The organism is Brevundimonas vitisensis (assembly GCF_016656965.1).
GTDB classification, from domain to species: domain Bacteria; phylum Pseudomonadota; class Alphaproteobacteria; order Caulobacterales; family Caulobacteraceae; genus Brevundimonas; species Brevundimonas vitisensis.
This window is the reverse complement of record NZ_CP067977.1, coordinates 1,566,612-1,623,049: the sequence shown is the minus strand read 5'-3', so window position 1 is coordinate 1,623,049 and position 56,438 is coordinate 1,566,612. Positions and strand designations below refer to the sequence as shown.

Sequence of the window (56,438 nt, the reverse complement as noted above, 5' to 3'; positions counted from 1 at the left end):
CCATGGCGACCAGGCAGAGCAGCTGGAGCATGTGGTTCTGGAGCATGTCGCGCAATGCTCCGTACTCGTCGTAATAGGGCCAGCGGTCGCCGACCCCTACCGTCTCGCCGATGGTGATCTGGACGTGGTCGATCGACAGATTGTTCCACAGCGGCTCGAAGATGGTGTTGCCGAAGCGCAGGGCGATCAGGTTCTGGACCGTCTCCTTGCCCAGATAGTGGTCGATGCGGAACACCTGCTGTTCGGAGAAGGCGTCGGCAACGGCGTCGTCGATGGCCAGGAAGGTTTCCAGGTCCCGTCCGACAGGCTTTTCCAGCACCACCCGGTCCTCGGGCTCGGCCAGGCCGGCGGCCCGCATGGCCGTCACGATGCGGGCATAGAGCGAAGGCGACACCGCCAGGAAGGACGTCACCGACCCCTGGCCGACCTTGTCACGCAGGGGGCGCAGGCTCTCGGCGCTGGTCGCATCGACGGCCAGATAGTCCAGGCGGGCCTCCATCCGGGCCCAGGCGGCCTCGTCCCAGGCCTGGTCGGCGCGAGCCTTGGCCTCGACCGAGGCGCGAACCTTGGCGATGTATTCAGCCGGGGTTTCTTCGGACCGGGCGGCCCCGATGATCTTCAGATCGTCGGGCAGAAGGCGGTCATGCTCCAGGAAATAAAGCGAGGGCAGCAGCATGCGCATGGCCAGATCGCCACCACCGCCGAACAGCACCAGAGCTGCCATGCCCGCTCCTTCCCTCTGTCGCCCGGACAGAATGTCCGGTTCAGTCTGCGTCTTTGGCCGGTTGCGCGCGCTTGGCCAACACATCCAGCACGTCTTGAAACACCATGTGACGCGAACGCAGCAGCACCAGCAGATGATAGATCAAATCCGCGGCCTCCGATGCCAGTTCCGTATCGGGACCAGCGGCACCGGCCAGGGCGGTCTCGACGCCCTCCTCGCCGACCTTCTGCGCCGCGCGCTTGGGCCCCTCGGCCAGAAGGCGGGCCGTCCAGCTGTGGGCCGGGTCAGCGGCGGCGCGTTCCGCGATGGTGGCTTCCAGCCGGGCGATGCGGCCGAGGCCGGGGGCATCTTCCTCGCCAAAACAGCTGACGCGGTTCAGGTGACAGGCATTGCCGACGGGCCGGACCTTCAGCACCAGGGCGTCCGCATCGCAGTCCGGCGTGATCGAGACCACATGCAGCCGGTCGCCCGAGGTTTCTCCCTTGCGCCACCGCCCGCCGCGCGAGCGCGAGAAGAAGGTGGCTTCGCCGCTGGCCACGGTCTCTTCCAGTGCCGCGCGGTCCATATAGGCCAGGGTCAGGACTTGCAGGGTCGCCGCGTCCTGGACCACGACCGGGATCAGGCCGTCGCCCTTGGCGAAGTCGAGGGTGTTCGGATCGATCACTGTCGTACCTCCACGCCGGCCCCGCCCAGGAAGGCCTTCAGCTCGGGGATCGCCAGGGTGCCGGTGTGAAAGACACTGGCGGCCAGGGCCCCGGAAACATTGGCGCTTTCGAACACGTCGAGGAAGTGGGAGGCCGTGCCCGCGCCGCCCGAGGCGACCAGGGGAATGGTCAGGCGGCCCCGCGCGGCGGCCAGCTGGGCGATGTCATAGCCGCGCCGAACACCGTCCTCATCCATGCAGTTCAGCACGATCTCGCCCGCACCCAGGGCCTGGACCTCAAGGATCCAGTCCATGGTCCTGCGGCCTGCGCCACGGCTGGCGGACGGATCACCCGTATACTGATGAACCACCCAGTCGTCGCCCGACCGCTTGGAGTCCACGCCGACCACCACGCACTGGCGGCCCAGACGTGCGGCCATCTCGCCGATCAAATCGGGGCGCTCCAGAGCCGGGGAGTTGATCGAGACCTTGTCCGCCCCATTGTCCAGGCAGCGGGCCGCCTGATCCACCGTGCGAATGCCGCCCGCGACGCAGAAAGGGATGTCCAGGGTCCGGGCGATGTCGCGCACCCAGCCATAGTCGAGAGTACGCCCCTGCGGACTGGCGGTGATGTCATAGAACACCAGCTCGTCCGCGCCCTGATCGCGATAGCGCGCCGCCAGTTCGACGGCATCGCCCATGTCGCGGTGACCCTCGAACCGCACGCCCTTGACCACCCGGCCGTCCTTGACGTCCAGGCAGGGGATGATGCGCCGCGCCGTCATCGGACCGCCGTGATGGCTTCGGCGACGGTGAACCGCCCCTCATACAGGGCCCGCCCGACGATGGCCCCGTCGCAACCGATGGCCTTGGCCGCCGTCAGGTCCGCCACGCTGGACACCCCGCCCGAGGCCTGGACCTTCAGGTCCGGCCGACGCTCGACGATGGACCGCAGCAGGTCCAGGTTCGGCCCGGTCAGGGCCCCGTCACGCCCGACGTCGGTGACCAGCAGATGACGGGTGCTGCCTGCCGGATAGCGATCCAGGGCCGCCCACAGGTCCACGCTCGCCGCCTCGGTCCAGCCCTTCAGCGCCGGGACATAGCGGTCGCCGTCCGCCTTGACGTCGATGGCCAGGGTGATGCGATCGGCCCCGAAGCGGTCGAGCCAGTTCAGAACGGTATCGGGCTGCGACACGGCCAGCGAGCCAATCACGACGCGGCTGACGCCTGCGTCCAGCAGGGCTGCGACATCCTCGGCCGAGCGGACACCGCCGCCGGACTGGATCGAGACGGTTCCGGCGCGGGCCAGTGTTCCGATCAGGGCATGCTGGGCGGCCCGTCCGGCCTCGGCACCGTCCAGATCGACGATGTGGGCCCAGTCGGCCCCGGCCTCGGCGAACGTCGCCAGTCGGGCCACCGGATCAGTGTCATATTCGGTCACCTGGTCGAAGCGGCCATGCATCAGCCGCACGCAGACCCCGGCCCGAAGGTCGATTGCGGGATACAGGATCATGCGACGCTCAGCTCCAGAAAGTTCTTCAATATCCGGGCTCCGGCCTCGGCCGAGCGCTCGGGGTGGAACTGGCAGCCCCACCGGTTGCCGGTGCGGACCACCGCCGGCACCTCGGTGCCATAGTCGGCGCAGGCCAGGGTGGCGTCCGTGTCCGGACAGACGTAGCTGTGCACGAAATAGGCATAGGCACCGTCACCGACCCCGGCCAGCAGCGGGTCGGGGCGGGTGATGTTCAGCCGGGACCATCCCATGTGCGGCACCGGCAGGTCGGGGCGGACGTTCAGGCGACAGACGGTGCCGGGAATGAAGCCCAGGAGAGGGACGGGGTCGCCTTCCTCGCTGGTCTCGAACAGCAACTGCTGGCCCAGGCAGACACCCAGCAGCGGCCGGGAAAAGTCGCGCAGCACCTGGGTCAGGCCCAGATCGTTCATCCGGCCCATGGCAAAGGCAGCCGCCCCGACGCCGGGCAGGATCACCCGGTCGGCTGCGGCGATGGCGGCAGGGTCGGCGGTGATCAGGACATCGGCGCCCAGCCGCTCCAGGGCAAATTGCACAGAGGCGGTATTGCCCGCTCCCAGGTGAACGATGGCGACCGTCACAATACCCCCTTGGTGCTGGGCACCGCTTCGCCCTCGATGCGGATGGCCTGGCGCAGGGCCCGGCCGAACGCCTTGTAGACGGCTTCGGTCTTGTGGTGGTCGTCCTGGCCGGTCACGGCGATGTGGATGGCGGCACCCAGATGCTCAGCCAGAGAGCGGAAGACATGGGCCGTCAGATCGGTGCGATAGTCGCCGATATAGGGGGTGTCGAAGGTCCCCTCGAACACCGGATAGGGGCGGCCGGACAGATCGATCGACACGGTTGCGTTGGCCTCGTCCATCGGCAGAACGAAGCCATAGCGGGCAATGCCGCGCCGCTCGCCCAGCGCCTGCTTCAGGGCCTGACCCAAGGCGATGGCGCTGTCCTCTATGGTGTGGTGGGGATCGGTGTGCAGGTCGCCTTCGCAGGACAGCCGCAGGGAAAAGCCGCCGTGGGCGGCCACCTGCTCCAGCATATGGTCAAAGAAGCCGACGCCGGTGTGGATGGCGATGGGGCCCGTGGCGTCCAGATGGACGGCGCAGACGATGCGGGTCTCCTTGGTGTCGCGCACCGACTGGCCCAGCCGGGAGGGGCGGCTGCGGGCCGGGGCGGCGTCCAGGGCGGTCAGCAGCCTGTCGTTGACCTCCGGCCGGGCCGAGATTGGCAGGCGCAGCCGCTCGCCGGACGCATCGGCCGGCACGCTCATGGCACGCAGGGCCGTCAGGGCCGCCGCAAGGTCCAGCGGACGGGCAATCAGGATCGGTCCGACGCCGGGATCGACCATCATGCGCCGCGACAGGGCGCTGGCCACCCGCTCGCGCTCGCTGCGAACCCCTGTGATCCGGGTGCGCGTCTCCATCAGCCGGGAGGGGTCCAGGGCCTGCAGGGCCAGCCGTACCGAGGGCTCGGGCAGGGCATAGGGTTCGAGCACGGAGGCCAGACGGGCCAGGGTGGCGGGCGCGGCGATCGCCGCCCCGACCCGGGCTCCGGCCAGTCCATAGGCCAGGGACAGGCTGCGCAGAACGACCAGATTGGCGTGGGTCGTCGTCAGGGCGGCGGCAGAGGCTCCATCGGCGAATTCGATCAGGCCTTCGTCCACGACCAGCAGGGCTGTGCCCAGGCGTTCGGCCATCTCGGCGACCGCCTCTGCCGAGCCGAGGGCCCGGACGATGACGGCGGTCGGCTCGGTTCCCCTGGGCGCGCGAGGATAGAGGCTTGCCAGGGTCAGAAAGGGCTCGGCCTCCGGGGCCTGGACCGCGCCGCCGTCGCGGGCGGCCAGGCGCCAGACCAGTTCAAGCCCATGGGTCAGCCCGCGAACCGGAAGGACTGCGTCCGCCGAAACGCCATAGAGGTCGGCCAGGCGGGCGGCCAGGACGGTCGAGGCGACGGGGTAACGATCAAGGCCGTCGCCACCCGAGACCAGGGGCGCAAAGGGGGCGGGAAGAGTCACTGTGATCCTCCGCCACGGCGCGAAGCGAAACGGGGCAGGATTTGCTGCACCTCCATCACGATCCACTCCTCAAGTCCGCAGACCGCGCATGCGCTTCCAGGCCTTCCAGCCGGGCCAGGCGGGCGGCGACGGGGGCCAGGGCGGCGGCTCCGGCCTGGGTCACCGTCTGGACCGACATGGAGGTCATGAAACTGGCCGTCGTGATGCCCCCCAGGGTGCGTGCCCCGCCGTCGGTCGGCAGGACGTGGCTGGGCCCGGCGGCATAGTCGCCCAGGGTCTCGGCCGCCCATCCGCCGACGAAGACCGCACCGGCGGCGGTGATCTGCTCGACCATTTCCTCCGGGTCGCGGGTCTGGATCGACAGGTGCTCGGGGCCATACAGATTGGAGACGGCGCAGGCCTCTTCCCGGTCGCGGACCAGCACGATCCTCGCTTCGGACAGAGAGGCGCGGGCGACCTCGGCGCGAGGCAGGCTGGGCAGCTGGCGCTCCACCTCCTCGAGAATGCCGGCCACCGCCGTGCGACTGTCGCTGACCAGGATGACCTGGGCATCGGCGTCGTGCTCGGCCTGACTCAGCAGGTCGGCGGCAGCGATCTCGAAATCCGTGTCGCGGTCGGCGATGACCAGCAGTTCGGACGGTCCCGCCGGCATGTCCTGCGCCGGGCCGCCGGGCAGGGCCGAAGCCTGGCGCTTGGCCTCGGCGACATAGGCATTGCCGGGGCCGAACAGTTTGTCGCACGGCGCAATCTCGCCGTCCTCCAGCACCGCTCCGAAGGTCAGGGCAGCGATCGCCTGGGCCCCACCCAGCAGCCAGATTTCCTCCAGTCCGGCCTCGGCTGCGGCCAGGATCATGGCCGGGTGGACACTGCCGTCAGGCCGGGGCGGGGTGACCGCCACCCTTCGGCCCACGCCGGCGACCTCTGCCGGGATGGCCAGCATCAGCAGGGACGAGAACAGCGGCGCGGTTCCGCCCGGGACATAGAGTCCGGCCGCCCCGATCGGACGCCAGACCAGGCGCGAGAGCACGCCGGGCGTCGTCTCGATGAAGGGCGAATCCTCGGGGCGCGTGGCCTGGTGGAACACCCGAACGTTTTCGGCGGCGATGCGGATGGCGCGGGTATCGGCGGGAGGAAGGGTGTCCCGCGCCTTGGCCACGGCCTCTTCGGTGACGGCGACACGGCGGGGCGGGGCCTTGTCCAGCCGGACAGCCCAGTCGGTGACGGCCTGTCCACCGCGCGTGCGGACGTCATCGAAGATTTCGCGCACGACGCTGCTGACGCTGTCGTCGCTGCGCCGGGTGGGGCGGGCCAGGGCGGCTCTGCGTCCCGCCTCGTACAGGGCGGACCAGTCGATGCGGTTCCAGTTCAGATCGGCCATCACATCATCTTCTCGATTGGGAGGACGAGGATGGCCGAAGCGCCCGCCGCCTTCAGTTTTTCCAGAGTTTCCCAGAAAACCGCCTCCTGACAGACCGCGTGGACGGCCACGGCGTCGTCGCGGCCCATCAGCGGCATGACGGTGGGCGATCCGGCGCCGGGCAGGATGGCGGTGATCTGGTCCAGGGCGCTTCGGGGCGCATTCAGCATCACGTATTTGGCCCCCTGGGAGGACACCACGCCGCTGATCCGCTCGACAATGCTTTCCAGCAGGTGCGCCAGGGCGGGCTCGGGCCCGGACGGCGAACGGATCAGCACCGCTTGGCTTTCGAACACCGTCTCCTTGGCATCCAGGCCGTTGGCCTCCAGCGTGGCCCCGGTCGAGACCAGGTCACAGATGGCGGAAGCGAGCTTCAGCCGGGGGGCCACCTCGACCGCACCGCGCATGACTACGATGTCGGCGGCCACGCCCTGCTGGTCCAGGTAGCGGCGAAGGATCCGCGGATAGGAAGTGGCGATCCGCTTGCCGTCCAGGGAGGCAGGGCCAGCATAGTCCAGCGTCGGCGGCACAGCCAGTTTCAGCGTGCAGCGCCCAAAGCCCAGCGGCATGACCACCTCGGCGTTGGTACCGCCGTTCTTGCCTTCCTCCAGTACATTCTCGCCGACGATGCCCAGGTCGCAGACTCCATCGGCGACAAAGGTGGGAATGTCGTCATCGCGGACGCGCAGCAGGTCGATCGGATAGTTCTCGACCCGATACAGCAGGTCGTTGTTGCCCTTGATGACCCGCAGGCCCGCATCGCGGACCAGATCGAGGCTGCGGTCGGCCAGGCGGCCGGATTTCTGGACGGCGATACGCAGTCGCCCCTGAACGGTACTCATGGAAAATCAGGCTTTCGTTTTCAGGCGGTCCAGGACGAGGCGATAGCCATTGTTGTCCATGTCCTTGAGGAAGCGGGCGACGCGGACGACCGTGGTGGGGCTGGCCCCGGCCTCCAGAGCGATCTCGCGATAGGAGTGCTGGCGCTGGTCCAGCAGTCGGGCCACGGCCCATCGTTCGGCAAAGGCACGCAGCTCGGCCGGGGTGCACAGATCAGCCAGAAAGGCCTCCGCCTCCTGAGGTGTCTCCAGGCACAGCAGGGCGTCGTACAGGGCTTGCCTGTCGTCGGAGACCTGACGGGTCGTCTGGCGGGGGAGGGGATCGGTCATCGCGGTGTTCCACTATGCTGTAACGCTGGAACGGTCAAGCGAAGAGATCGTTCGGCACCGCAACATTTCTGTTGCCTGATCGTCACCCGTCGTTTCAAGCTGCCCGAACGACACAGGGCACGACTGGGGTTTGCACATCACGTTCGACGAGATGTCAGGAATGGGCGCGGGCGAGGTCCGCGAAAGCTATCGGACGCTGGACCGATGGCTGAAGGCTGCGCCTGCGGATCTGCTGTCATCGCGCTCTCGCCAGGCCGAGCTGTTCTTTCGGCGGATGGGTGTCACCTTTGCCGTCTATGGCGATGCGGAATCCAACGAGCGGCTGATCCCGTTCGATGTCGTGCCCCGCATCATCGCGGCCAATGAGTGGCGTCTTCTGGAACGCGGCCTGAAGCAGCGGGTCGGGGCGCTGAATGCCTTTCTGAAGGATATCTATGGACCTCAGGAATGTATCCGCGCCGGCGTCATCCCGGCCGACATCGTCCTGACCAATCCGCAATACCGCCCCGAGATGCAGGGTCGCCGTCCCCCGGGGGATGTCTGGTGCCACATCGCCGGCATCGATCTGGTCCGCACGGGCGAGGATGGTTTTCAGGTCCTGGAAGACAATGCGCGCACGCCCTCCGGCGTCTCCTACATGCTGGAGAACCGCGAGATGATGATGCGGCTGTTCCCCGACCTGTTCGCCGAGCATCGCATCCACCCGGTCGATACCTATACCGACACCCTTCTGCGGACGCTGCAGTCGGGCGCGCCGGGCAGTGCCGGTGACGATCCCCGGATCGTGGTTCTGACCCCCGGTCCGTTCAACTCTGCCTATTACGAGCATTCCTTCCTGGCGGACAAACTGGGTGTGGAACTGGTCGAGGGGACGGATCTGTTCGTCAATGACGACACCGTCTTCATGCGCACGACCGAAGGTCCCCAGAAGGTCGATGTCATCTATCGCCGCATCGACGACGATTTCATCGATCCCCTGACCTTCCGCCCGGATTCGGCGGTGGGGGTCCCTGGACTGATGGCGGCCTATCTGGCGGGCAATGTCACCCTGGCCAATGCGGTGGGCACAGGGGTCGCGGACGACAAATGCGTCTACACCTACATGCCCGAGATCGTGCGTTTCTTCACCGGCGAGGAGCCGATCCTGAAGAACATCCCGACCTGGCGCTGTCGCGAGCCGGAAGCGTTGAAGGAGGTTCTGGGGCAACTGGACCAACTGGTGGTCAAGGAGGTCGGGGGATCGGGCGGCTATGGCATGCTGGTGGGACCGGCGGCGACCAAGGCCGAGATCGAGACCTTCCGCGCCAAGCTGATCGCGCACCCCGAGGAGTTCATCGCCCAGCCGACGCTCAGCCTGTCGACCGCCCCCACGCTGGACGGCGGCACTCTGCAGCCCCGGCATGTCGATCTGCGCCCGTTCGTTCTGACAAGCCCGGCAGGCGTGCGGGTGACGCCCGGCGGCCTGACGCGCGTCGCCTTGAAGGCTGGGTCCCTGGTGGTCAACTCCAGCCAGGGCGGGGGCACGAAGGACACCTGGGTGCTGGATGACTGAGGTGGCTGTCTGATGCTCTCGCGTACCGCCGACAGCCTGTACTGGACGGGTCGCTATATGGAGCGTGCCGACTTTGTCGCGCGCATCCTGGAGGCAGCCCTGCGTCTGGCGACCTTGCCAGCGGGCGAGGACGCGGCGGCTTCCGCCTGGGCCGGTGCCCTGGCCTCTGCCGGGGCGGGCGGTGCCTTTGCCGCATCCGGGCGGGGCCGACCGACCGAGGCGTCGGTGCGGGAGTATCTGGCGTTCTCGCCCGACAACGGATCGTCGATTCAGGCCTGCCTGATCAAGGCGCGGACCAATGCGCGGTCTGTCCGCACCGCTCTCACGGTCGAGTTGTGGGAAGCCATCAACGGGGCCTGGAACGGCCTGGCCGACTTCGGCAAGCCGGGCAAGCGCGACGACTTCGTGCGCTTCCTGGAGTGGGTCAAGGGGGTCTCCCTGGCCGTCGAGGGGGCCTCGTCGCGGACCATGCTGCGTAACGACGCCTACTGGTTCCTGCGCCTGGGGGCGGCGATCGAGCGGGCCGACAATACGGCGCGGCTGCTGGACGTGAAATATCACCTGCTGCTGCCGCCCGGCGAACGGGTGGGCGGCCAGCTGGACTATTTCCAGTGGACCACCCTGCTGCGCGAGGTGTCGGCGCTGACGGCCTATCGCTGGGTGTATCGGGAATCGGTGCGGCCCTGGCTGGTGGCCGATCTGCTGGTGCTGAACCGGCAGATGCCGCGCTCACTGGCCAGCTGTCAGGGGATGATCGTCAGCTATCTGGAACGGCTGGCGGCCGACTACAACCGGCGCGGACCGGCTCAGCGATTGGCATCGAGCCGCCTGACCGAGTTCAACGAGGCGCGGATCGAAGACATCTTCCAATCGGGTCTGCACGAGTACATCCAGAAATTCCTAAAGGAAAACAACGCCCTGGCTGCCGCCGTCCACGACCAGTATCTGGTGTAGCGTGCGCATCCGGATCGATCACGCCACGCGATACGACTATGCCCATCCGGCACGGTTCATCATTCAGTCGCTGCGGCTGACGCCGCGCTCGACCGACGGACAACAGGTCCGCGACTGGCGCATAGAGACCGATGTGGACGCCCGGCTGCGTCGATCCGAGGACGGCTTCGGCAATATCGTCCATAATCTTTATACGGAATCGCCCGCCGCTGCCCTGACCATTCGGGTGACGGGCGAGGTCGTCACCGCCGATACGGGCGGGGTCCTGCGCGGGGTTCGAGAGCGGCTTTCGCCTCTGGTCTTCCTGCGCGAAACGCCCCTGACCCAGGCCGACGAGGCCCTGCGTGACTTTGCCGTCGCCGCAGCGGGCCAGGGGACATCTCTGGACCGGCTGCACCGGTTGATGGGCGCGATCGGCGAGCGGGTCATGTTCGAGATCGGTGCCACCGATTCCAGCCACACGGCGGCCAGGGCCTTTGCCCTGGGACGGGGCGTCTGCCAGGACCATGCCCAGATCTTCATCGCCTGCGCCCGTCTGATCGGCGTCCCGGCGCGCTATGTCTCGGGGCACCTGTGGCGATCGGACGGTCAGGAAAACCAGGACGCCGGACATGCCTGGGCCGAAGCCTATGTCGAGAATCTGGGTTGGGTCGGCTTCGATCCGGCCAATGGCGTCTCTCCGACCGAGGCCTATGTCCGTATCGCGACGGGGCCGGACTATCTGGGTGCCGCTCCGATCAGGGGCACCAGCTATGGCGGCGGCCGCGAGAGTCTGTCGGTCCGGCTTGTCGTGCGCCGAATGCAACAGACTCAGCAGCAACAGCAGAGAATGGGATGGTCGTGATCGCCATGACGCTCGAATCTGCTAGCGTCGCGTGTCGTCTGGGGGACGGAGGTCGGGTGACTTGACCTATTGCGTAGGCATGCTGGTGAATGACGGTCTGGCGATGATTGCCGACACGCGCACCAATGCGGGCGTGGACAACATCTCGTCCTACAAAAAGCTGCATGTGACCGAGGTGCCGGGCGACCGGGTCATTGCCATCGCTACGGCCGGGAACCTGTCGGTCACCCAGATGGCGCTGTCGATGGTGGCCAAGGGCGTGCAGATGCCGGGCAGCGACACCGTCGAAACGCTGCATACCGCCCCCACCATGTTCCGCGCGGCGCAACTGGTCGGTCATGCGCTGGCCCAGGTGCGCCACGACCTGCTGCCCTCACTGGAAGCCGACAGCCTGAAACTCAGCGCCAGCATGCTGATGGGAGGCCAGGTCCAGGGCGGCAAGCTGCGGCTGTACCTGATCTACGCCCAGGGCAATTTCATCGAATGCGGGGCGGATACGCCGTATCTTCAGATCGGTGAGCTGAAATACGGCAAGCCCATCCTGGACCGCGCCCTGCGGCCCGAAACGCCCATGGCCGAGGCCGTCAAGCTGGGCCTGATCTCGTTCGATTCAACCATCCGGTCCAATATCGCGGTCGGGCCCCCGTTCGACATGATCGTCATCCCGCGCGACGGCCTTTGCGGTCAGCAGCGCCGGATCGAGGCCGACGACCCCTATTTCCGCGAGCTGGGACGCCGCTGGTCCGAGGCTCTGGCCGAAGCCCACCGCGCCATGCCACCCCCGCCCTGGCTGCAAGGCCGAAGCCCGGTGACGGCTGTCGCCTGATTCCACCGCTTGGTAGGCGCTTGCGCCCGGACCAGCCTTGGCGCTATCGCGGAGACGGGGGACAAGCGACATGGCTGAGACGCAGGTGGGTGCGAACGCGGATGCCGACGGCAGCCATCGCAGAGGCGTGGTGGGCCTGGATATTATCCGTTTCGCCGCCGCCTTCATGGTCATGGTCTATCACCTGGCCTATCTCAGCTGGGCCAAGTCCGATTCCACGTCCGGCCTCCTGATTGACGGGCTCCGGTTCGAGGCCGCAGCGCCGGTAACGGCATTCGGCTGGGTCGGCGTCGAGATTTTCTTTGTGCTCTCTGGTCTCGTCATCGCCTATTCGGCGGACGGATCGAGCCCATTCTCCTTTGCAAGATCACGGTTGGTGCGCCTTTATCCGGGCGCTTGGATCTGCGCCTCCATCAGCGCCTGTGCCCTTGCTGTTGCGGGCCTCTATGGGTTGAACGAGCTGGTGGTCCGCTATGTTCGGACGATGATCTTGATACCGACGGGACCGTGGGTGGATGGCGTCTACTGGACGCTCGGGGTCGAGATGGCGTTTTACGCCGTAGTTCTCGTGACGCTCTGTGCCAACGGGTTTCGATCGGCGCACCGGCTCTTCTATGCTCTAGCCGCTATCAGCGCTGCGTACTGGGTCGCGTGGCTGGTCTGGCCGCAGGCCGTCGAGGGCGTGCCCACGCTGATCAGCCGGCTTGGTCTTTTCGAGCACGGCGTGTTCTTCGCGATCGGCGGGATGATGTGGATGTGGGTCCGTCGCGGTGTCCTGACACCGGTTCATGCCGCCATGTTGGTCGTGGCGGTACTGGCAGGGCTGATCGAAATCTACAGGGTCGGCCTGGAGCGTCAGGTGTATGAAATGGCGTCTCCGCCCTTCGTCGCCATGGCCGTCTGGCTTGTCTCGATCACCCTGATGATCGGGTCCCTGCGTTATAATGATCTGATCTGGACACCTCGGCGTGCTGATCTGAGCCGGGCCATCGGGCTGGCGACCTATCCGCTTTATCTGCTGCATTCGGTCGTCGGAGCCTTGCTGATGCAGGCCTTGGCTCCCTGGCCCGTTGCGGCGCTCATGGCCGGCATGATCGGTGTCACCCTGCTCTCCTTTGCGATCTGTCTGGCTCCTGAGAAGAGTCTCCAAAAAGCATTTCGACGGCTGGTCGACCTGTTGGGAGCCAGAATTCAGGGCCTTTCGCCGGCGATGTTTCGCCGAACGGACCGGTTTCTGGTGCCGCCCGCAGGGTAGCAACAGATTTGGTGCGTCTCATTTCGGACGCGACGCTGGCCTAAGCGCGCGAGGCGGGAGCCGAAAGGGTCGCGGGGCGTTGCCCATCGCGCAGCCGGTTCATCGCATTCCGACTTGATCTTCTTCCTGTCCCTCACGCCCTCTGGTGCCGATTGAAACTCCGCGTCCGCAGCGACCTCGTCTATCAATTCGGTCCCGAGACCGATGCCATCTTCCAGATCCAGGCCGCGCACTGGCCGGGACAGTCGATGCTGGACGAGCGGATCGTCACCACCCCGCCGGTGGTCTTCAAGGAAGACGTCAGCCCGTTCGGCTATCGCACCTTGCGCGCGCGTCTGACGGGAGAGGTAGCCCTGACCTATGAGGCGACGGTCGACAACGGCACCTTGATCGGCCTGCCGCCGGGGGCCTCTCAACATGACTGGACCGACCTGCCGGCCGAGGCCCTGACCTTCCTGTGGCCCAGCCGCTATTGCCCCTCGGATCAGTTCGGCCGGTTCGTCGAGCGCCAGTTCGGCGCCAGCCGCGGGGGAGAGCGGGTCCTGGCCATCCTGGACTGGATCAGCGAGCACATCGACTATACCCACGGCGTGTCGAATGCCGGGACGACCGCTGTTCATACCTTCATCGACCGGGCCGGTGTCTGCCGCGATTTCACGCATCTGGGCGTCACCCTCTGCCGGGCCTCAGGAATCCCTGCCCGTGCGGTGAGCGCCTATTCCTTCGGCCTCAATCCGCCGGATTTCCACGCCGTGTTCGAGGTCTTCCTGTCCGACGGCTGGTGGCTGGTCGATCCGACCCGGCTGGCAAAAATCCAGGGACTGGTCCGCATTGCCTGTGGACGCGACGCAGCCGACATCGCCTTCCTGTCGACGGGCGGAGCCTGCCAGATGGTGCGCCAGAAGGTGACGGTCGCCGAGGTCTGACGTCAGCCTCAGCGCCGCGCGCGGGCGCGCTGTTCCTCGACCCAGGCGTTATAGGCGTCAACGGCGTCCAGGCGGCGCAGCACCTTGTTCATCGGGTCGATCAGGACATGCGCATCCGCCGGGACGGACAGGGTGCCGCGGTTATCGGTCATGGCGAGCGTCGTGACCTGGCCGTCGACTTCGACCTCGATCGGCATGGGGAAGGGACCGCCATTGCCCGTCACCCATTCCAGCGCCAGCACATCCCCTTGCCGCGTCGTCTTCAGGTCCGGCAGGGCCGCCTGATATAGATAGGCGTCGAAGAACCAGCTCATTTCCCGCCCCGTCACCTGCTCCACGATGGTGACGAAATCCTGGGTCGTGGCAAAGCGCGGCTCGAAATTGCCCGGCTGGGGGTCGGGCCGTCCATAGACCAGCCGCCGCGTCGCCTCATAGAAGGCGGCGTCCCCGATCAGCAGCCGCAGCGTGTGCAGGATCTGCGAGCCCTTGTAATAGATGTCGTTTCCGGGCCCGACGTCTCCTTCATAGACCTGCTCCTCGGTCAGGGGACGACCGGAGACGACGGGGTAGCGGTTGACCAGGGCCGTCCGCTGTTCATTCATCGTCGCCTGAAAGTTCCGCTCGCCGTTCAGGTAGCGCGTGTAGAGCGGCTGCATATAGGTGCCGAACCCTTCGTGCAGCCACATGTCGTCCCAGGAGACATTGGTCATCTGGTTGCCGAACCATTCGTGCGCCAGCTCATGGTGCAGCAGCCAGTCGTAGCCGGTGTCGTCCTTCTTGTAGCCGTTGCCATAGGCGTTGATCGTCTGGTGCTCCATGCCCAGGTGCGGCGTCTCGACGACCCCCATCTTCTCGTCGGCAAAGGGGAAGGGGCCGATGACCCGCTCATAGAATTCCAGCTGCTGGCTGAACTCGGCGAACAGACCGGCGGCACGGGCCGGATCGGCGCTGTCCAAATGCCAGAAATGCAGGGGGATGGTGTTGCCGAACCGGCTCTCATAGGTGCCGGTCAGCTCGACATAGGGGCCGACGGTCAGGGCGATGGCATAGTTGTTCGGATCGCGCGCGGTCCAGTTCCAGGTCGTCCAGCCGTCGCCGTGATCCTGCTTGCCCAGGAACCGGCCGTTGGACGGCGCCGAAAGGTCCGAGGGCACGGTGATGTGCAGATCGACCCGTCCAGGCTCGGACATGGGATGGTCGATACAGGGCCAGAACAGGTCGCAGCCATCGCCCTGGACCGCCGTGGCGATCCAGGGCTTTCCTCCTGGCGCGCGGGACCAGACGAAGCCGCCGTCCCACGGGGCGTTCACGGCGACGCGCGGGGCCCCCGAATAGGCGATGCGCAGCCGGGTCGTTTCTTCTGCTGCCAGCGGCCGGGCCAGGGGGATGGTCATCCGGCCCTCGGGATTGGTCCAGGTCCCGGCGGGCACTTCGACGCCATCGACCGACACGGAGGCCACGTCGAAGACGGTGTCCAGCTCGACCACCAGCCGGTCCAAAGGAGCCTCGGCGGTGAAGGTCAGGGTCGCCACACCTTCGATCGTGCGGGTCTGCGGCATGACCTTGATCGACAGATCCGCCACATCGAACCGCATGGCCAGCTGCTCGGGCGTGCGCGGATGGCCGGTGTCCAGGGTCCATTCGGTAGAGGTCCGTCCACCGGTCGTCTGGGCCTGCGTCGCCTCGGCCGCCGTCAGGGCAACCGTCATGGCGCTGGCCGCCATCAGGACGAGACGAAGGGGAGACGCCATGCCGGAAACCTCGAAAAGACGGACTACGGACAGACCCTAAAGACTGCGACCCCTCAGGCAAAGAAAAAGGCCGGTGTTGCCACCGGCCTCATGTCTTTTCATCGGTCGGATCGACCAATCAGGCGGCAGCGGCCTGTTCGGCCAGCTTGGCCTTGACCTGACGCTTGATGCGCTGGGCGGCGACCGACAGCTGCTCGTCACGAGCCTTGACGATAAAGGCGTCCAGGCCGCCCTTGTAGTCGAGGGTGCGCAGCGCGGCGTTGGAAATCCGCAGCGAATAGGTCTGGCCCAGGGCCTCAGACGCCACCTTGACCGTCTTCAGCGACGGCAGGAAGCGGCGCTTGGTCTTGATGTTCGAGTGGCTCACGCTGTGGCCGACCATGGGGCCGATCCCGGTGAGTTCGCAGCGACGCGACATCGTCAGATCCTTAAGGTCTTTGGCCCCCGCGCAAACGGTGCAGCGGAAGCATGAAACGGGTTCGTGCAGGACGGGGTCCCGCGCGAGAGGGGGCCGTATAGAGGAACCGGGGTTCCGGCGTCAAGGCCGATCCTGTTGGGACCGACAAGTGGCAATAGGCGTGGTGCCGTTCAGCCCCTGTTCAAATCCCGCCATATATCGACTGTATCTCTGACGACGAGACGAACAAAGGGGCTGCCATGTCCAAGATTGCTTCTGTCATTCCTGACCGACTGCCGCGCCTGCTGGCGTTCGGCGCTCCGCTTCTGGCCGGGGCGATGATGCTGGCGGCACCCGCCGCCTCGCCCCAGGCGCAGGCGTCCCGGACCGAGGTCCTGCCTGGATACTGGGAATATACGACCAGCGCCGTCGGCGTGCGCGACACCGAACAGAAATGTGTGCGCCCCAGCGAGATCAACCGCTTCTTCGGTGGGCTGTCGACGCGGCGGTGGTCCTGCACCTATCCGACGCGGGTCGTCGGTGGGGGCAATGCCCGGTTCGAGGGCGTCTGCACCGACCGGCGGGGTCGCCAGGTGCGTGTCCGTCTGAACGGCACCTATCAGCCCGAGAGCTTCCGCTTCACCGGCGGGGCCCAGCTCGCGCGCGGCACGCCCTATCTGCCGGCCAGCATCACGGCGCGGCGATTGAACGCGGTGTGTCCTGCCAACGCCGAGTATTTCTGAGGTCTCCTCTTCCTCCTCATGGAGGGGAGCGCGAAAGAAAAAAGGCCCCGGAGCGATCCGGGGCCTTTTGTCGTTTCTCGGGCCGATGGCTCAGGCCGCTTCGGCCTCGGCTTCGGCGTCGGCTTCAGGGGCCGCCGGCGCGACGGCCTTTTTGGCGCTCAGCGATTTGGCCAGCAGTTCGACCGCAGCCGTCTTGTCGATCCGGTTGGCGGCAGCGACTTCGCGGGCCATACGGTCCAGGGCCGATTCATACAGCTGGCGCTCCGAATAGGACTGTTCCGGCTGGCTGTCGGCACGGTGCAGGTCGCGCACAACTTCGGCGATCGAGATCAGGTCGCCGGAATTGATCTTGGCTTCGTATTCCTGGGCCCGGCGCGACCACATGGTGCGCTTGATGCGGGCGCGGCCCTTGAGCGTCGTCAGAGCCTTGGTGACCACGTCATCGGCGGCCAGGGAACGCAGACCGGCCGTCTTGGCCTTTTTGGTGGGGACGCGCAGCGTCATCTTTTCATGGTCGAAGGTCACGACATAGACCTCAAGGGACATGCCCGCGACTTCCTGCGTCTCAACGGCCGCGACCTTGCCGACACCGTGCGCCGGATAGACGACCGCGTCGCCGACCTTGAATTCCAGACCCGTCTTCGTCGTCATGTGTCATCCTTTTCCCGGCGAAAGGAAGCACCCGAGACCCGTGACGAAATTGCCTTGCCCGCCGCCGCTCTCGCGTCGGTGGAACAGGATCAGTCGTCAAAAAGGGAAACGGATCACCGAACCTCTGGCCGACCCCGGCTTCGTGGCCGGAGTTCTGTCGCAAACGCGGGCGGCGCGAAGAAATCGCGGACCGCCCGACCCAATGGAAGGAACCTATCACAAAATCGCAGAATTTCAAAACGTCCGATGCCGGACCGTCGATCCCGCGCGAACGCCTACCCGACGGGGGGTGCTGCGTCAGGAACCCTTGCCGGGCTTCTCCGAGAAGTATTTCTCGAATTTTCCGGTCTCGCGCTCGAAGGCCTCGGCGTCGGCGGGCGGTGTGCCCTTGACCGTGATGTTGGGCCATACCTTCGCATAGTCGGCATTGACCCGGAGCCATTTGCCGTCCGGCTCGTCTTCGGTGTCGGGCTTGATGGCGTCGACCGGGCACTCGGGCTCGCACACGCCGCAGTCGATGCATTCGTCCGGTGCGATGACCAGGAAGTTCTCGCCCTCATAGAAGCAGTCGACGGGGCAGACCTCGACGCAGTCCATAAACTTACATTTCACGCAGGCGTCGGTGACGATGTAGGTCATGGGCGGGCTTCGCGCATTGGGGAGGACGGGTGGCGGAAATGGCCTTCCGTCGCCCCGCTGTCAACCAAACGCGGCAGATATCGCCCCTTGTGGGCTTGGCCGGACGTGATTGCGCCCTATCTGTCGCATGTGCGATTGCAGATCGCGCGTCTGCCCTACCGTTCAATGGAGCTTTCTCATGCGTCTCATCGCCCGATCCGCCCTCATGGGGGGAATTGCCCTGTCGCTCGTGGCCGGAGGCGTCATCGCCCAGTCCGCCTTTACGCAGAATCCCGCCGAGGTTCGCGCCGGCAACTACACGCTGGATTCGGCGCACGGAAAGATCACCTATAAAATCAATCATCTGGGCTTTTCGACCTACATCGGCCAGTTCGCAGGCGTCGAGGCGAACCTGACGCTCGATCCGGCCAATCCCTCGGCTTCGACCCTGACCGCGACCGTGCCCGTCGCCGGCCATGACAATACGTCCGAGGGTCTGAAGACCCACCTGCAATCGGCCGACTTCTTCGACGCGGCCCAGTTCCCGACCATCACCTTCGTGGCGACCTCGATCACCGTCGACAGCGACGACCCGACCGAAGCCGATGTGGTCGGCAACCTCACCATCAAGGACGTCACTCGCCCGGTGACCCTGGAGGTCGAGTTCAACCAGGCGGGCGAGCAGCGCGGCCAGTACCGCGTCGGCTTCGACGGCGAGACCACGATCAAGCGCTCCGACTTCGGCATGACCTATGGTCTGCCTGCCATCGGTGACGAGGTCGAACTGCACATCGAGGGTGAGTTCGTCGCGGCTCAGTAGGTGAACAGGGGGCCTATCGCTCGCCGCGCGGCGGCTCGCTGCTTGAGCCTCGTTCTCGTGGGTTAAGCCTCGTCCAGTGGCGCATACAGGGCGCGGGCCTCTGCCGGAGGGCCGCGCCGCTCGCCCAGGGCGACGACCCGGATCGCGACGACCCGCTCGCCCACTGCGAACACCAGATCGTCGCCCGGGTGAACCGAGCGGCTGGCCTTGTCCAGCCGCACCTGAGTGCCGTGGTGGGTCAGCCGGACCCGCCCGGCCTCGACCATGCTGGCCGCCAGGGACCGCGTCTTGGCGAACCGCGCCCGCCACAGCCAAACGTCGATACGGCAGGCCTCAAGCATAGGGTGGGCTTATCGACAGCATCAAAACAATAAACTTAATTTGATGGCCAAGCTGGGTTAGAACGGAGCCCCAACCTACAACCAAGATAGGATGCCCGTCATGGATGGAAACGCCGGTGGACCCTCGCCTCTCCACGATCCCAAGAAGGAGCCGGCCGCGCTGCGGTCGCTTTTGGGCCGGACCAATCGCGACTGGTGGCCGAACCACCTTTCCGTCGACATCCTGCACCAGCAGGGCAAGACCGGCGATCCGATGGGTGACGACTTCGACTATGTCGAGGCGTTCAACAAGATCGATTACGAGGGTCTGAAGCGCGACCTGCACGCTCTGATGACCGACAGCCAGCCCTGGTGGCCGGCGGACTATGGCCACTATGGCCCCTTCTTCATTCGCATGGCCTGGCACTCGGCCGGCACCTATCGCACCGGCGACGGACGCGGCGGCGGTGGGGCCGGGCAGCAGCGGTTCGCGCCGCTGAACTCCTGGCCGGACAACGGCAACCTGGACAAGGCGCGGCGCCTGCTGTGGCCGATCAAGCAGAAATACGGGGCCAGCCTGTCCTGGGCGGACCTGATGATCCTGGCCGGCAATGTGGCCATCGAGTCGATGGGCGGGCCGGTCTTCGGCTTCGGCGGCGGCCGTGCCGACGTCTGGGAACCGGAAAAGGACGTCTACTGGGGCACCGAAGAGAAATGGGTCGGCGAGGAGGGCAATGAGACCCGCATCCAGCCCGACAAGGAAATGGTGCTGGAAGACCCGCTGGCCGCCATCCAGATGGGCCTCATCTATGTGAACCCCGAAGGTCCCGGCGGCGTGGCCGATGCCCTGCAGTCGGCGCGCGACATCCGCATCACCTTCGAGCGGATGGGCATGAACGACGTCGAGACGGCGGCGCTGACGGCCGGGGGCCATACCTTCGGCAAGGCCCACGGCGCGGGCGATGCCAAACTGGTCGGCGTCAGCCCCGAGGGCGCGGACATCGCCCAGCAGGGCCTGGGCTGGGTCTCGGGCCATGAGAGCGGCATCGGCGACCACACCATCACCTCGGGAATCGAGGGGGCCTGGACCCCCACGCCGATCACCTGGGACATGAGCTATTTCGACATGCTGCTGGACCACGACTATGAGCTGGTCCGCAGCCCGGCCGGGGCCAAGCAGTGGCAGCCGGTCGGCAATCCCGACGATACCCTGGCCCCCGCCGCCCACACGCCGGGCAAGCGGGTTCCGACCATGATGACGACCGCCGACATGGCGTTCAAATTCGACCCGGAATACCGCAAGGTCATGGAGGCCTTCCGCGCCGATCCGGCCTATTTCGCGGACCAGTTCGCCCGGGCCTGGTTCAAGCTGTGCCACCGCGACATGGGACCCAAGATCCGCTACCACGGCCCGGAAGTCCCGGCCGAGGATCTGATCTGGCAGGACCCGATTCCCGCCCACACCGGCCCCGAGCTGACCGAGGCGGATATCGCGGCGCTGAAAGGCCATATCGCCGCCTCTGGCCTGTCGGTCGCCGACCTGGTCCGCACGGCCTGGGCCTCGGCCTCCACCTGGCGCGGGTCGGACCACCGGGGCGGTGCCAATGGCGCGCGCATCCGGCTGGAGCCCCAGCGCAGCTGGGACGTCAACGAGCCTGAAAAGCTGGACCGGGTGCTCAAGGTCTATGAAGGCATCCAGGCCGCCAGCGGCCTGAACGTCTCCATCGCCGACCTGATCGTGCTGGGCGGATCGGTCGGGGTCGAACAGGCCATCAAGGCCGCCGGCCACGACATCGAAGTGCCCTTCACGCCCGGCCGCACCGACGCCAGCGCCGAACAGACCGACGCCGAAAGCTTCAAGGTGCTGGAGCCGCGCGCCGATGGCTTCCGCAACTATCTGCAGGTGCGGTTCAACGTCCCGACCGAGGAACTGCTGGTCGACCGGTCGCAGCTGCTGGGCCTGACCGCCCCGCAGATGACGGTGCTGGTCGGTGGCCTGCGGGTCCTGGGCATCAATCACAAGGACTCCAAGGACGGGGTCCTGACGAACCGTCCGGGCCAGCTGACCAACGACTTCTTCGTCAATCTGCTGGACATGGGCACGGCCTGGAAACAGGTCGACGGACACGGGGACGAAACCTTCGTCGGCACCGATCGCGACACCGGCGAGCACCGCTGGACCGCGACGCGCACCGATCTGGTGTTCGGTGCCAACTCGCAGCTGCGTGCCCTGGCCGAGGTCTATGCCAGCGCCGATGCAGGCGAGAAATTCGTGCGCGACTTCGTCAAGGCCTGGGTCCAGGTCATGGAGAATGACCGCTACGACCTGCCCAAGGCCCGTCTGCGGGCCCAGAAACTGGCCGCCTGATCCTTCAGGCCAGTCGTGAAGACGGGGCTCGGTGCATATGTGCCGGGCCCCTTTTTCGTGCCCCTGGTTCGACGTGCCTCAGACTCCGTCGGGCCTCAGGACCGGAGGGCGATGGCCGACAAATCCCGGTTGGCGTCAACCGTCTTTCCCGCCTCTTTCCGCTCTGAATACCGGTCCACCAGTTGGGGCGCATGGGGTCGGGTCAGGAGGGTGAACCGGACCAGTTCCTCCATCACATCGACGATGCGGTCGTAATAGGCGGAAGGCTTCATCCGACCTGCGTCGTCAAACTCCTGATAGGCCTTGGCGACGCTGGACTGGTTGGGGATGGTGATCATCCGCATCCAGCGGCCGAGCAGGCGCAGGGTGTTGACGGCGTTGAAGCTCTGGGAGCCGCCGGACACCTGCATAACCGCCAGGGTCCGGCCCTGGGTCGGTCGCATCCCGCCCATGTTCAGCGGCAGGTGGTCGATCTGAAGCTTCATGATGCCGGAGACCTGGCCGTGACGCTCTGGGCTGCACCAGACCATGCCCTCGGACCACATCGCGTGCTGGCGCAGTTCGTGGACGGCGGGATGGTCGTCGCCTGGGACCTGATCGGTCAGGGGCAGGTCGGACGGATCGAAGATGCGCGTCTCGCAGCCCATGAAGCGCAGCAGCCGCGCCGCCTCCTCCACGCACAGGCGCGAGTATGAGCGTTCCCGCAGCGACCCATAGAGCAGCAGAATGCGCGGCGGGTAATCATTGGGCCCGAGCCCGGTGGCAGGGCTCGAGGACAGGAAGGCGGGAGCCAGCGCCGGCAAATGGTCGGGGTCCGGCAGGGGGCGAAGTCGCTCCATCAGCAGGCGTCCTTGGCCGGTGCGGTGGCCGGGAAAAAGCGGCGGCCGAGCCACAGGGCGACCGAGACCAGAAGGATCAGTACCGGCACCTCGACCAGCGGCCCGATCACAGCGGCGAAGGCGACCGGGCTGGCCAGGCCGAAGGCGGCGATGGCGACGGCGATGGCCAGCTCGAAATTGTTGGAGGCGGCTGTAAAGGCCAGGGCTGTGGTGCGCGGATAGTCGGACTCGATCAGACGCCCCATCAGAAAGCTGACCACGAACATCACCAGGAAATAGATCGTCAGCGGGATGGCGATGCGCAGCGCATCCAGCGGCAGGGCGACGACGTCTGCGCCCTTCAGGCTGAACATCGCCAGAATGGTGAAGAGCAGAGCGATCAGGGTGATGGGGCCGATGCGGGGCAGGAACCGGCGCTCATACCAGTCGGCACCCTTGCGGGCGATTAGAGTTCGGCGCGTCAGAAAGCCACCCAGAAACGGCAGGCCGAGATAGATCAGGACCGCGCCTGCGATGGTCCAGAAGCCGACGTCGACCACGCTGCCCTCCAGCCCCAGCAGCGGCGGCAGGAAGGACAGGAAGAACCAGGCGTAGGCGCTGAAGAAAACGATCTGGAAGACCGAGTTGAAGGCGACCAATCCGGCCACATACTGGTTGTCGCCGCGCGCCAGCTGGTTCCAGACCAGCACCATGGCGATGCAGCGAGCGAGGCCGATCAGGATGACGCCGGTCATGTATTCCGGCTGATCGCGCAGGAAGATCACCGCCAGAACGAACATCAACACCGGGCCCAGCACCCAGTTCTGAAACAGCGACAGGGCCAGCACCCGCCGGTCGGCGAAGACGCGAGGCAGGGCTTCGTAGTTCACTTTTGCCAAGGGGGGATACATCATCAGGATCAGGCCGATGGCGATCGGGATGTTGGTCGACCCGACAGACAGGCTGTCGAGCCAGGCCAGCAGTCCTGGAATGATCGTGCCGAGCAGCACCCCCAGCGCCATGGCCGCGAAAATCCACAATGTCAGCCAGCGGTCGAGAAACGACAGCCGGCGCGGCGGGGCCGCAGGGGCAACCGATGTATCGACCATCAGCGGACCCGCCGACCGGTCTCGTCGACCACGACCTCACCGTCCTCCTTGACGAAGGGCTTGAGGCCTTCGGTCGGCAACAGATCCAGAACGGCTTCGGATGGGCGGCACAGCCGGACCCCCAGCGGCGAAACCACCAGCGGACGGTTCAGCAGGATCGGATGGGCCGCAATGGCGTCCAGAAGCTGATCGTCGCTCAGGGCCGGGTCATCCAGACCGAGTTCGGCATAGGGCGTGCCCTTTTCGCGCAGAAGATCGCGCAAGGGCTGGCCGGTTCGGGCGGCCAGTTCGGCGACCATGGCGCGCGTCGGCGGGGTCTTCAGATATTCGATGACGTGGGGCTCGATCCCAAGGTGGCGGATCAGCGCCAGGGTGTTGCGCGACGTGCCGCACGCCGGGTTGTGGTAGATGACGATGTCCATGGGATCCTCAGGGGCAGCAGGGCAGAATTTCGGCCAGGATGGGCGCGCATTGGTCCGCCCGACCGCCACAGCAGTCGGCCACGATGAACAGCACCAGGGCCCGCAACTGATCCATGTTGGCGCGATAGACGATGGAGCGGCCCCGTCGTTCCGACGTGACCAGCCCCGCGCGGGACAGCAGGGCCAGGTGCGCAGACATGGTATTGTCCGGAACGTCCAGGTCCCGGGCCAATGCGCCTGCGGCCAACCCCTCCGGCTCTGCCGAGATCAGGGCCCGCAAGGCGGCCAGTCGCGTCGCCTGTGACATCGCGCTCAAAGCGCGGAGAGCGGACTCGGTTTCCATATTTCCAGAAAAACAGAAATAATAGGCTGATGCAAGGGCGGGGCTGACGCCCGCGGATCTGTGCGCTTCGGGTCAGGCCGAGGGAGGGGTGTCCGCAGTCTCTGCCCGAGCGACGCGCGCGGGGACTGTGATCCGGAAGGTCGTGCCCAGGCCCTCGCGGGTGTCGTATTCGATCGTGCCGCCCATGGAGGCCACCAGGCGATCGGCCAGGGCCAGGCTCAGGCCTACGCCATCCACCGATCGGGTTGCGGAATCGTCGCCCTGGCTGAACGGCGTGAACAGGCGCGACCGGGTTTCGGGCGTCATCCCCACCCCGGTATCGGTCACGGTAAAGACCAGTCCTTCGGCGGAACTGGCCAGGTCCAGGCGGACCGAGCCGCGGCGCGTGAACTGGATCGCATTGTCGATCACGGCGTGCAGCACCTTTGACAGCCGCCTTTCGTCCCCGAGGAACAGGCCGATCGGCTGATACGCCTCGACCACGGACAGCTTCTTGGCGACGGCCTTGTCCCGCAGACCCGCCGCCACCTGGGACAGAACCGCAGCAGGATCGAAGGGCTTAGTCTCCGCCTCCGACAGGGCGCTGTCGATATGGGCCATTTCCAGAAGGCGTTCGATCATGCCGAGCAAATGTTCGCCGGACTGTTTGATAACGCCGACCTGGGCGCGTTGCGGCTCGGTCAGGTCACTCATCAGCACGATTTCCGACATGCCCAGCACGCCGTTCAGCGGGGTGCGCAGTTCGTGGCTCATATTGGCCAGGAAGCGTGACTTGACGACATTGGCCGTGTCGGCCGCCTTCAGCGCCTCGCTGAGCGCCTGCTCGCTGGCGCTCAGTCGCTGGACGTTGGCGGCAATGCGCCGCCACATCAGGGCCCCTGCGATCAGGAAGGCCAGCAGCAGGCCCGCAAAAACCGGCACCAGCGTCATCAGCACATGCTGTCCCGGCCGGGCCGGTGTCCAGGACAGGCCGGCGATGGGCGTGCCGTCATTGGCACGCAGCAGCGACAGATGGGGGGCCTCGGGGGCGGTAAGGCGGGCGTCACGCAGGCCCAGGTCGTCGGCCATGGATGTGGTCAGGGCCTGGATCGGTTTGGTCGAGACGACCAGGGCGTCCCGCGACGGCCGGGCGACCGGATCTTCCTGTTCCGGGACGATCGTGGCGACTGCGACCAGATAGAGGGTGTCATCGGCGCGCACGATGCCCGATCGGGTGGCGACGGCCTCAAAGCCGATGGCCTGTCGGCGCCGGGGATCACGGGACTGCCGGAACACCTCGGCCCGCATGGACTGGGTTGCCGCGATCAGGGCGGCCTCGCTGTCGGCCCCGACTCGCTCGCTGTCGCGCGACGCGAGCAGCAGCCGGTCGTCCGCATCGAAAACCAGGGTGACGGAGTGGTCCATATAGTCGGCGTAGTAGTCGCCGAAATTGACCTGCAACCATTCCATGTCGCCGCCCTCGATGGCGATGACGGCATCGTTCCAGATACTGGCCGAGGTGATGTCCTCGCTGATCGCCCCCAGGCTGCGGACGATCCGGCGTTCGACCAGGGCCTGCTCGTCCTTCAACGCACTTTCGTCAATCGCGCGGCTGACCAGCAACAGGGCGATGGCCATGCCGAGGCAGACGACCGCCAACACAGCGGCAGCGCCCGCCTTCATCAGGCGCATCTCGTGCTCTTGCGCTGGGCCTGCCGGGTTCATCTAAATCGTCCAAGGCTCTTATCGAGCGAGCGTCCATCACGACGATTAATAGATGAATACTGACGGAAAAACTTAACCCTGATTGCTTCATCTGTGCCAGGAGGAGGACTTCATGAAAACTTCTGCATTCACGTTGGCGGCCATGGCCCTGTTCGGGCCAGGTGTCGCATTGGCGCAGGACGGAGGCGGCGACTGGAGCGTCGAGGTGACGGCGGGCGTGGTCAGCGACTACCGCTATCGCGGTCTGAGCCTGTCCGGCGGAGATCCGGCCGTGCAGGCCGGGGCGACCCTGTCTCATGGGTCCGGCTTCTATGCGGACGTCTATGTGTCGAGCATCGAAGAATACGGCATCGGCGACGACGGTGAGGGCTCGACGCTGGAAACGACGCTGATGCTGGGCTGGGCGGGGGCCTGGTTGGGGCTGGACTGGGACGCAGGTCTGGCCGCCTATCGCTATCCGGGGGGCGAGGACGTCGACTATGTCGAGGTGCCGATCCAGACCAGCCGGACGTTCGGCGCGGCGACGGCGACCCTGGGCGTGTCCTATGCGCCAGAGCAGGGGGCCCTTGGGCACGAGGACAATCGCTATGTCTGGACCGGCCTGGATTATGCGCCAGAGGACTGGCCCATCAGCCTGACGGCCGCGGTCGGCTATGAGGACGGGGCCTGGGCACCGGATGGCAAGACCGACTGGCGACTGGGCGGCTTTCTGCCCTTGGGCGCGGCGACTGTCGGCGTCGAATGGGTCGACAGCGACGCCGACAAGGGAGCGGTCGTCGCGAGCGTCTTCGCCAGCTTCTGATCCGTGTCCGATGTGGCGGTGTCACGGCCCGGTTCTGCGGGTGCCGTCTGCCCTGCCAGCATAGGCACCGGGAGGGCCAAGGTGGACCAGAGGTAGCCGACGATGGCGCTGCCGCCATAGGCGACGACGGGGGCGGGGTGGTCGCCCAGCAGGGCCGCTGTGATGAGGGCCAGCCAAGTCGTGCCGAAGACGGCGTGGGCGGTGGCGTTGCCGGGCCGCTGTCTCAGACCCATCAGGGCGGGGAGCAGCAGAACCGCGGTGCCGCCCCAGACGGCCAGTGCTGCGATCGGAGCGGTGGCGGCGGCGGTGCGGAACACATCGTCCACGAAGGGGGTGGCGGTGAAGGCGGCCGGCTGGGTCAGGGTTGCTGCAAACGCCGCCAGGGCGGCGGCCAGCAGCAGCCAGGACGGGCGGTCGCGCTGGAGTGCCGTCACGGTGGCGACGCCCACGACCATCGTGCCCGCCATGGTGCGATCCGGCTGGAGGGCCAGGGCCGTCGCCGCAAGGATAAGGCCGGCGGTCGTCAGCAGGTCTCTGGATCGCGCGAAGGCGACCAGCAGGAAGGGCAGGCCGATCAGGGCGGGCTGTACGCCCACGCCACCCAGAAATAACCAGCGGCGGGCACCCGATACCTCCGGACCCAGCAGGGCTGTCAGGATCAGGATCAGGCCCACCGCCACGGCGATGACGCCGACGAAGGGGCGGGTGACAGGGTCTCGCGCCCGGAAGGGCAGGACGACGATCAGTCCGGCGATCAGGGCGGCGAGGTTGAAGATCAGATAGGGGGGTGGGGCCCCGGCCTGGGCCAGGAAGACCAGTCCCAGGCCCGTCGCGGCGATGGCGCAGGTCAGGGCTGCCCCTCGAACCCCCCAGATGGCTCTCCGCGTGGCAGACGGGGCGGGGTCGATGCCGGTTGGCGTGAGGGCCGAGCTGAGAGCCTGGCCCAGGCTGTAGCCCAGGCTGTGGCGCAGGACCCAGGTGACGCAACCGAGGGCAAAGGCGAGGCGGGGGACAGGCCGGTCGATGGCGGCAGCCTCCTGGGCCATGGCCTCGCCCCAGTCGTGCAGATCGGGGGGCAGGAGGCGGCAGGCGAACCGGACGATCCGCTCGGCGGTCGTCATGCGGGCCGCGCGACGGGCCGGGTCGAGGGCGCGGCGAGAGGCGGATTGTCCGCTGCCAGGCGGTGCCCCAGGGCGGTCAGCCGATAGACATGGCGCGGCGGGCGGCCAGGCTCTGGCGGCAGCCACTGGGCCTCCAGATGCTTCTGCTGCTCCAGGCGGATGAGTAGGGGATAGAGAGTACCGGACTTCACCCCTGCCCGGCGGCACAGGTCATAGCCGTGCGACCATTCGGCCCCCGCCTCTGCCAGCAGGGACAGGACGGACCGGGCAGCGGGCGACAGGGCGCGGGCGCGGGTCATGCACTTAATTCTATATAGATCGATTTAAAGTCAAGCGCCGGCCTTGACGTAAAATCTATATAGGTAGAGTTATCCTTCAAGGGTCGAGGCGTCGGCCGCTGGACCTGAGGGAGCCGACCGATGTCCGCACGTTTGATCCGCCTGTTGCGCAGGCCGGTGGTGGCCTGGGGGATTGCGGGGCTGGTTCTGCTGGGTCTGGTCAACTGGGGCTGGACGGAACTGACGCGGCCTTGGGGCAGTCAGGCGGTCCGGTTCGATCCGGCCGGTCAGACCTGTGGCACGTCGGGGGCGCTTCGCTACTGCATCTATCGGGCCCGTCAGGGAACCAATGGCGACGTCCTGTATCACCTGCATGGGCGCGGTCTTGAGGAGACGATCTGGAACGACGACACCTATCTGACGGCCATGGTTCAGGCGCAGTGGCAGGCGCGCGGAGCCGTGCCGCCGACGGTGGTGACCCTGTCCTATGGGCCGATCTGGCTGCTGACGCCGAAGGGTCAGCGGGCCGAGAGTGGTCTGCTGGAAGACCTGATGGGTCGCCTGTCTGAGATCGAGGCCCGAACCGGTGCGCCGCGCCGCCGCCTGTTGATGGGCGAATCCATGGGCGGACTGAACGTCCTGATCGCGGGCCTGTCGGAACCGGCGGCGTTTCAGAAGGTCGCCGCCCTGTGCCCAGGGGTCTATGCCGACTCGCCCTTCGGCTCGCTGGCCAGCATGAGGGCGGCGGTGGAGCGGACGGGGGCCAATCCGAAAGCGGCCTTCGGCATCAGGATGCTGGCGCGCCGATATGTGGCCGACGAGGCGGAATGGCGCAGAATCTCGCCGCTGGCCCTGATCGAGCGGGCGGGGGCGGACTCTCCCGAGCTCTATCTGTCGAACGGGCTTTATGACGCCTATGGCAACTATGAGGGGACGCACTTGCTTGCGCAGAGGGCGACGACACGCGGAGTAAGGACTGAGTGGCGGCCCCTGTATGGCGGGCATTGCGCGACGGATGTGGCCTCGCTGGCCGATTTCCTGGTTCGCTAGGCCGGGGGCCGGGACGAGGGTCTGGCGCGCCGCCGCGGGGGTTTGCGAGGCTGGGTCTTGCGGGCCGGGGCCTCGGCGGTCAGGGCGGCAAGGGCGGCGAAGGGGCTGTCCTTGACGGGGCGGGGGGCGGTGCCGGGCTTGTCGGGTTGGCGCGCGCGGTCGGTCTTCAGCGCCTGGGTGATCTGGCGAGCCTGAACCTCGGTCCAGCCGAGAGCAGCCAGGTCTTCGGGCGTCAGGCGGGGCGGGCGGCCGGGCTCGGCGGCGGCAGCGGCGGTGCGGCGATCGGCCAGGGTTTCCAGCGCCTCGACAGGGGCCAGCCAGGGGCCGAGGTGACGCAGGCCCATGGCCGACAAAGCGCGCGCAGAGGGCACGACCGGTGGCGTCGGTATCAGGGTGCCGGCGGATGACGGCACCAGCGGCGCGGTGCCGGTGAACGCCAGGGCGAAGGCGCGGGCGCGGGGCTTCATCAGGCCGGGCAGCCAGACCGAATGGGTGCCGACCCGGATGGCAAAGGTGCGCAGGGTGCGGCGCTCGACCTGGCTGAGGGCGGCCAGATCGCGGGCGACGTCCCGCCGATCGATCAGCCCGCCGGCCTCGATCAGGCGAAAGGCGATACCGCGCGGCAGACCCTTCAGACTGCCGGTTTCGACCGCCTGCTTCAGCCGCCGCAGGTCGCGCAGGGCCCGGCCCGCCTCCGCCGCCAGCCAGGCCTCGATCCGGCGCTGGGCCCGCTCGCGCGCGGCCTGCGGGCCCAGGTCTCCGATCAGCCGGACGCGGGGCGCGAAGGGCTCGGGCCCGGTGATGCGGGCGGCCAGGTCGCCGCGCCACAGCACGTCGCCGGTCGGGGTGACGGAAAACTGGCTGTCGTCGTCGGCGGCCAGACGGCCCAGACGGCGGGTGATCTCGGGCCCCACGGCACGCAGGGCGGCGGTTTTCAGCGTGCGATCTGCCAAGGCGCTGCCGCCCGTCTCGGGCCGGAAGTGGACGCCGTCCAGGCGGCCGACCGCCTCGCCGTCCACATGCACGGCCCCGTCTGCGGACACATCGGCCAGGGGTCCGACGCTATCGTTCAGCGACCGCAACAGAGCGGTGGTGCGGCGATCGACGAAGCGGGCGGTCAACCGTTCGTGCAGGACGTCGGACAGCCGATCCTCCAGAACGCGCGTCCGTTCACGCCATTCCTTGGCACCGCGCAGCCAGTCGGGGCGGTTGGCGACATAGGACAGGGTGCGGACACCCGACAGACGGGCCGACAACTGGTCGATCTGACCGTCCTCGCGGTCCAGGGCCTGGAACCGGGGAGCGATCCAGTCCTCCTCCAGCCGACCGGTCGGGCCGGTCAGGGCCTGAAAGATCGACTTGGCCAGGCGGGCATGCTCGTCCAGCGTGGTCTTTTCGAAATCGGGCAACTGGCAAGCCTCCCACAGACGCATCAGGCCACCGCGCGAGCGGCCGACCTTCTGGATGTCCTCGTCGGTCATCAGGCGGCGCAGCAGGGTCTCGTCCAGGGCCTGTTCCGACAGGCTGAGGCCGCGCCGCTGAGGCAGGGCGACCAGGGATCGCAACAGGTCGGGCAGGCTGTCGAAATCCAGCCGGCCGTTGCGCCACTCGGCGGCCTCGACGGGATCGAAGCGATGCTCGACTACCTGTTCGACCAGGTCCGGGTCCAGTTCCTCGGTCTCGCCGGTGACGCCGAAGGTGCCGTCGCGCAGGTGGCGGCCCGCCCGTCCGGCGATCTGGCCAATCTCATGGGCATGCAGCCAGCGCGTGCGGCGACCGTCGAACTTTCGCAGGCCCGCGAAGGCGACATGGTCGACGTCCATGTTCAGCCCCATGCCGATGGCGTCGGTGGCCACCAGGAAGTCGACCTCGCCCGACTGGAACAGGGCGACCTGAGCATTGCGGGTCCGGGGGGACAGGCTGCCCATGACGACGGCGGCCCCGCCCCTCTGGCGGCGGATCAGCTCGGCGATGGCATAGACCTGGTCGGTGCTGAAGGCGACGATGGCGCTGCGCCGGGGCAGGCGGGTCAGCTTCTTGGACCCGGCATAGGACAGGGTGGACAGCCGCTCGCGGGTGACGATCTCCAGATCAGGGATCAGGGACCGCATCAGCGGGGCCATGGTTCCGGCCCCCAGGAACATGGTTTCGGACCGGCCCCGGGCATGCAGCATCCGCTGGGTGAAGACATGACCACGCGCAGGGTCGGCGACCAGCTGTATCTCGTCCACCGCCAGGAACTCGACCGACCGCTCCAGCGGCATGGCTTCGACCGTGCAGACGAAATAGTGGGCGCGCGGAGGGACGATCTTTTCCTCGCCCGTGATCAGGGCGACGGCATTGGCCCCGCGCCGGGTGACGATCCGCTCATAGATCTCGCGGGCCAGCAGACGCAGCGGCAGGCCGATCATGCCCGAGGCGTGGCCCAGCATCCGCTCGACCGCCAGATGGGTCTTGCCGGTGTTGGTGGGCCCCAGGACCGCGACGACGCGCGAGGGGGCCAGACCTGCGGATCGGTCGGACATAATGGAGGAAGGTGGCGTGTCCGGACCGGTTCCTCAAGCGGAACCTTATTCTCGCAGCGCCTCGACCGCTGAGACCAGCCGGGCGAGGTCTGACGCGGACGACAGGCGGTGGTCGCCGCCTGAGATCAGGTCCAGCCGGACGTCGCCGCCGGTCAGCCGATCCAGCAGGGCGGACTGGTGTGTCCACGGCACGACATCGTCGGCCCGGCCCTGCAGAATATGCACCGGCGCGGACACCGGGATCGGGGCGTCCAGCAGAAGCCAGTCGCGTGCCTCCTCGAACATGGCGCGGGTCAGGACGTACGATCCGAGGCCCTCTTCGGTGATGGTCGCCTCGCCGTCGCGCAGAATGGTCTGGCGGATGTGATCGTCCAGGCCGGGCCACATCAGCCGCTCGGTAAAGTCCTGGGCCGGATTGACCAGAACCAGCCCCGTCATCCGCTCGGGCCGGGCCAGGGCGGCCAGCAGGGCGACCCAGCCGCCCATGGAGGAGCCGACAGGGATCACCGGCCCGTCCAGATGGTCGATCATGGCAATGGCATCGGCCCGCCAGCGGCCGACCGTGGCCGCGCGCCAGTCGCCGGACGAGCGGCCATGGGCGAAATGGTCATACCGCACATAGGACCAGCCGCGCTCGCGGGCCGCCGCCTCCAGGGCCAGAGCCTTGGTCCCCTCCATGTCCGAACGGAAACCCCCGATCCACAGGACGGTGGGGCCACTGCCCGCCACCGACCGCCAGGCCAGGGTTTCCCCGTCGGGGCGGTGAAGAATCCGGTCGCTGTCTTCCATGACGCCCTCTTTCAGGCCTCCAGTTTCACGGCCTGCCTCTCGCCCAAATCGCCAAGGCCTGATAGCCAACCGCCCTGAACGACACCAAGGCGGTTTCCTTGCCCCAAGCCGATGCCCGACCCAAGGTCCTTTTCATCAGCCCCAACCGGATCGGCGAGCATGTGATCGCGTCCGGCATCATGCGCGAGATCGGGCGGCGCTGGCCGGGGGCGGCCATCACCGTGGTGGCCAGCGGGCCGTCCTCGGCCTTTTTCCGGTCGGCGCCGGGGGTGGTGCGGACCATCGTCATCGACAAGGCCCCGCGCGCCGGACACTGGCGCACCCTGTGGCGGCAGGTGGCGGGCTCGCGCTGGGACGTCGTGATCGACACGCGCGGTTCGATCACCGCCTGGCTGGTGCGAGCCAGAGAGCGGTACGTCTATGGCCGCAGGCTGGAAAAGGGCCAGCCCAAGGTCGAGATGATCGGGGCCCTGATGGGGCTGGATCGGCCACTGGAGCCGGAGCTGTTCATCGACGATGCGGCGCGGGAAAGGGCCCGGGCCGTGCTGGAGCCCCAGTTGGCGGGCGGGGCCGGACCCGGCCCGACCATCGCCCTGGCCCCGATTGCGGTTCAGCCGGGCAAGAGCTGGCCCGCCGAGCGCTGGGGGCAGTTGGTCGAGCGTCTGAAGGCCGAGCCCCGGTTCGACGGCTGGCGCTTCATGGCCATCGGCGGGCCCGGCGACCAGCCCTTTGCCGTGCCCATGCTGGCGGCGGCGGGCGAGCGGGGCATCGATTTCGTGGGCAAGGGCGACATCCTGGCTTCGGCGGCGGCCCTGACACAGGTGGATCTGTTCGTCGGCAACGATTCCGGACTGATGCACACGGCGGCAGCGGCGGGTACGCCGACGCTCGGCCTGTTCGGCCCGACCCAGTGGTGGCTGTACGGCCCGCGCGGACCGCGCACGGCAACGGTGGCCAGCAACCCGGTCCAGGGACAGTTCGCCCCCATCGAGGACTTGAGCGTCGATCAGGTGCTGGACGCCGTGCTGGCGCTTCAGGCGCGCTATCCGGCCGGGTCATCCCGCGCATGAAGGCAGAGCGGCCCCAGGTCCTGTTTGTGGCTCCCGACCGGATCGGCGACTGCGTCATCGCCTCGGGCGTGATCCGCGAGATCGACCGGCAGGTGCCGGGGGCGGCGATCACCGTCGCCTGCGGACCGCCGGCGGCGGCCCTGTTCCGATCGGCACCGGGCGTGGTGCGGGTGATCGTCCTGCACAAGAAGAAGATGGCCGGGCACTGGATCGCCCTGTGGCGACAGACCTTTGCCACGCGCTGGGCCATGGTGATCGACATCCGGGGATCGCTGCTGGCCTGGCAACTGCGGGCCAAGGTCCGGAAAATCTACAACCGCAGCTATGAGGGCGGTCGAAAGGTGCAGACCGTGTCGCGGATGATGGGTGCCGCCACCGATCTGGAGCCGGAGATCTTTCTGGACGACAAGGCGCGGCGGGACGCCGAGGCCGTGATCGCACCGCAACTGGCGTCCGGGGCCGGGCCGGGCCCGATCCTGGCCCTGGCTCCGATCGCCAATCAGCCCGGCAAGAGCTGGTCACCCGAACGGTGGGGCGAACTGACGGCACGACTGATGGCTGAGCCACGCTTCGAGGGCTGGCGCTTCATGCCGATGGGCGGGCCCGGCGACGAGCGGTTTGCAGCCCAGACCCTTGAGGCTGCCGGGCCCCGAGGCATGGATTTCGTCGGGCGAGGGGACATTCTGGCCTCGGCGGCGGCAATGGAGCGGGCCACGCTGTTCGTCGGCAACGATTCCGGCCTGATGCACGTGGCCGCCGCGGTCGGCCGCCCGACGCTGGGCCTGTTCGGGCCCACTGAGTGGTGGCTTTACGGGGCGTGGGGTCCGCATGCCCGCACGGTCGCCTCCAACCCCAACCAAGGACAGTTTGCGCCGATCGAGGATTTGGACGTCGATCGTGTCTTTCAAGCCGTGCTCGATCTGTATGACGCCTATCCTCCGGTGACCGAGCCTTGAACCATGGGCCTTTCGCGGTCATATAGGGGCAGGAGGGAACGCGACCGGCGGTCGCGCGTCCTTTCATGACTTGATGAACTCTTCGCCCACATAAGGAAACGACGCCCATTCGCCGTCCCATGCAAACGCCGCCCGTCAAGGATGGGCCGCGTATGAACCAGGAAATCCGCGCCCCCCGCGTTCTGCTCATCGATCAGAACGGCGAGAAGCAGGGCGTCATGCCGACCTCGTCCGCGCTCGAAGCCGCAGAGGAGGCCGGGATGGATCTGGTCGAGATCGTTGCCACGGCTGATCCGCCCGTTTGCAAGATTCTCGATTACGGCAAATTCCGCTTCCAGGAGCAGAAGAAAAAGGCCGAGGCGCGCAAGCGCCAGAAGGTCGTCGAGCTGAAAGAGATCAAGCTTCGGCCCAATATCGACACTCACGACTATGACGTGAAGGCCAAGGCCATGCATCGCTTCTTCGAGGAGGGCGACAAGGTCAAGGTGACGCTGCGTTTCCGTGGCCGTGAGATGGCCCACCCCGAACTGGGCATGAAGCTGTTGAACAAGGTCCAGGCCGATTTCGACGAGGTCGCAAAGGTCGAGTTTGCACCGCGCATGGAAGGCCGCCAGATGATCATGATCCTGGCCCCGAGATAAGCCTTACGCTCTCCGCACCATGCGGTGTGGAGAGCGGCCATTCTTGCGCCGAAATGCGCATCGCGTGATCGGTAGATCCGCGCTATCTGGCGTCCCATGACGCGCACCGAAACGACGACTCCCGCCCCTGCGCCTGTGCGAGACGAGAGGGCGGCGCTGGCCGTTCTGTTCGCAGTGGTCTTCATCAATCTGGTGGGCTTCGGCCTGGTCGTGCCGCTGCTGCCGTTCTTCGGCCAGAGCCTGGACGCACAGGCCTGGCAGATCGCCTTGATGTTCTCGGCCTATTCCCTCGGTCAGTTTTTCGCCGAGCCCTTCTGGGGGCGTCTGTCGGACCGGATCGGGCGCAGGCCCGTGCTGCTGATCACCGTGGCCGCCAATGCGGTCGGCTATCTGATGCTGGCCTTTGCACCGAACATATGGGCCGCGATCGCCATCCGACTGTTCACCGGCCTGGGCGCGGGCAACATCTCTACGGTTCAGGGCTATGTCGCCGACGTCACCCCGCCGGACAAGCGCGCGGGCCGGATGGGGCTGATCGGTGCGGCCTTCGGCCTGGGCTTCATCGTCGGGCCGGGTCTGGGCGGGGTGCTGGTGCACGAGGAGTTGGGGCGACTGGGATATCAGCTGCCCATCTTCGTGGCCGCGGCCCTGGCGGCTCTGGCCGCTGTGGGGGTGATTGTCTTCCTGAAGGAAAGCCGCGTCCGTGCGACGGCCGAGACCCCGCCGCCGCAACGGTTCCTGGCCGGTCTGCATCAGGCCTTTGCCGACCCGGTGGTGTCGCGGGTCCTGCTGGTGACCCTGATCTATATGGCCGGTTTCTCGGGCATGGAGTCCACCTTCGGCCTGTGGGCGGAGGCCCGATACGGATGGGGCGCGCGCGAGGTCGGCCTGGCCTTTATGGCTGTGGGCGTGGTGTCGGTGATCGGCCAGGCGCTGATCGCCGGACGGCTGGCCCGGCGGTTCGGAGAGGCGCGGGTGCTGGCGTTCGGCTGTCTGTTGTTCGGCGCCGGTCTGGTGGGCCAGGTGCTGTCGCCATCCCAAACCCTGGTCCCTGTCATCATGGCGTTCGGCGCGCTGGGGATGGCGCTGACCATGCCCAATGTCTCGGCCCTGATTTCGCGCTCGGTGGAACCGGACCGGCAAGGCGCGATGCTGGGCCTGAACATGGCCACCAGTTCGATCGCACGCATCTTCGGGCCGATCGTGGCCGGCGCGATCTTCTCTGGTGTCGGCCACGACTGGCCCTTCCTGATCGGGGCGATGCTGACCGTTCCTGCGGCTGTGATGGCGATCAACGCCGGGCGCGCCTTCGTGCGGAAGACGGCGACGTTGGCATAAGCAAAATCTATCAAGATCGCAGGTTTAACTTGCTTGACTTGTGCGCCGCAACATCCCATTTCGCGGATGCAGCGCGCCGCCTCCCCTTGCCGGTGTGCAAACCAACGAAAAATGGAGATACGCATATGCTGGGCGTCGGTCAGACCCTGCCTGAGTTCAAAGTCGTCGGCGTCAAGCCGGGCTTCAACACCCACGAAGAAAACGGCGTCTCGGCCTTCGAGCCGATCACCAACGAATCCTTTGAAGGCAAGTGGAAGGTCATCTTCTTCTATCCGAAGGACTTCACCTTCGTCTGCCCGACCGAAATCGCCGAGTTCGCCAAGCTGGGCCGCGACTTCGCCGACCGTGACACGGTCGTCCTGGGTGGCTCGACGGACAATGAGTTCGTGAAGCTGGCCTGGCGCCGCGACCACGCCGACCTGGACAAGCTGCCGATCTGGTCGTTCGCCGACAACGGCGGCAAGTTCGCCCGGGCCCTGGGCGTGCTTGACGAAGCCGAGGGCGTTGCCCTGCGCGCCACCTTCGTGGTCGATCCGCACAACGTCGTTCAGCACGTCTATGTGACCAACCTGAACGTTGGCCGCGCCCCCGCCGACACCCTGCGGGTCGTCGATGCTCTGCAGACCGACGAACTGTGCGCCTGCAACCGTCCGCTGGGCGGCGAGACGCTCGCGGCTTAAGGCAGAATGTGAGGGCGGCAGCAGTTATGCTGCCGCCGCTCGCTCGTTTCATTTAGGGGCGCTATCGCTCACGACGCGGTCGCTCGCTGCTTGAGCGAGGACGCGTGCAGGTCCCCGTGATGCCCTTCGGCTCAAGTAGCGAGACGCCGTGCGTCGAGCGGTAGCCGACCTCTCCGAAGGAGAACAACAATGTCGATCGACACCCTGCGCGACCTGCTGCCGGCCTATGCGAAGGACATTTCGCTGAACCTGTCCTCGCTGGCCTCGGAAACCATTCTGAGCGACCAGCAGAAGTGGGGCACCTTCCTGGCTTCGGCCCATGCCATCGGCGTGGCCCCGGTGGTTCGCGCGATCGAGGCCCAGGCCGCGACTGTCCTGAGCCCGGAAGCCATGAACGCGGCCAAGGCGGCGGCGGCCATCATGGGCATGAACAACATCTACTATCGTTCGCTGCACCTGATGAAGAACCACGAATACACCACCCTTCTGGCCCGTCTGCGGATGAACGTCCTGGCCAATCCGGGCGTGGAAAAGATGGACTTCGAACTGTGGTCGACGGCGGTCAGCGCCATCAACGGCTGCGGTGCCTGCCTGGACGCCCATGAGGGCGAACTGCGCAAGCACGGCATCGCCAACACCCAGGTCCAGGCCGCCCTGCGGATCGGCGCGGTCGTCCACGCCGCCAGCCGTATCATCGCCTCGGAGACCGCCCTGGCCGCGTAAGGCCACGGCTATCCAGCGCACAGCAAAACGCCCTGCGGTCCGAGGACCACAGGGCGTTTTCAATTTCAGCCGATGGGATCGGACGATCAGGCTGCGGGGCCGACGCCCTGTTCGGCCAGCCATTCGACGATCTTGCCCTTGGGCATGGCGCCGACCTTCATCGAGGCCATGGCTCCGTCGCGGAACAACATCAGGGTGGGGATGCCCTTCACGCCCAGCTTGGACGGGACCATGGGGGAATCGTCGATATTGACCTTGGCGATCGTCACCTGACCGGCCAGTTCGTCGGCGATCTGTTCCAGGGCCGGGCCGATCTGCTTGCAGGGGCCGCACCACTCGGCCCAGAAATCGACCAGCACGGGCTGGGAGGATTTCAGGACGTCGGTTTCAAAGCTGTCGTCGGTGACCTTCAGCGTGGCCATGGGATTCTCTTTCGTCTGTGGGGGCCGTCGGGCCCGCGCGGTGTCGAGGCCCGATGTGGGGGTGTTTCCGCCGGAAATCAACGGACGGGCGTCAGGGCGCGCTCCATCAGTTCGGGCGGCACCGCCATCAGGTCCGGGCCGTCGGTCCAGACCAGGGCCGCCTCGACCGCACGCCCTGGATAGAGCCGTTTCAAGACCGCGACATAGGCGGCCAACTGACGGACGTAGGCAGGGTCCGCGTCCTCGATGCGGCCCGGTGCCGGTCGGTTGGTCTTGTAATCCACGACCAGGACCCGGTCGGGCGTCACGACCAGCCGGTCCATCCGGCCCGATATGGTGACGCCGGGCGGCAGGCCGGGGGCCGACCCGGTGACCGCCACCTCGGCCCGCGAGCCGGGCCCGAAGACGGGGGCGAAACGGACATCATCCAGCACGCCAAAGGCGGCCGCGATCATTTCGGCGCGCTGCTCGTCCGATAGGCCGCGTTCGCGCGACAGCATCCGCACAGCCGCTTCGTGCCGCGACGCCGTCGGCAGATCGGGCAGACGCTCCAGCAGTCGGTGGATCAGATCACCGCGCCGGAACCGGCCCAATCCGCCCGCCACGGCCAGGGGCGAGGGGGCGGCGATACGGATCGCCTCGTCCATCTGTGACGGAGACAGGAAACGCGCGGTGGGGTCGGCGGCTGGCCGTTGCCGAACCCAATCCGGCACACGCACTGCGGCCGCTGTTGCCGCGTCCTGCCGCACCGCCATGACCACAGGATCGACCCCATAGCGCAGCCGTCCTTCGCCCAGATCGCGAATGGCACCGGGCTGCGTCTCGCCCAGGCGCTGGAAGGTTTCGGTCAGGACCGACCACCAACTGCCTTCCTCGAAGCCTTGCTTCTGCTTTTTGGTGCCCTTGCCCAGGATGATGATCCGGTCGCGGGCCCGCGTCAGCGCGACATAGAGCAGGCGCAGAGATTCTGCGTCCGTCCGGTCAACCCGCGCCTGACGCACCTCGGCCGAGCGGGTGCAGTCGTCGTCCTTTGACCCAGGGCACATCAGCCAGGCTTCGCTGTCATCGTCCAGGGCGACGGGCATCAGGGTCGGGCCCATCGGTTTGGCGCGCGCGGTGGTGTCCGGCAGGATGACGATGGGGGCCTCCAGCCCCTTGGCCCCATGCACGGTCATGACGCGCACCTCGCCGCGCGCACCCTCCATCTCGCGCTTCACCTCGACGTCGGCGGCCTCCAGCAGGAAGAGGCAGGTTTCCAGATCGGTACCGCCGCGCCCCTCGGCCGCCAAGACCTGGGCCAGGGTCTCGTCGATGGCTTCTTCGGCCTCGCGGCCCAGCCGGGCCAGGATGCGTGCCCGGCCCGAGCGGCCATCGGCCCCCACCCGGTTCAGGATGCCGGAGAAAAAGGCAAACGGATCGCGGTCGCGGGCACCGATGGCGGCCTGCATCAGGTCGCGCGCCTCGGTCCAGGCGGGGTGCTCGCCCGCGCGGGCCTGAAGCGTCCGCCACAGACTGCGTCCGTCGCGGTCGATCTTGTCGGCCAGGGGATAGAGGCTGTCAGCGTCACCAAAGTCAGAGACGTCGCACAGGGGGCTGCGCAGCACCTCAGCCAGGCTGAGATCGTCACCGGGATAGAGGGCAAAGCGCGCCAGAGCCATCAGATCGTCAAAGACGATATGGGCGTTCAGCTTCAGCCGGTCGGCCCCGGCCACGGGCACGCCTTCGCCCTTCAGGGCGCGGATGATCTCTTCGAAGGTGGCATCGCGGCGGCGGACCAGGACCAGATAGTCGCCATAGCCGACGGGGCGCCGGGCCCCCTCGCGCGATTTCGGATCATGGATGGCGATGCCGCTCTCGACCTCGCGCCGGATGCTGCGGGCCAAGGCCTGGGCCAGCTGTTTGCGCGCGCTGGCGGTGCTTTCCTTGTCGACGGGCGCGTTCCACGCCTCGCGCGCCGGGATCTCGGGATCGAGGAACAGGGGCCACAGGTCCACGGTGCCGCGCTCGCCCATGCGGGCGGGCTGGTGGACGGTGATGTCGCCCACTTCTCCGACCAGGGCGCAGCTGCGCTCTGGCCCGGCGAAGGTGGCATCGACAAAGGCCAGCACGTCCTCCGTCGATCGGAAGGAGGTGTCCAGCGGCACCTGCTGGAACACGGCCCCGGCCCCACGCACCAGGGTGTCATAGAGCTGAGCCTCCTGACGCAGCCGCTCCGGGCGGGCTCCCTGGAAGGAATAGATCGACTGCTTCTCGTCACCAACGGCAAAGACCGTGCGGGAAATGCGGGGCTCGGTACCCCGGCGACCGGCCCCCGCCCCGGAAAAGAACTCCTCGGTCAGGGCGCGGAAGATCGCCCATTGCTCGGGCGCGGTGTCCTGGGCCTCGTCGATCAGGACGTGTTCGATGCCGCCGTCCAGCTTGTACAGAACCCAGGCGGCGGTCGCGTGCCGGGTCAGAAGATCGACCGTGTGGCGGACCATATCGCCGAAATCGAGAGCGCCGCGTGCCGCCTTGGCCGCTTCGTACAGGGCGGCATGGGCGCGGGCCAGGGTCAGGACCCTGACGGTGTCCTCGGCCACGCGCAGCGACCGCAGACGATCCAGGACGGCGAGATATTTCAACTGGACCCGCGCCAGATAGTCGGCGGCAGCGGGCGGGGCCTTCTTTGTGCCGAACGTCTCGCGCGCAATGCCCTTGGAGTCGATGAACAGCGGCAGCATCGCCTCGACCGACCCCTGCGGCGGCAGGGTGGCGCGCATCAGGGTGGCGATCTTGATGTCGTTGGCGGAACTGGTCGCGAAGCCGTCGGCGGCGGCGGACCAGTCGGCCGGGTTCAGCCAGGCCAGGAAGTCCGCTTCTATAGCTTGGGCGGTATCATCCGGGCTGACCCCGACCAGGGTATGGGGATCGGGGGCCTCGCCCGCTTCGACGCGGGCGACATAGTCGGCCAGGGCATCGCGGCGGGCCTCCAGGGTGCCAAGCAGGTCGTTGAAATTGTTCCACGCCAGGCTGACCGCAAAATGAGCATAGGCCTGGCCCAGCGGCCCCTCGGGATCGGCAAAGGCGGCCTGAGCCAGACTCTCGCGTGCGCCGTGGGACAGGGCGGTGGCGGCCGCGTCCTCCAGGACGGTGAATCGGGGCGAAACCCCCGCCTCCAGGGGAAAGCGGCGCAGCAGCTTCTCGCAGAAGGCATGGATGGTCTGGATCTTCAGACCGCCCGGCGTTTCCAGGGCGTCAGCGAACAGACGACGGGCCTCGGACAGGTCGGCATCAGAGAACGTCTTGGGGTCGCGGTTGTCCAACTGAGCGAGGGATTTGCTCAGCGTATCGTTGTCGGCCACCGCCCAGTGGCCCAGCTTTTCGAACAGTCGGGCCTGCATCTCGGCGGCGGCGGCCTTGGTATAGGTCACGCACAGAATCTCGCCGGGGCGCACCCGGGCCAGCAGCAGTCGCGCCACCCGGTCCACCAGTGTGGTGGTCTTGCCCGATCCGGCATTGGCGGTGACGAAAACCGAGCGGGCGGGATCGGCGGCGGTGACCTGATGGGCGCGCGCCTGTTCGACGGGTGACGGTGCGGTCATTCCACGGCCTCGTCTTCGCCGCCGACCACATGCCATTCCCAGACGCGGGCCAGATGGTCGTAGTTGCCGCCGAAATTGCCCATGAACTGCGGCGCGACCCAGGAGGCGTAGGGCGTCGCCACGTCGTCGAAGGCGGCGACACCGTCACGCAGGCGGTTCAGCTCTCGCTCGGCCAGCTGGGCCGCGTTCAAGGTCTGCTTCCCGGTCATCTTGGCCACGTCGGCGACGGAGCCGACTTCGCCGCGTCCGGTGATCTTCACATAGAGCAGTTCCGTCGCCTCGGTCGCGGGGGCAGTGGGGGCAAAGCCGCCCGCGGCCATGATCGCGGCGGTCAGGGTCAACTGCGGCGCGAAACCGGCCAACACCTCCTTCTGGGACGGGGTGCGCCCGGTCTTGAAGTCGATCACGGCGGCGCCATCGGCATCCAGCTCGATCCGGTCGGCCTTGGCCGTCAGAGTGAAGGGCCCGACCGGCGCATCGAAGGTCATCTGACCGGTCTGTTCGATCAGCAGGGTGGCCCCTCGCGCGCGGCGTTCGCGCTCGAAACGGTCCAGCCAGCGGGCGCAGTGGCGGGCCAGCGGCACCTCCCGCGCCATGGCCGCGTCCTCGAACCCGGCCTCGCGCAGGGCCTGATGGATGAAGTCTTCGATCTGGGGCGCACAGTCTTCGGGCAGGGTATCGGGCCAGGTGGTGACGATGCGCTCGATGGCGGCGTGAATGGCATTGCCACGCGCCATGGCCTCGGCCGAGGCTCCGGGACGGTCCATGACCTTCAGGCCCAGGATGCGCTGGGCATAGACGGCATAGGGGTCGCGGACCCAGCGCTCTATCCCGGTCACCGGCATTTCGCGCGGGCGCCGGTCGACGGGCGGGCGGGGCATCGGCCGCTGCGCATAGCGAGGCGGGCCCGGCGCCGGAGCATCCAGGGCGCGCGCCAGTTCGGCCACTTCTCCGGGCCGCGACAGGGTGACCGGGGTTGACGGGCTGTCGGCCCCGCGCGTCATCATCTCCAGCCGCCAGAGCCAGCGGGACTTGACGGCAGGCTGCCCTCCCCGGCGCTCGCAGTGCACTAGGATCGCCTCGTCCGCGCAGGCCGCCTGGACGAAGTCCTGTGCCGTCTGACCCAGACGACGCTCAGGCGGCGGCAGGTCCAGCGCGCCGCGCATCGGTCGCGACAGAAACGGATCGACCGGTGCGGCATTGGGCCAGACGCCTTCCTCCAGCCCGGCCAGGATCATGCGGTCGGCCCGGACCAGCCGCGCTTCGATGGCCCCCAGGATCCGAAGCGAAGGATGGGTGGCCCCCCCGGTGCGAACCGTCTGATCGCCAAGCAGGCCCTGCACCAGTTCTGCGAAATCGATGCTGCGGATGGTCCCCAGCGACGCCCCGCCCTCGATTAATGCGGACAGCAGGCCGGACGCGGCCTCTCCGTCTGGTCCGGACCAGACGGCCTGACCGGCCAGGGCCTCGACGAGTTCGGTCAGGGTACGGGCGGCTTGATCCAGCGGGGCATGACCGTCGTCGTCGAACGGCAGGCGTGCCTGGGCCCACAAGGCTTCCAGACGGTCGGCCAGACTCTGCGCCTCGGCCAGACGGGCCTTGCGGGCGTCCGAGACGATGTCGCCGTCGCGCTTGGGCTGGGTGGCCCTCAACAGGCGCTTTCGGATTTCGGCCCAGTCGCGGGGGGCCGGGCCGCGCAGGGCGTCGGCCTCCAGCACCGGGGCGGCGTCCAACCCCTCCAGCCGGATCAGAGGTGACTTCAGAAGGGCCAGCAGGGTCTGGGGCTTCAGCGACTTCTGGCCCGTCGGCGGAGCCATGAATCTGGCCGCCAAGTCGATAAAGACGCCGGCAGGCATCCGCGACAGCGGTGTGCCCGACGAGGAATCGGCCACGATGCCCCACCGCTCCAGCCGCGCAGCCACCCGGCGGCCCAGGGCCAGGTCCGGCGTCACGAGGGCACAGGTGCTGGGTCGCCCGTCCGGCTGAACCCTCTCCAGCGTCTCGCGCATCATCAGCGCCAGGGTGGCGGCGGCGTCCTCTTCATGGCGCAGGGTCAGGACCGACAGCCCCTCCAGGCCCAGGGCAATCGGATCGGCAGCCTGGTGCGGCGCGGCCTCGGCGCGAAGGCGCGCAATCTCGGCTCGCCAGTCGCTGGTGGCGCGTGCCGGGCGCAGGGCCTCGTTGATCAGGCGTTCTCGGGCCAGACCGCGCGCACTGGGAACGGCAGGGGCAAACCAGGGCCGCCCGGCGTCACGCGGAACCTGATGCCGGTCGAGCAGGCGGTAGAGGGCATTCTGAGGGTGCTGATCCTCGTCTCCCAGCCCGGCCCAGACGCGGGCATCCAGACCAAGGTCCAGTCCCGGCAGGACGACACACCCCTGGGGTGCCCGCGCCACGGCATGCAGCACATCGGCGGCGGCCGGCACCGAGCCGGTCGATCCGGCGGCAATGACCGGACCGGTCGGTGGATCATCGCCCCAGCGCGTGGCCAGCAACCGCAGCAGCGAGGCCTTGCGCCAGGCCGGATCGACCAGGCCGAGCGCCGCCAGTCGCCGGGGCCAGGCCTCGATCGCCAGGCCGAGGAACCGGGCCGATTCCTGCCAATGCTGGGCCAGGTCACCCTCGACCAGGGTGGCGACCCGGCTCGGGTCCTCGATCTCCTCCAACTGGCAGGAATCCAGAAATCCGCCCAGGGCGTCGGCCATTTCCAGCGCGCGCAGGGGCTTCAGGCCGGGCTCGAATTCCTCGACGATCATCCGCGCCATCTCGAACCGGCGGGTCAGCGGCGCGATGGCGGGCGGCAGGTCCAGACCCAGTTCGCCGGGAGCGAAGGGCGGCTCGTCCTCTTCCAGATCCCCCAGGGGCCGGACCTGGGGCAACAGCACCGGGCGATCGCCTGCCTGCTGGGCCAGGGCGGCGGTAAAGGCCCGCGCCGCGCGGCGGTTCGGCAAAAGGATCACCGCATCGGACAGGGTTTCGGGTGCGGCGTCTCCCAGCCAGTCCAGAACCCCAGCCGCCAGATCGACCAGGAACGGCCGATGCGCCGCGATCGTCCACCAGCGGGGCGCATCGCCATGGAAGGGATCGAAGCGGGAGGTCATCCGCCCTTGAGCCGGGCTTCGGCCTGATCGCGGGCCACGGGATCGCCGACGTGCATCCAGTCGCCGTCCATGACGCAGCCGAACAGACGCCCGGCCGCTGCCGAGGCGCGCCACAGGGGACTGAGCGAGAAGGGACCCTCGGGACCGGCCGCGGCATAATCGGGCCGGGTAATGTGCACCCCCATATAGGCATAGGGGGCCGAGGCGGCCTCACCGCGGAATCTCAGCGCGCCGTCCGGCTCCAGAAAGAAATCGCCGTCGCCCTCGAAGCCGATCGATCCCTCGCGCCGGGCCAGCAGCAGGGCGGCGTCCATGCGGTCCGGGTCCCACAGGCGCACGAGGTCGGCCAGGGCATCGCCCCGGTCGATCCAGACGCTGTCGATATTGGCCACGAACACCGGGTCAGGACCCAGCAGGGGCGCGGCCTTCTTCAGGCCCCCGCCGGTTTCCAGCAGTTCCGCCCGCTCGTCGGAAATGACCACCGTCGGCGACGTCCGTCCGGCCAGATGCGTCTCCAGCCGGTCGGCGAACCAGTGGACATTGACCACGGCGCGGCCGACGCCCGCCTCGGCCAGCCGGTCCAGGACATGGTCGATCAGAGCCCGTCCGCCGACCTCGACCAGAGCCTTGGGGCGGTCGTTGGTCAGGGGCCGCATCCGGGTGCCCAGACCGGCGGCCAGGACCATGGCCGTTCGGGGGGCGCTCATTTCCGGGCCTCCGCCGGAACATGGCGGGCGAACCAGTCGGCGACCGCTTCCATGCCGGGGGCCTTCAGATTGCTCTCCAGATGGGCCCACATCCGAGGCATGAATTCCCGGTATCGCGGCTTTCCGTCCCGGGCGATCAACCGGGCGAAAATGCCCAGGATGCGCGCCTGGTTCAGGGCCGCCAGAGCCGCATACTGGGCCATGAAGGCAGCGCGATCGACCTTGGGCCGCAGGGCGAAATAGTGATCCAGCGCCATCGCCTCGACCTCGGGCGGGACGTCGCGGCGGGCGTCCTGAAGCAGGGAATGCAGATCCCAGCTGGGATGGGCCCGCACCGCATCCTGGAAGTCGATCATGCCGACGCGGGCCGGGCCGTCGCGATCGGCCAGCCAGATCAGGTTCTCGGCATGATAGTCGCGGTGGGCGATGACACTGGCTCCTTCGGCCCCGGTCCGGACGATGGGCGCCCAGGCCGCCTGCCAGTCGGCGACCGCCTTGGCACCCAGATTCAGCGACGGCACGAGCCGGGGCATCCATTCCACGAACAGGTCCGCCCCGCCCTGGAGCGCGGTTTCGTCATAGGCCAGCAGCGGCCAGTCTCCGGCAGGTCCAGACAGAACGTCCGGCACCGGATCGCCGTGAAGCCGCGCCAGGGCCTCGATCGCGGCCCGATACAGGGGGCGTTCGTCCTGACCGGCCAGAATGGCGTGAGCGAACAGGTCGTCGCCGAAATCCTCGATCACGGCCAGGCCCAGGGGGGCGTCGATGGCGACGATCTCGGGGGCGGACAGGCCGACCCGGCGAAGGTGAGTGGCCACAGCGGCAAACGCCTCGATCCGCCCGGCGGACAGGCGGGCCACCGCGTTCCAGCCCTTGGCGTGGCGCTGCTCGGGGCTCCAGGACGGATCGCACGGCTGGCTCTCGGCAGAGGGGGCCTGATCCATCAGCATCAGGGTCGATCCCGCGGGCGTCGTCAGCCGCTCATAACGGCGGGTCGAGGCATCGCCCGGCAGGGGCGCGCGCAAGGCGTCCGAGAGGCCGGCGGCCTTCAGGAAATCGAGGCGGAGGGTTTCGCGATCAAGGTCGGACATGCGTGATCTTCGTCTCCCACAGGCCTACGCCTGAAACGGTCGCATAGCGGCCTTCGCCGTCCGGTGACAGCGTGATCTCCAGCCGGTGCGGCGTCAGGGCTGCGGCACCATCCGGCCCCAGGCGTTCGGGCCATTCGATCAGGGCGCACCCATCCTCCAGCGCTTCGTCCAGACCGATCTCATAGGCCTCGTCCGGTCGTGTCAGCCGATAGAGGTCGAAATGGGCCAGCGGCGGATCGGCCTCATAGAACTGAACCAGGGTAAAGGTGGGCGAGGGGACGTCCTCGTCCGGCCGGGTCAGGGCTCGGATCAGGCCGCGCGCCAGGGTCGACTTGCCCATGCCCAGCGGCCCGTAAAGCAGCACGGCCTCGCCAGGGGCCAGCAGGGGGGCGATGGCTGCGCCCAGGCGGGTCGTGGCCTCGGCATCGGCCAATACGATCTTCATGCGAAATCCGCGTCCGGCTGACTGGGCAGAACCCGCTCGGTAAAGGCCTTCAGCGCATAGGTGGCACGCGCCGAATCAATGTCGATGCGATGGGGCGGGATCGGCTTGCCGACGCTGAGACGGAAGGGTTTGCGCTTCTTGTTCAACAACTCGTGGAACAGGGTGATGTCCCGCAGCTCCTGCGAAAACCGGTCGAACAGGTGGAACAGCCGCGAGTACGGTCCGGTGACGTGGATCGGCACGACGGGGGCGGCATATTTGCGGGCCATGGAGGCGGCGGTGGGGGCCCATTCGGGGTCGGTCAGCTGACCGCCCGGCCCGGTGCGCGCCAGCCGTCCGGCGGGAAACAGGACGACACAGCGCTCGGCCTCGAACGCCTCCTTGGCGGCCTGCAGAGTGGCGCGGGTCTTGTCGCGTGTGCGCTTGTCGACCACCCATTCCACAGGAATGACCGCCTCGCCCAGACGCGGCGAAACGCGCAGGGCATCGGCATTGGCAAAAAAGATCGCATCGGACCGGCGTTTGCGCACGGCGTCATAGACAGCGATTCCGTCGGCGATGCCGGTCGGGTGATTGGCGACGACGATGCAGCGACCAGTGGCCGGCAGGCGGTCCAGGTTCATCACCGACACCTTCAGGTCGAGCAGTCCGGACATATAGTCGAGTGCCTCGGCGCCGGACAAAGGCTTGACCGCATCGGCCATGGCCCGCGCCTGGCGATAGCCCAGCAGACCGTAAAGCAGGGGACGCACGACCGGCCAGGCGATTGAGCCCGTCAGGCGCGGTGCTCTCTCGGCAATCAGGACGTCACAGATATGGGCCTGACGCCGGGACGAAGGGGGCGGGGCGGGGACAGAGGAATTCATGCGCTCTGGTTGTCGCCGCTCGCGCCGGGCGAGGCAAGCGCGATGCCGGCCTCGCAGGACGCGCGGTCGCCGTGTTAGGTCTCAGGCCTGATTGAGCAGGCGGGGGCAGACCATGGGGCATCTCAGAGCGGGCATGATGGCGTGTGTCCTGGCGCTGCTGCTGGCAGGGCCGTCGCTTGCCCAGGCCCCCGCAGCGACCGCCGAGGACCCGGCGCGGCTGGGCCTGCGCACCCTGGCCATGATGGAGCGGGTGTCCGATCCGCGTCTGTCGCCCGATGGCCGATCCGTGCTGTATTCGGTTCGCACCACCGAATGGGAGGCCAACCGCGGGGTGTCGTCCCTGTGGCTGGCGACGGAGGGGCAGGCACCACGTCGTCTGGCCATCTCGGATGGCGGGGCCGGGACCGGGCGCTGGGCGGCCGACGGACAGTCGATTTACTTCCTGTCGTCGCGCGGCGGCTCAAGCCAGGTCTGGCGGACCGATCGCGAGGGGATGGCCGCCGTCCAGGTGACCACCCTGCCGGTCGATGTCTCGGGGTTCCGCGTCGCCCAGGATGGACAGGCGCTGATCCTGGCTCTGCCGGTCTTCGTCGACTGCGCCGATCTGAAGTGCACGCGCGACCGGCTGGACGCGGATGCCAAATCCCCTTCGACGGTTCAGGGTTATGATCGGCTGCCTCTGCGCCAGTTCGATCGCTGGAACGACGGGCGGCGCAATCATCTGTTCTACCTTCCGCTGAACGGTTCAGGGCTGGCCCAGGGCGCGCCGCGCGACCTGATGGCGGGTGTGGATGCAGATGTCCCATCCCAGCCCCAGGGCGACGAGAGCGACTATGCCCTCAGCCCGGACGGCCAGGTCCTGATCTATTCGACCCAGACGCAAGGGGCCGGCGAGGCCTTTACCAACAACAGCGATCTTTTCCGCGTGCCGGTGGCCGGCGGAACCCCGGTCAATCTGACGGCGAACAACACCGGCCCGGACGGATCGCCGGCCTGGTCCCCGGACGGTCGCCGCCTGGCCTGGCTGGCGGCCCCGCGCGAGAACGTCGGCGGGGACCAGGCGGCGGTGATGGTCGCGGCGGCCGATGGATCGAACCCGCGCAAGCTGACCGACTGGGATCGAGGGGCGGCCAGCCTGACCTGGCGCTCGGACGGGCAGGCCCTGCTGGTGACCGCCGCGGACGACGGTCAGTTGAAGCTGTTCGAGGTTGATGCCCGCACAGGAGCCATTCGGCCGCTGGTCGAGGACGGTGCCGTCAATGGCGTCGAGGCGCGGGCCGGACGCATCGCCTATGTCCGCGACGCCTTCGACACGCCGGGACAGGTCTGGGTGCGTCAGGGAGGATCGGCTGCGCGTCAGGTCACCCAGCACAATGCTGCGGTTCTGGCTGCGCTGGACATGCCCGCGGCCCAGCCCTTCACCTTCTCGGGCTGGAACGACGAGCCGGTGCGCGGCTGGGTCTTTCCCCCAGCAGGTCAGGTGGCGGGAGAGCGCTATCCGGTGGTCTATCTGATCCATGGCGGCCCCAAGTCGCCCTGGACCAACAGCTGGTCCTATCGCTGGAACCCGCAGGTGTATGCCGCGGCGGGCTATGGCGTGGTCATGGTCAATTTCCACGGGTCGCCGGGATACGGCCAGGCCTTTACCGACTCGATCAACGATCACTGGGGCGACCGTCCGCTGGAAGATCTGCAGAAGGGCTGGACCGCCGCCCTGGCCGCCAACGACTGGATGGACGGGGACAGCGCCTGTGCCCTGGGGGCCTCCTACGGCGGCTATATGGTCAATATGATCGCCAGCCAGTGGAACGCGCCCTTCGATTGTCTGGTGAACCACGCCGGGGTGTTCGATGTGCCCCAGCTGATGAACGCCATGGATATCGGCAACTTCATCTGGGAGTTCGGCGGCCCCAGCTGGGAGCGGATGACGCTGTACCGCCAGTTCAGCCCCGGCGACCATGTGTCGGACTGGTCCAAGCCGATGCTGGTGCTGCATGGCTCGCGCGATTTCCGCGTGCCGATGGAGCAAGGACTGGCCACCTTTTCGGCCTTGCAGCGGATGGGCATCCCCAGTCGCTTCGTCCATGTGCCGGATGAGAACCACTGGATCCTGAAGCCGCAGAATTGGGTCGACTGGCAGCAGGAGATTCTGGACTGGACCGCACGCTGGACGGCCCCCACTCCCTGAGCCCCTGGTTTCGTCTGCTTTCGTCCCCGCCTTGCCGATGCTAGGCCTCTGGGGTCGTTGATAAGGATTTTGCCCGATGCGTCATCGCACTCTGCTGACCGCCGCCTGCGCCGCCCTGGCCTTGATGGCCGCCAATCCGGTCCTCGCCCAATCGACGGCCGAGCCTTCGCTGGTGGATGCGGCGGCAGTGCAGCCCTTTGGCTATGAGGAAATGATCGAGCTGAACCGCCTGTCCGACCCCCAGGTGTCTCCGGACGGTCGGTATGTGGCCTATGCCGTCCGCGCGACCGACATGGCCGCAAACCGTGGTGTTACCAGCCTCTACATCAAGGACCTGGAGAGCGACGAGGCACCCCGCCGCCTCGGCATTTCGGACGAAGGGGCCAATACCGCGCGCTGGTCGCCGGATGGAAAACTCTACTTCCTCTCGGGTCGGTCGGGCTCCAGCCAGGTGTGGGTGACGGATGTTCAGGGCGTCGCCGCGACCCAGGTCACGATGCTGCCGACCGACGTAAATGCCTATCGCCTCAGCCCCCAGGGCGACCGGCTGGCGATGTCGCTGGCGGTCTATCCCGACTGTGCGGATCTGGCCTGTTCGGTGGCGCGGGCGGCCGAGGCGGCCGATCGCAAGTCGACCGGCCTGGTCTATGATCGGATGTTCGTGCGTCACTGGGATACCTGGAATGACGGCACCCAGAACCATCTTTTCGTCCAGTCGATCGGGGCCAGTGGCGCGGTCGAGGGCGATCCGGTCTGGGTCACAAAGGGCTTTGACGGCGACACGCCGTCCAAGCCGTTCGGCGACGAAAGCGACTTCACCTTCACGCCCGACGGACAGGCCATCGTCTTTTCGGCGCGCCAGGCCGGACAGAGCGAGCCGTGGAGCACCAATTTCGAACTGTGGCGCACGAACGGCCTGAGCGGTGACGGCACCTTCGAAAACCTGACCGCCGAAAACCCCGCCTGGGACGCCGGGCCGGTGTTCTCGCCCGACGGCAAGACCCTGGCCTACCGCGCCATGGCCCGCCCCGGCTTCGAGGCCGACAAGTTCGAAATCTTCCTGAAGGACGTCGAGACCGGCCAGGTACGCCAGGTCGCAGGGAACTGGGACCGTTCGGCCGACAGCCTGCAGTGGTCGCAGGACGGGACGACCCTCTACACCACCGCCCAGGACGTGGGTCAGGTGCGGATCTTTGCCATCGATACGCGCAACGGGATGGTCGTGCCGATCACCGGGCCGGGCCATGTCTCGGCCTTCGACCTGACCCCATCAGGCATCGTTTTTGCCCAGGACACGCTGACTGCGCCGTCGGATTTGTTCTTCAAGACCTATCGCGGCCGCGAGATGCCGCGCCGTCTGACCGAGGTGAACCCTGAACTGGCCCAGCGTGCCTTCGGCGAGGCCGAGCAGTTCACCTTTGCCGGATGGAACGGCGAGACGGTGCACGGCTATGTCATCAAGCCGGCCAACTATGTGGAGGGTCAGACCTATCCGGTGGCCTTCCTGATCCACGGCGGACCTCAGGGGTCGTTTGGCAACAGCTGGTCCTTCCGCTGGAACCCGCAAAGCTATGCCGGGGCCGGCTATGCGGTGGTGATGATCGATTTCCACGGCTCGGTCGGTTACGGCCAAGCCTTTACCGACGCGATCAGCCAGCACTGGGGCGACCGTCCGCTGGAAGACCTGCAAAAGGGCTGGGCCCACGCGCAGGAGGCCTATCCCTTCCTGGATGGCGACCGGGCCTGTGCCCTGGGGGCGTCCTACGGCGGCTATATGATCAACTGGATCGCCGGCAACTGGCAGGACAGTTTCAAATGCCTGGTGAACCACGACGGGGTCTTCGACACCTTCGCCATGGGCTATTCGACCGAGGAGCTGTGGTTCACCGAATGGGAGAACGGCGGCACCCCCTATGAGAACGCGCGGGAATATCAGCGCTTCAACCCGGCCAACCATGTCCAGAAGTGGCGCACGCCGATGCTGGTGATCCAGGGCGACCGGGACTTCCGCGTGCCCACGACCCAGGCCCTGTCGACCTTCACGGCTCTGCAGCGCCAGGGGATCGAAAGCCGTCTGCTGGTCTTCCCGGACGAGAACCACTGGGTCCTGAAGCCCCAGAACAGCCTGCAATGGCACAATGAGGTCTTCGGCTGGCTGGACAAGCACATCGGCGACGGGGCGGAATAGCCCAGCGCGTCGGGTCGAGAAGGCGGAGCCTTCTGACCGCGCTGTTGGAACGCCCAGCGCGTCGGGTCGATAGGGCGGGCCTTCTGACCGCGCTGTTGGAAAAATAGAAAGGGGGCGGGTCCAGCGGACCCGCCCCCTTTTTAGTGCCGCGAAGGCTGGCCTTAGCGGGCGGCGGCGCGCTCGCTGTTCATCTGCACCAGGCGGGCGTGCTCGCGCTCGGTCATGCAGCGCGGGGTGGACCAGGTCTCGCCGGACGAGGCCGCAGCCAGGGCGTCGCGGGCGGTGACGAAGACGGGCGCTGTGCCATGCTCGCGCTCGAAACTGCGCCGCGTGGCAGAATCGGAAGCACAGATCATCACGGCGCGGGCCGGGGCAGCGGTCGTGCCCTGCGGCTCGATCGCCATGGCCGGCGCGGCAAAGGTGGTGGCCAGGGCCAGTGCGGCCAAGGTGGCGGTCAGGCGGGACATGGGCATAGCTCCAAAAGAAAGGAGCCTGAAAACGTCAGGACTCGGAGGAATAATGCGCCTTTTGTCGCCCATGTAAATGTTTTGCGACAGTCTCACTGCGGAAATCTTACAAGTGCTCCGAAACAGGACGTTTTTTCTTAGGTGGTGCCCGCCCCCAGCGAGAATTTTGAGCCGAATGGCGGGTTCGTGCGTATCTGCAGCATGACCACCTACCCAGCGGCTTCAGAGCCTGTGTTCGCATGACCCGACGTGGATTGTTCGCCCCCGCCCTGGGGGCTCTGGCGGCGGCGTGTTCACCGCTCGGCCTTTTGAATGGCTTGGGGCCCCGCGACCGCACCGCCGGACGCATGGCCCGCAATCTGGAATACGGACCGGACCCCCGCCAGAAATTCGACCTCTATGGCCCCACCAATGCCCAAGGACCGGTGCCGACCGTCGTCTTCTTCTATGGCGGCGGCTGGGATTCAGGCGACCGTAGCCTCTATGGCTGGGCTGCGCAGGCGCTGGCGGCCCGGGGGTTCCTGGTGGCCCTGCCCGACTATCGACTGGTGCCCGAGGTCCGGTTTCCGACCTTTATCGAGGATGCCGCCGCCGCGACGGCACGGGTGGCGGAGGTGGCGGGGCAATATGGTGGCCGCTCCGAGACGCTGGGCGTAGCCGGGCACTCGGCAGGGGCCCATCTGGCGATGATGATCGCGCTGGACCGGCGCTATATGGCCGCCGTGGGTCAGCCGGATCTGATCGGCGCGGCAGCGGGCCTTGCCGGGCCCTACGAGTTTCTGCCGCTCGACGTCGCCTCATCGATCAATGCCTTCGGTCAGGCCCCGGATCCCCTGCAGACACAGCCGGTGACCTTTGCGCGCGCCGATGCGCCGCCGCTGTGGTTAGGCCACGGCACGGACGACCGCGTGGTCCATGATGAGGACACCATCATTCTGAACGACAGGATGCGGGCGGTGGGGGGGCGCAGCGAGGCCAAGCTGTACCCCGGCCTGAACCATGCCGACCTGATCGCGACCTTCTCGCCCCTGTTCCGCAAGAAGGCGCCGGTGCTGGACGATGTCTCGGCCTTTTTCCACCGCGAACTGGGCTGATCAGGCCGCGTCAGTGGACAGGCGCGGCTAAAGGCGCAGGGTAGGGCCCAAGGGAGTATTCCATGCGTCTCACCGCCGCCGTCATTCTCACACTCATGGGCACGCCGGCCCTGGCGCAGTCTCCAGGCCCTCAAGCGGTCGAGCGCGCCTATACGGCCGCGCGCGCTGTCAGTCCCACGCCGCTGGACATTGATCGCCAGCGCGCCGCATGGCTGATGGAACGCGCCGAGACCACGACGCCGGCCGAGATCGACGAACACTGGCGGACCCTCTGGGCCGCATCTGCGGACCGGGACACCAAGGTCCGAGGCGTGGAGGTTCGGGCGACCGATCTGCCAGAAGGCTGCATCGCCATCCGGCTGAGTGGCTGCACCTCTCCGTCCGGCGGCTATGTCACCATGGGCGAGCACCGGCTGTATTGGCAGCTGCAGGACGGCTTCACGCCGGAGGACGGCGTTGGGGCGGGCTTTGTGCTGCTGACGGATGCCGGGGCGCATCTGACGCCGACCGCATGGGATTTCGACGGGGTCTTCTATGAGCCGCCGGTCGTGTTCCGTCACAGGGACCAGCTCTATGTCGCGGTCGCAGGGTGGTCCGCCGGCACCGGGGCCTTCAACGTCGATCGCCTGTTCCGCTGGGTGCCGGGCACCGCCCAGCCCCTGATCCAGCTCGATACAGAGACCTGGCGCGACACCCTGGATCAGCATCTGCCGCCCGGGCGGTCGGTGTGGAAAGGGGTAGCGTTCGACTATCCCTCGCTCAGGGCCACGACCGGCCTGTGGCGCGATCAGGACGGCAACTGCTGTCCGTCCGGCGGTCAGGCGGTGATCGGTTTCGAAATCCAGGACGACGCCCTGGTCGTGACCGAAGTCCAGAGCGATGTCCGCCCCTGACGATCTGACGGCCGAAAACAGGGCAAGCGTCACCGTCTCGCCAAGGTCATGATCTTCCGTTAGAGGAGGCCATGACAGAATCGAAGAACGCCCCCATGACGGGCCCGGCGGCGCTGGACCGCCTTCAAACCCTTTACACCCAGTCGGTCGCCAATCTGCGGTCCGCGGTGAAGACCTTCCTTCAGACCGGCGAACGTGCCGATCCCCAGGCCAGGGCCGATGGCCTGTTCGCCTATCCCATGCTGAGGGTCAGCTGGTTCGGCGACCGTCCGAATGATCTGGAGCCCCGGGCCTATGCGCGGATTTCGCGCCAGGGGGTTTACTCCACCACCATCACCCGTCCCGATCTGTTCCGGCCCTATCTGGCCGAGCAGCTGCGCCTGCTGGAGCAGGATTACGGTGCCACCTTCGAAGTGGTGCCCTCCGATCAGGAAATCCCCTTCCCCTATGTGCTGGACGGCTCGGATGTGGTTCTGGACCGCAGTCAGACCGCAGCGATCGCCCGCTGGTTCCCGACGACGGACCTGGCCCATATCGGCGACGAGATTTCGGACGGCCTGTTTGATCTCGAACAGGACTTTCCGCTGGCCCAGTTTGACGGCCTGCGGACCGATTTCTCCCTGGCGCGGCTGAGGCACTATACCGGCACCCCGGTCGAGGACGTGCAGTCCTATATCCTGTTCACCAACTATCACCGCTACGTCGATGAGTTCGTGCGGTGGGCCTGTGCCCAGCTGGCCGATCCGAACAGCGCCTATGAGACCCTGTCGTGTGCCGGTGGCGTCGTCATCACACGCGACAACCCCGACCCTGAACTGGCCATTCTCGACACGGCCTGGCGGCGGCACCAGATGCCAGCCTATCACCTGACCGCGCCGGGCCATGTGGGCATCACCCTGGTCAACATCGGCGTCGGACCATCCAATGCCAAGACCATCTGTGATCACCTGGCTGTCACCCGGCCGCACGCCTGGATGATGATTGGTCACTGTGGGGGGCTGCGGCCGTCACAGACGATCGGCGACTACGTCCTGGCCCACGCCTATCTGCGCGACGACCATGTGCTGGACGCCGTGCTGCCGCCGGATATCCCCATTCCGTCGATCGCCGAGGTTCAGCGCGCACTCTATGACGCGGCCAAGCAGGTGTCGGGCGCGCCGGGCGAAGAGGTCAAACGCCGGCTGCGCACGGGCACGGTGGTCACCACCGACGACCGGAACTGGGAGCTGCGCTATTCCAAATCGGCCCTGCGCTTCAACCAGAGCCGGGCCGTGGCCATCGACATGGAGAGCGCCACCATCGCAGCCCAGGGCTACCGCTTCCGCGTGCCCTACGGGACCCTGCTGTGTGTCTCGGACAAGCCGCTGCATGGCGAGATCAAGCTGCCGGGACAGGCGAACCGCTTCTACGAGGGGTCGATCTCGGAGCATCTGCAGATCGGCATCCAGGCGGTGGACCTGCTGCGTGAGGAGGGCGTGCGGCTGCACTCGCGCAAACTGCGCGCCT

General features: G+C 67.2%; 52 protein-coding genes (2 of these 52 cut by a window edge). 22 read left to right on the top strand and 30 right to left on the bottom strand.

The window, feature by feature from the left end; all coding sequences use genetic code 11:
• The 9 genes in view from zwf to JIP62_RS08170 are tightly spaced (at most 55 nt apart) and all read right to left on the bottom strand, a layout consistent with a single transcriptional unit that may run on beyond the window.
• Positions 1–724 carry the beginning of a glucose-6-phosphate dehydrogenase gene (gene zwf / locus JIP62_RS08210; RefSeq protein ID WP_201101671.1) on the bottom strand. The gene continues 737 nt to the left of window position 1, outside the view, so 724 of the gene's 1,461 nt are visible here — the first part of the coding sequence; the start codon lies at positions 722–724; the stop codon falls past the left edge of the window.
• Positions 725–764: 40 nt separating this feature from the next.
• Positions 765–1,388 carry a bifunctional phosphoribosyl-AMP cyclohydrolase/phosphoribosyl-ATP diphosphatase HisIE gene (gene hisIE, locus JIP62_RS08205; protein ID WP_201101669.1) on the bottom strand — a complete coding sequence of 208 codons (624 nt, stop codon included), beginning with the start codon at positions 1,386–1,388 and terminating at the stop codon, positions 765–767.
• Entirely contained in the window at positions 1,385–2,152 is a 768-nt protein-coding gene (gene hisF, locus JIP62_RS08200; RefSeq protein ID WP_201101667.1) for an imidazole glycerol phosphate synthase subunit HisF, read from the bottom strand. The genes hisIE and hisF overlap by 4 nt, the downstream gene beginning before the upstream one ends.
• Complete coding sequence (gene hisA, locus JIP62_RS08195) at positions 2,149–2,880, bottom strand: 1-(5-phosphoribosyl)-5-[(5-phosphoribosylamino)methylideneamino]imidazole-4-carboxamide isomerase (RefSeq protein WP_201101665.1); 732 nt, start codon at positions 2,878–2,880, stop codon at positions 2,149–2,151. The genes hisF and hisA overlap by 4 nt, the downstream gene beginning before the upstream one ends.
• On the bottom strand, positions 2,877–3,479 hold the full coding sequence (gene hisH / locus JIP62_RS08190; RefSeq protein ID WP_330999921.1) for an imidazole glycerol phosphate synthase subunit HisH: 603 nt from the start codon (positions 3,477–3,479) through the stop codon (positions 2,877–2,879). Before hisH ends, hisA begins: the two co-directional genes overlap by 4 nt.
• A complete protein-coding gene (hisB, locus tag JIP62_RS15255; RefSeq protein WP_201101663.1) occupies positions 3,476–4,909 on the bottom strand; it encodes an imidazoleglycerol-phosphate dehydratase HisB in 1,434 nt (477 codons plus the stop codon). The genes hisH and hisB overlap by 4 nt, the downstream gene beginning before the upstream one ends.
• 55 nt (positions 4,910–4,964) lie before the next feature.
• Positions 4,965–6,287, bottom strand: coding sequence for a histidinol dehydrogenase (gene hisD / locus JIP62_RS08180; RefSeq protein ID WP_201101661.1), 1,323 nt, complete (start codon positions 6,285–6,287; stop codon positions 4,965–4,967).
• On the bottom strand, positions 6,287–7,168 hold the full coding sequence (hisG, locus tag JIP62_RS08175; protein ID WP_201101659.1) for an ATP phosphoribosyltransferase: 882 nt from the start codon (positions 7,166–7,168) through the stop codon (positions 6,287–6,289). Before hisG ends, hisD begins: the two co-directional genes overlap by 1 nt.
• 6 nt (positions 7,169–7,174) lie before the next feature.
• Positions 7,175–7,495: a YerC/YecD family TrpR-related protein gene (locus tag JIP62_RS08170; protein ID WP_201101657.1), complete on the bottom strand. Its 321-nt coding sequence runs from the start codon at positions 7,493–7,495 to the stop codon at positions 7,175–7,177.
• Between the two features lie 160 nt (positions 7,496–7,655).
• On the opposite strand from JIP62_RS08170, the gene JIP62_RS08165 reads away from it, so the two are divergent.
• The 6 genes from JIP62_RS08165 (at position 7,656) to JIP62_RS08140 (ending at position 13,852) form a co-directional block, all read left to right on the top strand.
• Entirely contained in the window at positions 7,656–9,047 is a 1,392-nt protein-coding gene (locus JIP62_RS08165; protein WP_230974694.1) for a circularly permuted type 2 ATP-grasp protein, read from the top strand.
• Positions 9,048–9,059: 12 nt separating this feature from the next.
• A complete protein-coding gene (locus tag JIP62_RS08160) occupies positions 9,060–10,001 on the top strand; it encodes an alpha-E domain-containing protein (RefSeq protein WP_201101654.1) in 942 nt (313 codons plus the stop codon).
• Between the two features lies 1 nt (position 10,002).
• Positions 10,003–10,845, top strand: a complete 843-nt coding sequence (locus JIP62_RS08155) for a transglutaminase family protein (RefSeq protein WP_201101652.1) — start codon at positions 10,003–10,005, stop codon at positions 10,843–10,845.
• Positions 10,846–10,924: 79 nt separating this feature from the next.
• On the top strand, positions 10,925–11,671 hold the full coding sequence (locus JIP62_RS08150) for a peptidase (protein ID WP_230974693.1): 747 nt from the start codon (positions 10,925–10,927) through the stop codon (positions 11,669–11,671).
• A gap of 70 nt (positions 11,672–11,741) precedes the next feature.
• The gene (locus JIP62_RS08145; protein ID WP_201101648.1) at positions 11,742–12,926 is read left to right on the top strand and encodes an acyltransferase family protein; all 1,185 of its coding nucleotides are present in this window, start codon (positions 11,742–11,744) and stop codon (positions 12,924–12,926) included.
• A 152-nt stretch (positions 12,927–13,078) separates the two neighbouring features.
• Positions 13,079–13,852: a transglutaminase-like domain-containing protein gene (locus tag JIP62_RS08140; RefSeq protein ID WP_201101647.1), complete on the top strand. Its 774-nt coding sequence runs from the start codon at positions 13,079–13,081 to the stop codon at positions 13,850–13,852.
• An 8-nt stretch (positions 13,853–13,860) separates the two neighbouring features.
• Here JIP62_RS08140 and JIP62_RS08135 read toward each other — a convergent pair whose 3' ends face one another.
• Both JIP62_RS08135 and rpmB read right to left on the bottom strand, forming a co-directional pair.
• Entirely contained in the window at positions 13,861–15,603 is a 1,743-nt protein-coding gene (locus JIP62_RS08135) for a M1 family metallopeptidase (RefSeq protein ID WP_201101645.1), read from the bottom strand.
• 118 nt (positions 15,604–15,721) lie between these two features.
• Positions 15,722–16,021, bottom strand: a complete 300-nt coding sequence (gene rpmB, locus JIP62_RS08130; RefSeq protein WP_201101643.1) for a 50S ribosomal protein L28 — start codon at positions 16,019–16,021, stop codon at positions 15,722–15,724.
• Between the two features lie 239 nt (positions 16,022–16,260).
• On the opposite strand from rpmB, the gene JIP62_RS08125 reads away from it, so the two are divergent.
• Positions 16,261–16,743 carry a DUF3617 domain-containing protein gene (locus tag JIP62_RS08125; RefSeq protein ID WP_201101641.1) on the top strand — a complete coding sequence of 161 codons (483 nt, stop codon included), beginning with the start codon at positions 16,261–16,263 and terminating at the stop codon, positions 16,741–16,743.
• Between the two features lie 90 nt (positions 16,744–16,833).
• Here the strand turns inward: JIP62_RS08125 and JIP62_RS08120 are convergent, their stop codons facing one another.
• The gene (locus tag JIP62_RS08120; protein WP_201101639.1) at positions 16,834–17,394 is read right to left on the bottom strand and encodes a CarD family transcriptional regulator; all 561 of its coding nucleotides are present in this window, start codon (positions 17,392–17,394) and stop codon (positions 16,834–16,836) included.
• A gap of 297 nt (positions 17,395–17,691) precedes the next feature.
• The gene (gene fdxA, locus JIP62_RS08115; RefSeq protein ID WP_201101637.1) at positions 17,692–18,033 is read right to left on the bottom strand and encodes a ferredoxin FdxA; all 342 of its coding nucleotides are present in this window, start codon (positions 18,031–18,033) and stop codon (positions 17,692–17,694) included.
• Between the two features lie 178 nt (positions 18,034–18,211).
• Between fdxA and JIP62_RS08110 the strand changes: the two genes are divergently transcribed.
• Positions 18,212–18,832 (top strand): YceI family protein, encoded by a 621-nt coding sequence (locus tag JIP62_RS08110; protein WP_201101636.1) that lies wholly within the window; start codon positions 18,212–18,214, stop codon positions 18,830–18,832.
• A 62-nt stretch (positions 18,833–18,894) separates the two neighbouring features.
• On the opposite strand, the gene JIP62_RS08105 is transcribed toward JIP62_RS08110, so the two are convergent.
• Positions 18,895–19,173, bottom strand: coding sequence for an RNA-binding S4 domain-containing protein (locus JIP62_RS08105; protein WP_201101635.1), 279 nt, complete (start codon positions 19,171–19,173; stop codon positions 18,895–18,897).
• Between the two features lie 100 nt (positions 19,174–19,273).
• Between JIP62_RS08105 and katG the strand changes: the two genes are divergently transcribed.
• Positions 19,274–21,520 carry a catalase/peroxidase HPI gene (katG, locus tag JIP62_RS08100; RefSeq protein ID WP_201101634.1) on the top strand — a complete coding sequence of 749 codons (2,247 nt, stop codon included), beginning with the start codon at positions 19,274–19,276 and terminating at the stop codon, positions 21,518–21,520.
• 95 nt (positions 21,521–21,615) lie between these two features.
• Here the strand turns inward: katG and arsH are convergent, their stop codons facing one another.
• From arsH to JIP62_RS08075, 5 genes are all read right to left on the bottom strand, one after another.
• Complete coding sequence (gene arsH / locus JIP62_RS08095; protein ID WP_201101629.1) at positions 21,616–22,359, bottom strand: arsenical resistance protein ArsH; 744 nt, start codon at positions 22,357–22,359, stop codon at positions 21,616–21,618.
• Positions 22,359–23,447 (bottom strand): ACR3 family arsenite efflux transporter, encoded by a 1,089-nt coding sequence (arsB, locus tag JIP62_RS08090; RefSeq protein WP_201101622.1) that lies wholly within the window; start codon positions 23,445–23,447, stop codon positions 22,359–22,361. The genes arsH and arsB overlap by 1 nt, the downstream gene beginning before the upstream one ends.
• On the bottom strand, positions 23,447–23,869 hold the full coding sequence (gene arsC, locus JIP62_RS08085) for an arsenate reductase (glutaredoxin) (RefSeq protein WP_201101617.1): 423 nt from the start codon (positions 23,867–23,869) through the stop codon (positions 23,447–23,449). Before arsC ends, arsB begins: the two co-directional genes overlap by 1 nt.
• A 7-nt stretch (positions 23,870–23,876) precedes the next feature.
• Complete coding sequence (locus tag JIP62_RS08080) at positions 23,877–24,176, bottom strand: ArsR/SmtB family transcription factor (protein ID WP_330999920.1); 300 nt, start codon at positions 24,174–24,176, stop codon at positions 23,877–23,879.
• Positions 24,177–24,284: 108 nt separating this feature from the next.
• Positions 24,285–25,883, bottom strand: coding sequence for a sensor histidine kinase (locus tag JIP62_RS08075; protein WP_201101615.1), 1,599 nt, complete (start codon positions 25,881–25,883; stop codon positions 24,285–24,287).
• Positions 25,884–26,028: 145 nt separating this feature from the next.
• Here JIP62_RS08075 and JIP62_RS15140 point away from each other — a divergent pair, with 145 nt between their 5' ends.
• A complete protein-coding gene (locus tag JIP62_RS15140; RefSeq protein ID WP_230974692.1) occupies positions 26,029–26,718 on the top strand; it encodes a TorF family putative porin in 690 nt (229 codons plus the stop codon).
• A 1,117-nt stretch (positions 26,719–27,835) separates the two neighbouring features.
• On the opposite strand, the gene JIP62_RS08065 is transcribed toward JIP62_RS15140, so the two are convergent.
• Positions 27,836–28,138, bottom strand: a complete 303-nt coding sequence (locus JIP62_RS08065) for a PadR family transcriptional regulator (protein WP_201101612.1) — start codon at positions 28,136–28,138, stop codon at positions 27,836–27,838.
• Positions 28,139–28,258: 120 nt separating this feature from the next.
• Here JIP62_RS08065 and JIP62_RS08060 point away from each other — a divergent pair, with 120 nt between their 5' ends.
• Complete coding sequence (locus tag JIP62_RS08060) at positions 28,259–29,167, top strand: alpha/beta hydrolase-fold protein (protein ID WP_201101610.1); 909 nt, start codon at positions 28,259–28,261, stop codon at positions 29,165–29,167.
• On the opposite strand, the gene JIP62_RS08055 is transcribed toward JIP62_RS08060, so the two are convergent.
• Together JIP62_RS08055 and JIP62_RS08050 are read right to left on the bottom strand one after the other, a co-directional pair.
• A complete protein-coding gene (locus tag JIP62_RS08055) occupies positions 29,164–31,692 on the bottom strand; it encodes a helicase-related protein (RefSeq protein WP_201101608.1) in 2,529 nt (842 codons plus the stop codon). The genes JIP62_RS08060 and JIP62_RS08055 overlap by 4 nt on opposite strands.
• Positions 31,693–31,737: 45 nt before the next feature.
• Entirely contained in the window at positions 31,738–32,481 is a 744-nt protein-coding gene (locus tag JIP62_RS08050; protein ID WP_201101607.1) for an alpha/beta fold hydrolase, read from the bottom strand.
• Between the two features lie 98 nt (positions 32,482–32,579).
• On the opposite strand from JIP62_RS08050, the gene JIP62_RS08045 reads away from it, so the two are divergent.
• The 6 genes from JIP62_RS08045 to JIP62_RS08020 all read left to right on the top strand — a co-directional run bounded on the left by JIP62_RS08045 (position 32,580) and on the right by JIP62_RS08020 (position 37,889).
• Complete coding sequence (locus tag JIP62_RS08045; RefSeq protein WP_230974691.1) at positions 32,580–33,551, top strand: glycosyltransferase family 9 protein; 972 nt, start codon at positions 32,580–32,582, stop codon at positions 33,549–33,551.
• Complete coding sequence (locus JIP62_RS08040) at positions 33,548–34,507, top strand: glycosyltransferase family 9 protein (protein WP_201101605.1); 960 nt, start codon at positions 33,548–33,550, stop codon at positions 34,505–34,507. The genes JIP62_RS08045 and JIP62_RS08040 overlap by 4 nt, the downstream gene beginning before the upstream one ends.
• Before the next feature lie 119 nt (positions 34,508–34,626).
• A complete protein-coding gene (gene infC, locus JIP62_RS08035) occupies positions 34,627–35,148 on the top strand; it encodes a translation initiation factor IF-3 (RefSeq protein WP_201101603.1) in 522 nt (173 codons plus the stop codon).
• Positions 35,149–35,244: 96 nt separating this feature from the next.
• On the top strand, positions 35,245–36,486 hold the full coding sequence (locus tag JIP62_RS08030; protein ID WP_201101601.1) for an MFS transporter: 1,242 nt from the start codon (positions 35,245–35,247) through the stop codon (positions 36,484–36,486).
• A 125-nt stretch (positions 36,487–36,611) separates the two neighbouring features.
• Positions 36,612–37,166, top strand: a complete 555-nt coding sequence (locus tag JIP62_RS08025) for a peroxiredoxin (protein WP_201101599.1) — start codon at positions 36,612–36,614, stop codon at positions 37,164–37,166.
• Between the two features lie 189 nt (positions 37,167–37,355).
• On the top strand, positions 37,356–37,889 hold the full coding sequence (locus tag JIP62_RS08020; RefSeq protein WP_201101598.1) for a carboxymuconolactone decarboxylase family protein: 534 nt from the start codon (positions 37,356–37,358) through the stop codon (positions 37,887–37,889).
• Between the two features lie 86 nt (positions 37,890–37,975).
• On the opposite strand, the gene trxA is transcribed toward JIP62_RS08020, so the two are convergent.
• From trxA to JIP62_RS07985, 7 genes are all read right to left on the bottom strand, one after another.
• The gene (trxA, locus tag JIP62_RS08015) at positions 37,976–38,311 is read right to left on the bottom strand and encodes a thioredoxin (RefSeq protein WP_201101592.1); all 336 of its coding nucleotides are present in this window, start codon (positions 38,309–38,311) and stop codon (positions 37,976–37,978) included.
• Positions 38,312–38,388: 77 nt separating this feature from the next.
• Positions 38,389–41,892 (bottom strand): double-strand break repair helicase AddA, encoded by a 3,504-nt coding sequence (gene addA, locus JIP62_RS08010; protein WP_201101587.1) that lies wholly within the window; start codon positions 41,890–41,892, stop codon positions 38,389–38,391.
• Positions 41,889–44,993, bottom strand: coding sequence for a double-strand break repair protein AddB (gene addB / locus JIP62_RS08005; RefSeq protein WP_201101577.1), 3,105 nt, complete (start codon positions 44,991–44,993; stop codon positions 41,889–41,891). Before addB ends, addA begins: the two co-directional genes overlap by 4 nt.
• Entirely contained in the window at positions 44,990–45,700 is a 711-nt protein-coding gene (gene murU / locus JIP62_RS08000) for an N-acetylmuramate alpha-1-phosphate uridylyltransferase MurU (protein WP_230974690.1), read from the bottom strand. Before murU ends, addB begins: the two co-directional genes overlap by 4 nt.
• Entirely contained in the window at positions 45,697–46,791 is a 1,095-nt protein-coding gene (gene amgK, locus JIP62_RS07995; RefSeq protein ID WP_201101570.1) for an N-acetylmuramate/N-acetylglucosamine kinase AmgK, read from the bottom strand. Before amgK ends, murU begins: the two co-directional genes overlap by 4 nt.
• A complete protein-coding gene (tsaE, locus tag JIP62_RS07990) occupies positions 46,778–47,236 on the bottom strand; it encodes a tRNA (adenosine(37)-N6)-threonylcarbamoyltransferase complex ATPase subunit type 1 TsaE (RefSeq protein WP_201101564.1) in 459 nt (152 codons plus the stop codon). Before tsaE ends, amgK begins: the two co-directional genes overlap by 14 nt.
• Complete coding sequence (locus tag JIP62_RS07985) at positions 47,233–48,102, bottom strand: GNAT family N-acetyltransferase (protein WP_201101557.1); 870 nt, start codon at positions 48,100–48,102, stop codon at positions 47,233–47,235. The genes tsaE and JIP62_RS07985 overlap by 4 nt, the downstream gene beginning before the upstream one ends.
• Before the next feature lie 112 nt (positions 48,103–48,214).
• Between JIP62_RS07985 and JIP62_RS07980 the strand changes: the two genes are divergently transcribed.
• Both JIP62_RS07980 and JIP62_RS07975 read left to right on the top strand, forming a co-directional pair.
• A complete protein-coding gene (locus JIP62_RS07980) occupies positions 48,215–50,290 on the top strand; it encodes a S9 family peptidase (RefSeq protein WP_230974689.1) in 2,076 nt (691 codons plus the stop codon).
• A gap of 76 nt (positions 50,291–50,366) precedes the next feature.
• Positions 50,367–52,478: a S9 family peptidase gene (locus tag JIP62_RS07975; protein ID WP_201101551.1), complete on the top strand. Its 2,112-nt coding sequence runs from the start codon at positions 50,367–50,369 to the stop codon at positions 52,476–52,478.
• Between the two features lie 161 nt (positions 52,479–52,639).
• Here the strand turns inward: JIP62_RS07975 and JIP62_RS07970 are convergent, their stop codons facing one another.
• Complete coding sequence (locus JIP62_RS07970; RefSeq protein WP_201101549.1) at positions 52,640–52,945, bottom strand: hypothetical protein; 306 nt, start codon at positions 52,943–52,945, stop codon at positions 52,640–52,642.
• A gap of 239 nt (positions 52,946–53,184) precedes the next feature.
• Here JIP62_RS07970 and JIP62_RS07965 point away from each other — a divergent pair, with 239 nt between their 5' ends.
• The 3 genes from JIP62_RS07965 to JIP62_RS07955 all read left to right on the top strand — a co-directional run.
• Positions 53,185–54,039, top strand: coding sequence for an alpha/beta hydrolase (locus tag JIP62_RS07965; protein ID WP_201101547.1), 855 nt, complete (start codon positions 53,185–53,187; stop codon positions 54,037–54,039).
• Positions 54,040–54,101: 62 nt separating this feature from the next.
• On the top strand, positions 54,102–54,932 hold the full coding sequence (locus JIP62_RS07960) for a hypothetical protein (protein WP_201101546.1): 831 nt from the start codon (positions 54,102–54,104) through the stop codon (positions 54,930–54,932).
• 71 nt (positions 54,933–55,003) lie between these two features.
• A protein-coding gene (locus JIP62_RS07955) for an AMP nucleosidase (protein WP_201101544.1) crosses the window boundary here: on the top strand, positions 55,004–56,438 show its 5' portion. The gene runs 23 nt beyond the window's last position; the window shows 1,435 of its 1,458 coding nt (coding positions 1–1,435); the start codon lies at positions 55,004–55,006; its stop codon lies off the right edge, out of view.

What these genes read in the sequence shown, in the direction of transcription:
- hisF (WP_201101667.1), bottom strand. Translation starts at nt 2,152, where the DNA reads ATGACGGCGCGGCGCATCATCCCCTGCCTGGACGTCAAGGACGGCCGG.
- hisA (WP_201101665.1), bottom strand. Translation starts at nt 2,880, where the DNA reads ATGATCCTGTATCCCGCAATCGACCTTCGGGCCGGGGTCTGCGTGCGG.
- hisD (WP_201101661.1), bottom strand. Translation starts at nt 6,287, where the DNA reads ATGGCCGATCTGAACTGGAACCGCATCGACTGGTCCGCCCTGTACGAG.
- hisG (WP_201101659.1), bottom strand. Translation starts at nt 7,168, where the DNA reads ATGAGTACCGTTCAGGGGCGACTGCGTATCGCCGTCCAGAAATCCGGC.
- JIP62_RS08170 (WP_201101657.1), bottom strand. Translation starts at nt 7,495, where the DNA reads ATGACCGATCCCCTCCCCCGCCAGACGACCCGTCAGGTCTCCGACGAC.
- JIP62_RS08165 (WP_230974694.1), top strand. Translation starts at nt 7,656, where the DNA reads ATGGGCGCGGGCGAGGTCCGCGAAAGCTATCGGACGCTGGACCGATGG.
- JIP62_RS08160 (WP_201101654.1), top strand. Translation starts at nt 9,060, where the DNA reads ATGCTCTCGCGTACCGCCGACAGCCTGTACTGGACGGGTCGCTATATG.
- JIP62_RS08150 (WP_230974693.1), top strand. Translation starts at nt 10,925, where the DNA reads ATGCTGGTGAATGACGGTCTGGCGATGATTGCCGACACGCGCACCAAT.
- JIP62_RS08145 (WP_201101648.1), top strand. Translation starts at nt 11,742, where the DNA reads ATGGCTGAGACGCAGGTGGGTGCGAACGCGGATGCCGACGGCAGCCAT.
- JIP62_RS08135 (WP_201101645.1), bottom strand. Translation starts at nt 15,603, where the DNA reads ATGGCGTCTCCCCTTCGTCTCGTCCTGATGGCGGCCAGCGCCATGACG.
- rpmB (WP_201101643.1), bottom strand. Translation starts at nt 16,021, where the DNA reads ATGTCGCGTCGCTGCGAACTCACCGGGATCGGCCCCATGGTCGGCCAC.
- JIP62_RS08125 (WP_201101641.1), top strand. Translation starts at nt 16,261, where the DNA reads ATGTCCAAGATTGCTTCTGTCATTCCTGACCGACTGCCGCGCCTGCTG.
- JIP62_RS08120 (WP_201101639.1), bottom strand. Translation starts at nt 17,394, where the DNA reads ATGACGACGAAGACGGGTCTGGAATTCAAGGTCGGCGACGCGGTCGTC.
- fdxA (WP_201101637.1), bottom strand. Translation starts at nt 18,033, where the DNA reads ATGACCTACATCGTCACCGACGCCTGCGTGAAATGTAAGTTTATGGAC.
- JIP62_RS08110 (WP_201101636.1), top strand. Translation starts at nt 18,212, where the DNA reads ATGCGTCTCATCGCCCGATCCGCCCTCATGGGGGGAATTGCCCTGTCG.
- JIP62_RS08105 (WP_201101635.1), bottom strand. Translation starts at nt 19,173, where the DNA reads ATGCTTGAGGCCTGCCGTATCGACGTTTGGCTGTGGCGGGCGCGGTTC.
- katG (WP_201101634.1), top strand. Translation starts at nt 19,274, where the DNA reads ATGGATGGAAACGCCGGTGGACCCTCGCCTCTCCACGATCCCAAGAAG.
- arsH (WP_201101629.1), bottom strand. Translation starts at nt 22,359, where the DNA reads ATGGAGCGACTTCGCCCCCTGCCGGACCCCGACCATTTGCCGGCGCTG.
- arsB (WP_201101622.1), bottom strand. Translation starts at nt 23,447, where the DNA reads ATGGTCGATACATCGGTTGCCCCTGCGGCCCCGCCGCGCCGGCTGTCG.
- arsC (WP_201101617.1), bottom strand. Translation starts at nt 23,869, where the DNA reads ATGGACATCGTCATCTACCACAACCCGGCGTGCGGCACGTCGCGCAAC.
- JIP62_RS08080 (WP_330999920.1), bottom strand. Translation starts at nt 24,176, where the DNA reads ATGTCACAGGCGACGCGACTGGCCGCCTTGCGGGCCCTGATCTCGGCA.
- JIP62_RS08075 (WP_201101615.1), bottom strand. Translation starts at nt 25,883, where the DNA reads ATGCGCCTGATGAAGGCGGGCGCTGCCGCTGTGTTGGCGGTCGTCTGC.
- JIP62_RS15140 (WP_230974692.1), top strand. Translation starts at nt 26,029, where the DNA reads ATGAAAACTTCTGCATTCACGTTGGCGGCCATGGCCCTGTTCGGGCCA.
- JIP62_RS08065 (WP_201101612.1), bottom strand. Translation starts at nt 28,138, where the DNA reads ATGACCCGCGCCCGCGCCCTGTCGCCCGCTGCCCGGTCCGTCCTGTCC.
- JIP62_RS08060 (WP_201101610.1), top strand. Translation starts at nt 28,259, where the DNA reads ATGTCCGCACGTTTGATCCGCCTGTTGCGCAGGCCGGTGGTGGCCTGG.
- JIP62_RS08055 (WP_201101608.1), bottom strand. Translation starts at nt 31,692, where the DNA reads ATGTCCGACCGATCCGCAGGTCTGGCCCCCTCGCGCGTCGTCGCGGTC.
- JIP62_RS08050 (WP_201101607.1), bottom strand. Translation starts at nt 32,481, where the DNA reads ATGGAAGACAGCGACCGGATTCTTCACCGCCCCGACGGGGAAACCCTG.
- JIP62_RS08040 (WP_201101605.1), top strand. Translation starts at nt 33,548, where the DNA reads ATGAAGGCAGAGCGGCCCCAGGTCCTGTTTGTGGCTCCCGACCGGATC.
- infC (WP_201101603.1), top strand. Translation starts at nt 34,627, where the DNA reads ATGCAAACGCCGCCCGTCAAGGATGGGCCGCGTATGAACCAGGAAATC.
- JIP62_RS08030 (WP_201101601.1), top strand. Translation starts at nt 35,245, where the DNA reads ATGACGCGCACCGAAACGACGACTCCCGCCCCTGCGCCTGTGCGAGAC.
- JIP62_RS08025 (WP_201101599.1), top strand. Translation starts at nt 36,612, where the DNA reads ATGCTGGGCGTCGGTCAGACCCTGCCTGAGTTCAAAGTCGTCGGCGTC.
- JIP62_RS08020 (WP_201101598.1), top strand. Translation starts at nt 37,356, where the DNA reads ATGTCGATCGACACCCTGCGCGACCTGCTGCCGGCCTATGCGAAGGAC.
- trxA (WP_201101592.1), bottom strand. Translation starts at nt 38,311, where the DNA reads ATGGCCACGCTGAAGGTCACCGACGACAGCTTTGAAACCGACGTCCTG.
- addA (WP_201101587.1), bottom strand. Translation starts at nt 41,892, where the DNA reads ATGACCGCACCGTCACCCGTCGAACAGGCGCGCGCCCATCAGGTCACC.
- addB (WP_201101577.1), bottom strand. Translation starts at nt 44,993, where the DNA reads ATGACCTCCCGCTTCGATCCCTTCCATGGCGATGCGCCCCGCTGGTGG.
- murU (WP_230974690.1), bottom strand. Translation starts at nt 45,700, where the DNA reads ATGAGCGCCCCCCGAACGGCCATGGTCCTGGCCGCCGGTCTGGGCACC.
- amgK (WP_201101570.1), bottom strand. Translation starts at nt 46,791, where the DNA reads ATGTCCGACCTTGATCGCGAAACCCTCCGCCTCGATTTCCTGAAGGCC.
- tsaE (WP_201101564.1), bottom strand. Translation starts at nt 47,236, where the DNA reads ATGAAGATCGTATTGGCCGATGCCGAGGCCACGACCCGCCTGGGCGCA.
- JIP62_RS07985 (WP_201101557.1), bottom strand. Translation starts at nt 48,102, where the DNA reads ATGAATTCCTCTGTCCCCGCCCCGCCCCCTTCGTCCCGGCGTCAGGCC.
- JIP62_RS07980 (WP_230974689.1), top strand. Translation starts at nt 48,215, where the DNA reads ATGGGGCATCTCAGAGCGGGCATGATGGCGTGTGTCCTGGCGCTGCTG.
- JIP62_RS07975 (WP_201101551.1), top strand. Translation starts at nt 50,367, where the DNA reads ATGCGTCATCGCACTCTGCTGACCGCCGCCTGCGCCGCCCTGGCCTTG.
- JIP62_RS07970 (WP_201101549.1), bottom strand. Translation starts at nt 52,945, where the DNA reads ATGTCCCGCCTGACCGCCACCTTGGCCGCACTGGCCCTGGCCACCACC.
- JIP62_RS07965 (WP_201101547.1), top strand. Translation starts at nt 53,185, where the DNA reads ATGACCCGACGTGGATTGTTCGCCCCCGCCCTGGGGGCTCTGGCGGCG.
- JIP62_RS07960 (WP_201101546.1), top strand. Translation starts at nt 54,102, where the DNA reads ATGCGTCTCACCGCCGCCGTCATTCTCACACTCATGGGCACGCCGGCC.